The following is a 50,405-nucleotide window of genomic DNA, read 5'->3' as shown; positions in this document are numbered from 1 at the left end:
CGTTGGCGATCTCGTGGTCGTCCCAGATCGCGATGACGGGCGCCTTCGCGTGCAGGGCCTGGAGATCGGGGTCCGTCTTGTACTTGCCGTGCCGGCGACGGCCGGACGCACCGGCATCCACTCGAAGTACGCCTGCTTGGCGGCGGCCTGGCGCGCGGCCCACGCGCCCTCGGCGCCCTCGGTGTGGTTCTCCGCGCCGCCCGACCAGGCGTCGTTGGCGATCTCGTGGTCGTCCCAGATCGCGATGACGGGCGCCTTCGCGTGCAGGGCCTGGAGATCGGGGTCCGTCTTGTACTTGCCGTGCCGGCCGCGGTAGTCGGCGAGAGTAAGTGTCTCGTTGGCAGGCTCCGTCTTCCGTACGACGGTGCCGCGCGTGCCGTACTGGCCGGTGCCGTACTCGTAGATGTAGTCGCCGAGGTGCAGCCAGGCGTCCAGGTCGCCGCGGGCGGCGAGGTGGCGGTACGACGCGAAGTAGCCGGCCTCCCAGTTGGCGCAGGAGGCCACGCCGAAGCGCAGGCCGGAGACGGCGGCGTTGGCCGCCGGCGCGGTGCGGGTACGCGCCACCGGGGACTCCGTGCCGCCCGCCGAGAAGCGGAACCAGTAGTCGGTGGCCGGCTCCAGGCCCCGTATGTCCGCCTTCACCGTGTGGTCGGAGTCGGCGGTCGCGGTGGTCGAGCCCTTGGCGACTATGTTCATCAGCGCCTTGTCCCGGGCCACGACCCAGCTGACCTCGACGGGGCGCCCGAGCCCGGAGCCGGGCGTCGCCTCGGGGGCCGGGGTCACCCGGGTCCACAGCAGGACGCCGTCGGGCAGCGGGTCACCGGAGGCGACGCCGTGCAGGAAGGAGGGGCCCGCTTCGGCGGCGCCGGCGGGCAGCGCCGCGGCGACAGGCCCGGCCAGGACAGCCGTCGCCGCCGCGGCCTTGACGACCGTACGGCGGCGAGGGGAGAGGGAGTTGATGGCCTCGGACGATGTGGAGGCTCTGTATCTACTGGTCACGGCGCATCAGGTTACTGATCGGTATGTCATGCGCGCCAGTGAACTCCCCAGACATGCCCTTTGTTTGGTTTGAGTTCCCGAGGATTCCAGGTCGACTAAACCCCGGGGATCACGGCCGGGCGGGGGCCTGTCGCCGGGAGGGCGGACGGGCGTGGCGGGACCGGGATCCAGTCGGCCCTGTCGGCTTCCGCCTTTCCGCGCCCCGCCCCGCCGTCGGTCCTCCCATGAAGCGGAACGTGGAATACCTCACGGTTCGCATTCGCCGTTCGGCGCCGCCCTCATCACAACAAAAAGCCCCCTCGGACCTGTTGAAGGAATTCCGAGGGGGCGTTTCAAGTAATCGCGGAACCGGCCGGATGCCAGCCGATCCGGACGCCGGTCAGCAGTGCTTCACCGTGCCCGACTTGAGAGCCAGGTGTCCGCTGTAGATCCATCCCTCGTTCACGCGGACCCACTGGTTGCCGTATTTGTTGACGGTGAAGCACCAGGCGTTCAGGTCGTGGCCCGGCGCCATGCTCCTCAGCGCCGTGCACTCCGACGCGGGTTCCTTGTACGCCTTCGCGCCGCCCACCACCACGACAACCCCGTTGGATATGTTGCTCGCCGACACGTGATCGCAGGCTGCGGCAGCCGCCGTGCCCGCGGTCGCCACGTTCACCGCGATGCCGCTCACGGCCAGCGCGGTCGCCCCCAGTGCCCCCGCCAGCTTCTTGTGGAATCCCATGGTCATCCTTGCTTTCTTGCCAAAACGATCTTGCAAACCCTGATTCAACCGGGCTGCCGATGGAGCCCACCACAGGGTTTCCGGAAAACATCTGGCCGAAATGTCCCCCCCCGGCGGGGGCGCGATTTCAGCGCCGCGCTTCCCGCCGGGAAGCGACTTCGTCGTCCCGAGGGGGGCTGCCCGGGACGGTCAGAGCCCCGGAACGCGGCCGTTGCGGAAGAGGTCGACGAAGATCTGGTGGTCGCCGCGGGCGCGGGCGCCGTAGGAGTGGGCGCCGTAGGAGTGGGCGCCGTAGGAGTGGGCGAACTCCACCAGTTCCGCGGCGGAGCCGCCCTCGTCGCGGGCGATGGCGGCGTCGATGGCGTCCTCGGTGGAGAACGGCACCAGCGAGTGGCCGCTCTCGTCGTCCGCCGCCGCGTGCATGACGGCGGTGGCGAGGAGCTTCCCCGAAACCGACGACCGGCGGGAGGGCCTCTGATCATGACGGGTCGGTCACCACGGCGGACCAGGCGGAGGGAGGTTACGCGCACTTATCGCGAACGCTGCCAAGCTCGCCTTCTGCGATCGCAGCGCGGATGGAATGCGTGCAGTGGCGCGAATCGGCTTGCCCCCTGGACAGCGAAATGGGAAGTGTCACGGGCCTGAAGTCGGTCCGTGACACTTCCCATTTCCGTGGGGCTGCGGAACTAAGAGTTGAGAGCCTTCTGTATTGCGGTGTTGAAGTCGGTGACCGACATGGGGGTGTTCTTGCCGTCGCTGCCGGTGACCTTCTTCTCGTCCATGAGCAGCGTCGGCGTGCCCTGGAACTGGTACTTCTCGCCGTCGGTGTCGAACTTCTCACTCATGACCAGCGCCCACTTGTCGTAGGTGCCGTTCTTCACGGCCGTCTGGAACTGCTTGTTGCCCTTCAGGCCATCGACCGAGTTGGCCACCTCGATCAGGTAGTCGTCATCCTTGAACTTGTCCTCGGTCTCGTTGGGGTGGTACTTCGTCGAGTAGAGCGCCGTCTTGTACTTGAGGAAGGCCTCGGGGCTGACATTCAGGGCGGCACCCAACGCGCTGAGTGCGTTCTTGGAGCCCACTCCTGGAACGTTGTTGTCGATGAAAGTCGCGCCGACGAACTGGATCTTGTACTTGCCGTCCTCGACGTCCTTGTCGACCGTCGAGCCGACGGTCTGCTCGAACTGGGCGCATGCGGGGCAGCGCGGGTCCTCGTACATGACCAGGGTCTTCTTGGCGCTGTCCTTGCCGATGACGACGGTCGTGCCGTCCTTGCCCGAGCTGTTGGCCGGCTTGACGAGCTTCTCGTTCTTCGCGGCCTCCCAGCCATCGGGCTTGTTGGCCTGGACGATCGCGTAACCCACGCCGCCCGCCGCCGCCAGGACGCCGACCACCGACGCCGCGACGATGATCTGCCGCTTGGCCTTCGCCCGCTTCGCCTCGCGCTCGCGCTCCGCGCGCAGTCGCTCCCGGGCCGCCGTCTTCGCGGACTGGCTGTTGCGCTTGCTCATCTTGATGCTCTCCATGGGGACGCGCACACGTCGTGTGCGGAATACGTAAAGGTGGGCTGTGGTGCTCAGATGCTGTTCACGCGCAGGTGAAGGCGGGTGAGCACGGTGGTCCACGGCGTCCCAGGGAGTGCACGAGGAGGCGGCTGCGGGCGGCGGCCGTACGGTCGGTGGTGCGCGGCAGGCCGCGGGAGGGGGCGGTGGGCGGGACGGTCACCGCCGTGACCGCCAGCAGCAGCGGCCGGAACGTGGTGGCCGCCACCGCGCGCAGAAGCTGCGCCAGCGCCCGCTCGCCGCGGCGCAGCCAGGCCGCGGCGAGGAGGCCGACGCCGATATGGGCGCCCAGCAGCAGCCAGGCGGTGGCCGGGTCGACGTGGGCGAGCAGACCGCCGAGGCGGTCGGGGTCGGCGCCGGCGACCTGGGCCAGCGGGGCGCCGACCTGGGTGCCCTCGCCGCACAGCACGTCCCAGCCGACCGAGGCCAGCGGCCCGGCGACCGGACCGCCCGCCCTGCCGTAGCAGACGTGCTGGCCGGTGGTGAGGATCGTGTCGGCGGCCAGCTCCAGCGGGATCAGCAGCGCGGCGATCCGCCCGAAGGTCCGCTCACGGCCGGCCAGGGCGTAGGCGAGGACGAACACGGCGGCCGTGAGCAGGGCCACCGTGTTCAGCGGCAGGGGCGCGCGGGACAGCAGCACGTGCGACGCGGTGCTGAGCGTCACGACGAGTGACGTGAACAGCGCCGCGCGTACGGCTCGCAGCTGGGTCCCGGATATGTCCATAGCGCAGGAGAGTGTGTCACGTGGTCCTGTAAAAGACCCCTAAAGGGTGCCTGTGCGCGGGCGCGGAGTGCCCGGGTGCGGCCCTTTCGTCACAGACCCGGGATCCGGCCGTTGCGGAACAGGTCCACGAAGATGTGGTGGTCGGCACGCGCGCGTGCGCCGTAGGTGTGCGCGAAGTCGACCAGGAGCTCCTCGAAGCCGTCCTCGTCGGCGGCGATCGCCGCGTCGATGGCCCGCTCGGTGGAGAACGGCACCAGGGACTCGCCGGAGGTGTCGTCCGCCGCCGCGTGCATCGTGGCCGTGGCCCGCCCGAGGTCGGCGACGACCGCCGCGATCTCCTCCGGGTCGTCGATGTCGCCCCAGTCCAGGTCCACGGCGTACGGCGAGACCTCGGCGACCAGCTGCCCCGCGCCGTCCAGCTCGGTCCAGCCCAGCCACGGGTCGGCGTTCGCCTGGAGGGCGCGCTGGGAGATCACCGTGCGGTGGCCCTCGTGCTGGAAGTAGTCGCGCAGGGCCTGGTCCGTGACGTGCCGGGAGACGGCCGGGGTCTGGGCCTGCTTGATGTAGATCACCACATCGTTCTCGAGGGCGTCGGTGTGGCCCTCCAGCAGGATGTTGTACGACGGCAGCCCGGCCGAGCCGATGCCGATGCCACGCCGGCCGACGACGTCCTTCACGCGGTAGGAGTCCGGGCGGGCCAGGGACGCGTCCGGCAGGGTCTCCAGGTAGCCGTCGAAGGCCGCCAGCACCTTGTAGCGCGTGGCCGCGTCCAGCTCGATGGAGCCGCCGCCCGGGGCGAAGCGGCGCTCGAACTCGCGGATCTCCGTCATCGACTCCAGCAGGCCGAAGCGGGTCAGCGCGCGGGCGTCGCGCAGCGCGTCCAGGAGCGGACCCTGGGCGGTGTCCAGCGTGAAGGGCGGGACCTCGTCGCTCTTGGCGCCGGTCGCCAGCGCGTGCACGCGCTCGCGGTACGCGGCCGCGTAGATCCGCACCAGCTCGGTGATCTGGTCGTCGCTGAGAGCCTTCGCGTAGCCGATGAGGGCGATCGAGGCGGCGAAGCGCTTGAGGTCCCAGGTGAAGGGGCCGACGTAGGCCTCGTCGAAGTCGTTGACGTTGAAGACCAGGCGGCCGTTGGCGTCCATGTACGTGCCGAAGTTCTCCGCGTGCAGGTCGCCGTGGATCCACACGCGCGAGGTGCGCTCGTCCAGGTACGGGCCGCCGCGCTTCTCCGTGTCGAGGTCGTGGTAGAAGAGGCACGCCGTGCCGCGGTAGAACGCGAAGGCCGAGGCCGCCATCTTCCGGAACTTCACGCGGAACGCGGCCGGATCGGCGGCCAGGAGCTCGCCGAAGGCGGTGTCGAAGACGGCGAGGATCTCGTCGCCGCGCTGCTCGTCGTTGAGCTGGGGGACCGACATCGCTGGGTGCCTCCTGGTGCATGTGTACGACAGCGTTTCTGTCGTATCCAACGGGTGGGCCCATCGGAAAGTGCCCGCGGCCCTCGCTGTGAAGGTACGCGGGGCAGCCCCGTGAGTGTCAGTGCCGAGGCATAGACTTCGACGCTGTCCCCAGAAGTGTCCGTCCGCCTTTCACCGGGCGTCCACCCGTCGCCCGACCACCGCCCCTCAACGAGGCGCTTCGCGCCGCAGCGTTACATCCATGGAGGCCAAGCCGTGTCAAAGCCGCCGTTCACGCACTTGCACGTCCACACCCAGTACTCCCTGCTGGACGGCGCCGCGCGGCTGAAGGACATGTTCAACGCGTGCAACGAGATGGGCATGACGCACATCGCCATGTCCGACCACGGCAACCTCCACGGGGCGTACGACTTCTTCCACACCGCGCAGAAGGCCGGGGTCACCCCGATCATCGGGATCGAGGCCTATGTCGCGCCCGAGTCCCGGCGTAACAAGCGCAAGATCCAGTGGGGCCAGCCGCACCAGAAGCGGGACGACGTCTCCGGTTCCGGCGGTTACACCCACAAGACGATGTGGGCCGTGAACAAGACGGGCCTGCACAACCTCTTCCGGCTGTCCTCGGACGCGTACGCCGAGGGCTGGCTCCAGAAGTGGCCCCGGATGGACAAGGAGACGATCTCCCAGTGGTCCGAGGGGATCGTGGCCTCCACCGGCTGCCCCTCCGGCGAACTTCAGACCAGGTTGCGCCTGGGGCAGTACGACGAGGCCCTGAAGGCGGCGGCCGACTACCAGGACATCTTCGGCAAGGACCGCTACTTCCTGGAGCTGATGGACCACGGCATCGAGATCGAGCACCGGGTCCGCGACGGCCTGCTGGAGATCGGCAAGAAGCTCGGCATCCCCCCGCTGGTGACGAACGACTCGCACTACACGTACGCGCACGAGGCGACCGCCCACGACGCCCTGCTGTGCATCCAGACCGGCAAGAACCTCTCCGACCCGGACCGCTTCAAGTTCGACGGCACCGGCTACTACCTGAAGTCCACGGACGAGATGTACGCCATCGACTCCTCGGACGCCTGGCAGGAGGGGTGCGCCAACACGCTCCTCGTGGCCGAGATGGTCGACACCACGGGCATGTTCGAGAAGCGCGACCTCATGCCCAAGTTCGACATCCCCGAGGGCTACACCGAGATCACCTGGTTCAAGGAGGAAGTGCGCCGCGGCATGGAGCGCCGCTTCCCCGGCGGCATCCCCGAGGACCGCCAGAAGCAGGTCGAGTACGAGATGGACGTCATCATCCAGATGGGGTTCCCGGGCTACTTCCTCGTCGTCGCCGACTTCATCATGTGGGCGAAGAACAACGGCATCGCGGTCGGCCCCGGCCGAGGCTCCGCGGCCGGCTCGATCGTCGCCTACGCCATGGGCATCACCGACCTCGACCCGATCCCGCACGGCCTGATCTTCGAGCGGTTCCTCAACCCCGAGCGCGTCTCCATGCCCGATGTCGACATCGACTTCGACGAGCGCAGGCGCGTCGAGGTGATCAGGTACGTGACGGAGAAGTACGGCGCCGACAAGGTCGCCATGATCGGCACCTACGGCAAGATCAAGGCGAAGAACGCCATCAAGGACGCCGCGCGCGTGCTGGGCTACCCGTACGCGATGGGCGACCGCCTCACCAAGGCGATGCCCGCTGACGTCCTGGGCAAGGGCATCGACCTCGACGGCATCACCAACCCCTCGCACCCGCGCTACAGCGAGGCGGGCGAGATCCGCGGGATGTACGAGAACGAGCCGGACGTCAAGAAGGTCATCGACACCGCCAAGGGCGTCGAGGGCCTGGTGCGGCAGATGGGCGTGCACGCCGCCGGCGTGATCATGTCCAGCGAGCCCATCGTCGACCACGCCCCGATCTGGGTGCGGCACACCGACGGCGTCACCATCACGCAGTGGGACTACCCCCAGTGCGAGTCGCTCGGCCTGCTGAAGATGGACTTCCTCGGCCTGCGCAACCTGACGATCATGGACGACGCCGTCAAGATGGTGAAGTCCAACAAGGGCATCGAACTCGACCTGCTCTCCCTGCCGCTCGACGACCCGAAGACCTTCGAACTACTCCAGCGCGGCGACACCCTGGGCGTCTTCCAGTTCGACGGCGGCCCGATGCGCTCGCTGCTGCGGCTGATGAAGCCCGACAACTTCGAGGACATCTCCGCCGTCTCCGCGCTGTACCGTCCGGGCCCGATGGGCATGGACTCGCACACCAACTACGCCCTGCGCAAGAACAAGCTCCAGGAGATCACCCCGATCCACAAGGAGCTGGAGGAGCCCCTCGAAGAGGTCCTGGCCGTCACCTACGGCCTGATCGTCTACCAGGAGCAGGTGCAGAAGGCCGCCCAGATCATCGCCGGGTACTCGCTCGGCGAGGCCGACATCCTGCGCCGCGTGATGGGCAAGAAGAAGCCCGACGAACTGGCGAAGAACTTCGTCCTCTTCCAGAAGGGCGCCCGCGACAAGGGCTACAGCGACGAGGCCATCCAGGCCCTGTGGGACGTGCTGGTCCCCTTCGCCGGCTACGCGTTCAACAAGGCGCACTCCGCCGCGTACGGCCTGGTGTCGTACTGGACGGCCTACCTCAAGGCCAACCACCCCGCCGAGTACATGGCCGCGCTGCTGACGTCCGTCAAGGACGACAAGGACAAGTCGGCGGTCTACCTCAACGAGTGCCGCCGCATGGGCATTCGCGTGCTCCCGCCGAACGTCAACGAGTCGCTGCACAACTTCGCCGCCCAGGGCGACGACGTGATCCTCTTCGGCCTCGAAGCGGTCCGCAACGTCGGCACGAACGTCGTCGAGTCGATCATCAAGAGCCGCAAGGCGAAGGGGAAGTACGCCTCCTTCCCGGACTACCTCGACAAGGTCGACGCGACCGCGTGCAACAAGCGCACCACCGAATCACTGATCAAGGCGGGCGCGTTCGACAGTCTGGGCCACACCCGCAAGGGCCTCACCGCGCACTTCGAGCCGATGATCGACAACGTGGTCGCGGTCAAGCGCAAGGAGGCGGAGGGCCAGTTCGACCTCTTCGGCGGCATGGGCGAGGAGCAGAGCGACGAGCCCGGCTTCGGACTCGACGTCGTCTTCACCGACGAGGAGTGGGACAAGACCTATCTGCTCGCCCAGGAGCGGGAGATGCTCGGTCTGTACGTCTCCGACCACCCGCTCTTCGGCCTGGAGCACGTGCTGTCCGACAAGGCCGACGCGGGCATCGCCCAGCTCACCGGCGGTGAGCACGCGGACGGCGCGGTGGTCACCATCGGCGGCATCATCTCGGGCCTGCAGCGCAAGATGACCAAGCAGGGCAACGCCTGGGCGATCGCCACCGTCGAGGACCTCGCCGGCTCCATCGAGTGCATGTTCTTCCCGGCGACCTACCAGCTCGTGTCGACCCAACTCGTCGAGGACGCCGTCGTGTTCGTCAAGGGCCGCCTCGACAAGCGTGAGGACGTGCCGCGGCTGGTCGCGATGGAGCTCCAGGTCCCCGACCTGTCCAACGCCGGTACCAACGCGCCCGTGATCCTCACCATCCCGGCCACCCGGGTCACCCCGCCCATGGTCAGCCGCCTCGGCGAGATCCTCACCCATCACAAGGGCGAGAGCGAGGTCCGCATCAAGCTCCAGGGCCCGACCAAGACGACCGTGCTCCGGCTCGACCGCCACCGGGTGAAGCCCGACCCGGCGCTGTTCGGTGACCTCAAGGTGCTGCTCGGCCCGTCCTGCCTGGCCGGCTGAGCCCTCATACGAGAGGGGCGCACCTCGCGCGTCGGGTGCGCCCCTCATCGTGTGCCTGGGCCGCAACGGCCCTTCACGCAGATGTCAGTTGTGGCCGAAGCGCTTCTGCTTGCCCTTGCGTGCCATGTCGGCGGGGGTCACCTGCGGCATGTGCTGCTCGGTCTGCGCCTCCATCGAGGAGCCCTGCGCCTGCTGCTGACCACGCTCGGACTGCGGCTGCTTGCGGTCCTGCTTCTTGTTCTTGGCCATGGTGATCTGCCTCCTGTGGGGGATCTAGGGGCCAGGGCCGCGACCAGATTCACATAGGCTGATAAAGAACGCATTTCGGATAATTACCGTGTGTAACAGCGGTTGTCGGGGCGTGAGGCGTGGCGCGCCGTCGAGCCGATGCCCCGAAACGCCACGCCGAAGATCGAGTTCGCCCCGTTAACCCCCGCGTGGTCGGGCAGACTCGAAGGAAGCCTGAAGCAAACCTCCCGGGAAGAGGGTGAGTCGTGTGGACCGCTGCATCGTCCTGGTGGACGCCGGGTATCTGCTGGGGGCCGCAGCCAGCCTGCTCGCCGGGGAACCCTCCCGGTCCCGGATCACCGTCGATCACACCGCCCTCATCCAGGGGCTGCGCGAGCGTGCCGAGTCCGACACGGAACGACCCCTGCTGCGCATCTACTGGTTCGACGGCGCCCCCGACCGCGTCCCGCAGCCCGAGCACCGCCGGCTGCGCGTCATGCCCCGGGTCACCGTCCGGCTCGGCGCCCTGACCCGAAGCGACGGCCGCTGGGCGCAGAAGGGCGTGGACGCCGCGATGCACGCCGAGCTGACCGAGCTGGCCCGCAACCGCGCCTGCTCCGACATCGTGCTGGTGACCGGCGACGGCGACCTGCTGCCGGGCATGATGGCAGCGAAGGAGCACGGGGTCGCCGTACACCTGTGGGCCGTGCAGGCCGCCGACGGTGACTACAACCAGTCCGAGGACCTGGTCGCCGAGGCCGACGAACGACGCGTGCTCGACCGTACGTGGATCACCAAGGCCGTACGCGCCAAGGAGCTCACCGGCGTGTGCGCCCCGCCGCCCGTGCCGCGGCCCGAGATCGCCGCGATCCTGTCCGCGCCGCTGCCCGACTCCGCGCTCGGCGCGACGGCCGAGCGCACCGCCGAGGAGACCGAGCACGCCCCGGCGGTCGCCCCCTCGGAGAACGGCACGCAGGAGCGGGTGCCGGCCCCCAAGGGCGTGCCCACGCCCAAGGACCTCGCCGCCCTGCGCGCGCCAGGCGTCCAGCCGACCCAGCATCCGACGAGCGCGACGCTGCGCTGGTCCTCCGACAAGGGGTGGGTCGACCGCCCCGGCGTCGCGGCCGAGCCGGCCGACGTCGCCTCGATGCCGACGCTCGCGCAGCTGACCACGGCGGAGCAGCGGTGGGCCGACCGGGAGGAGGACATCACCACCGTCGGCGGGGATCCGTACGAGGTGGGGCAGGTGTTCGCCCGGCGGTGGATGGGGCGGCTGGGCGACCAGAGCCATCTGCACAAGCTGTCCGCGATGTATCCCCGCATTCCGCATCGGATCGACGGGGAGCTGCTGCGGTACGCGGCCCGGTTCGGGCTGCTCGCACACAAGGACGATCAGATCGACGAGCACGACCGGTACGCGATCCGGGCCGGGTTCTGGCGGGAGATCGATGTGCGGACGGCCGCGGAGCACGCGCCCGCGGGGGAGTGACCGGGCGGCGCGCCCCGTCGTCGTCGGGCGCCGTTGCGGCTGATTTATGGGCACAGGTGGATTACGGGCTGCGAGCAGGGGATTTGTGGCGAGTGGCCGACCCGGGAGCGGAGCAGGGGTCCGGACCCCGTAGGCTCGTCCCTTGTGAGTACGCGCGTGGGACAGGCACTTCGGCACCGTGGGGATGTCGTGTGCGCCGTGCGCGGGCTGACGAAGACCTATCCGGCGGTGCGGGGGCGGCGCGGAGCGCCCGGTACGCCCGAGGTGCGGGCCACCGATGACGTGCGGCTGGACATCCGGGGCGGCGAGATCTTCGGGCTGCTCGGCCCGAACGGCGCCGGCAAGACCACTCTCGTACGCCAGCTCACCGGGCTGATGCGGCCCGACGCAGGCAGCGTGGAGATCTTCGGACACGACGTCGTGCGCCACCCGGAGCGCGCCGCGCGCATCCTCGCCTACCTCGGGCAGGAGTCGACCGCCCTCGACGAGCTCACCGTGTCGCTCGCCGCCGAGACGACCGGACGGCTGCGCGGACTGGACGCGCGGCAGGCGCGGGACGAGCGGGACGCCGTACTGGACGAGCTGGGGCTCACGCCGCTCGCCGGGCGGCCGCTGAAGAAGCTGTCCGGCGGGCAGCGGCGGCTGGCCTGTGTCGCCGCCGCGCTGGTCGGGGAGCGGCCGCTGCTCGTACTGGACGAGCCGACCACCGCGATGGACCCGGTGGCGCGGCGGGCCGTGTGGTCGGCCGTGGACCGGCGGCGGGCCGAGCGCGGTACGACCGTGCTGCTCGTCACCCACAACGTCATCGAGGCCGAGACGGTGCTCGACCGGGTCGCCGTCCTCGACCGGGGCCGGGTGATCGCCTGCGACACGCCGTCCGGGCTCAAGGAACGGGTCGCCGGCGAGGTGCGCGTCGAGCTGCTGTGGCGCGAGCGGGCACCCCTGGACGTGCCCGAGGTCGCCGCGCTCCAGGACCGGGCCGTGGAGTCCGGGCGGCGCTGGACCCTGCGGCTCGCGCCCGAGGAGGCCCGCGCGGTCGTCGCCACCGTCACCGGCGGAGCCGCCTTCGCCGCGCTCGACGACTTCACGCTCGCCACGCCCAGCCTGGAGGACGTGTATCTGGCGCTGGGCGGAGCCGCGCAGACGGGGTTGGTGAAGGCTTGAGCACACAGACCGTCGTATCCGTACGGAACAGGGCCACCTCCCGAGTGATCCCCTGTGCGAAAGGGAGCAGCGCCACGTGAGTGTCGTACCCGCCGAGGTTCTGCCGGGGAGCGCCCTGGCCGTTGACGAGACGGCCCCCGAGGCCGCGGTCGAGCTCGGGCCGCGCGCGCGGCTGTGGCCCTCGCTGTGCGCCGTGTACCGGGCCCAGCTGTCCCGGGCGCGGGTCGCGCGCATCCCGCTGCTGTTCGTGGCGACCTTCCAGTCGATCGGGATCATGGTCCTGATGCGGGGGGTCGTCGACGGCGGGGCCGAGGCCCAGGCCGTGGTGGCCGGGTCGGCCGTCCTCGTGGTCGCCTTCGTCGCGCTGAACCTGCTCGCGCAGTACTTCGGGCAGCTGCGGGCCAGCGGCGGGCTCGACCACTACGCCACGCTGCCGGTGCCGCCCGCCGCGGTGGTGCTCGGGGCGGCGGGGGCGTACGCCTCCTTCACCGTGCCGGGGACCGTGGTGACGGCCGTCTTCGGCTGTGTGCTGTTCGGGCTGCCGATGGCGCATCTGTGGGTGCTGGTCGCGGTGATCCCGCTGGCGGGGGCCGCGCTCGCCGGGCTGGGCGCGGCACTCGGGCTGCTCGCGCCGCGCCCCGAACTGGCCACGCTGCTCGGCCAGTTGGGGATGTCCGCGGCGCTGCTGCTGGGGGTGCTGCCGGCCGACCGGATGCCGGAGGCGGTGCGGTTCGCACGGGATCTGCTGCCCTCGACGTACGGCGTGGAGGCGTTCGCGCGGACCTTCGGGGAGCGGCCGGACTGGGCGTTCGTGCTCGGCGACCTGGCCGTGTGCGGGGTCGTCGGCGTGGTCTCGCTGGGCGTCGCCACCTGGGCGTACCGTCGGGCGGCCGTCCGGTGACGCGCCGCACAGGACGGCCTGGCACGATGGCAGGGTGACCGCTCCGCTGACTCCGCCACCGCCGCCGCGTGAACCGTCCCCCAACGGGGGGTGGCAGCCGCCCGCTGCCGGGCACGCGGCCGCCCTTCCGCATGACGCCATATCCAGCGCCCCGCCCGGGGCACAGGGGCCGTACGGCTCTCCTGGCCCGTACGGCATATATGGCTCGTACGAACAGGACGGTCCCGGAATGAAGACCGAAGTGCGCGAGGCCGGCCTGGTCGCGGTGGTGGTGGCGCTGTTCGGAGCGCTGCTCGGGGTGTTGTGGTGGCAGCTGGCGCCGAGCGTGCCGCTGGTCGGGGACGTCGTCGACAACAGCTGGGTGGTCTACTTCAAGGACTCCGAGGGGGAGCAGGCCGTCGGGGTCGACGGAACGTTCACTCTGCTCGCGCTCGCGTTCGGTCTGGTCAGCGCGGTGGCCGTGTTTCTGTGGCGGCGGCGCGGGGGCGTGCCGCTGGTGGTCGCGCTGGCCGTCGGCGGGTTTCTCGGGTCGCTGCTGGCCTGGCGGGTCGGGGTGTGGCTCGGGCCCACCGAGGACGTGATCGCCCACGCGAAGGAGGCGGGCAAGGGCGTCTCGTTCGCGGCGCCGCTGAAGCTGGGGGCCAAGGGGGTGTGGCTGGCGTGGCCGCTCGCGGCGCTGGTGGTGCATCTGGCGCTCACGGCGCTGTTCGGGCCGCGCGACGCGGACCCGTACGGACAGCAGGGAGAGGCGGCTCAGGGGCCGTACGGAGTGCCGCCGGCGTAGGTCGTCCGGGGCGCGCCCAAGGGTTCTCGCCCCCGCCGCCCCTACCCGTCCCATCCTCAAGGAGCGCTGCCCCTTCGACCCCGGACACTGGGGGCCTGCGGCCCCCAGACCCCCGCTGTCGGCCCTGAACGGGCCTCGTCCTCAAACGCCGGACGGGCTGAATTGCTCCTACGCCGGGCGACGCCCGTGGTTCGAGCGGCCCTTCTTGACGCGCCACTTGCGTTTCCGCGTTTTCTTCGACATGTCCCTCGTACTTAACCGAGAAGACGGATCCCGTCGAGGGGTCACGCACGCCCGATGGGAGCGACCACCGCCTGGGTGAGGTGGGTGAGGTCCTCGGGGGAGAGCTCGACCTCCAGGCCGCGGCGGCCCGCCGAGACGCAGATCGTGGGGTGGGTGGCGGCCGAGGCGTCCAGGACCGTCGGGAGCTTCTTGCGCTGGCCGAGGGGGGAGATGCCGCCCCGGACGTAGCCCGTGGTGCGTTCCGCCAGGGCCGGGTCGGCCATCGTCGCGCGCTTGCCGCCGACCGCCGAGGCCAGCGCCTTGAGGTCCAGTTGCCCCGCCACCGGGACCACGGCCACGGTCAGGTTCCCGTCCACGTCCGCCACCAGCGTCTTGAAGACCCGGGCGGGGGACACGCCCATGGCCTCCGCGGCCTCCTCGCCGTAGGACGGGTGGGAGGGGTCGTGGTCGTAGGAGTGGACCGTGTACTCGACGCCGGCCGCCGTGAGCGACACCGTCGCGGGCGTGCCGCCCGACTGCTGTTGGTTCTTCTTCGGCTTCTTCGCCATTGGTGGCCGGTTCCCCAGATGTCGTGCGTCGGTGTCGTGCGGTCCGTGCGGTCCGCGGCGTCGCGCGTCAGTTCAGGCTCGTCGGGCCGCGCGTCAGGTCCGACGCCGGCAGCGAGGGCAGCGTACGGATGATCGAGGTCTCGGCGCGAAGGACTTTCAGCTCGTCGCGCAGGCGGGACGCGGTGTCCGGGGCCTGGAGCAGGCGCTGCTTCGTCGGCGTGTCCAGCATCATCGCGGCCGCCACCAGGTAGGACACCACCCCGGGCTGGTCCGGCAGTTCGGACGTCGTGGACAGTGAGCGTTCACGGGCGCCCGCCAGGCGCTTCTGGTACTGCCGGAACGCGCGCAGCACCCCTTCCGCGAGCGCCCCCGCCTCGTCGCCCGGCTCCTCCTCCAGTTCCTCCAGCTCCGCCGTGAGGAACGGGCCCGAGGTGTCCACGGAGAGCAGCCGGACCCTGGTCGTTCCCGTCGCCAGCACCTCGAACGTGCCGTCGGCCCGCTCCCGGATCGTCGCCGCGTCCGCCACACAGCCCACGCCGTGGAAGGACTTCATCGGGTCGGGGCCGAAGCCCGCCGCCGGCCCGCGGTCGGGCTGGGCCGTCGGGTCGGGCATACCGGGGGCGCTCGGAGCCACCTCGTGGCCGTCGCGGATCGCCACGACGGCGAAACGGCGCGGTTCCTCCTCGGGGGTCTTCAGCAAGTCGCGCATCATGGCGCGATACCGCTCCTCGAAGACGTTGAGCGGCAGCACGAGTCCCGGGAAGAGCACCGAGTTCAGGGGGAAGAGCGGAAGGCGGACGGTCACGGCGCCAAAGCCTAGTGGTCGCCGGGATGAACGCGTTCGGCGAGCCCACTGAGTGGATGCCCGCCCCGCGTCCCACGCGCCGTACCGGTGCCGGTGGCCGCCCGCAGCCGTACCTCCTCGCGGACCTCCAGGAAGCGGCCCAGCGGGTCGTCCGAGGACCGGCTCCAGGGGAAGGAAGTGGCGTGCGGCCCGATCAGACGCAGCTGCTCCAGGGCGTCCTCCCAGCGGCCCAGCCGTACCAGGACGTACGTCAGCTTGTTGCGGATCGCCGCCGGCCACAGGTCGGCCGCCGGGAACCGGGCCGACAGCGCGAGGGCCCGGTCGGCCGCCGCGTCCAGCCGCTCGGGCGGCACGCCCGGACCGCAGCCGTCGTCCAGGTAGGCGAGGGCGGCCCGGGTCGGCAGGGCCTGGACCAGGGAGTCGGCCGGCGCGTCCTGGGCCGCCCGGTCGGCGAAGTCGAGGCACTCGCGGTGCGAGCCGTGCCAGGCGGAGCCCAGATAGCGCAGGGCGGCCACGTGGCAGCCGTAGTGGCGCGGGGCGCGGCGCAGCGCCGCCTCCCACAGTTCGCCGAAGTAGGTGTGCCCGGCGCGGGAGCCGCGCGCGTGGTCCAGGGCGATCCGCCAGGGCACCGGGTCGCCGTCGTCGGCCCGTGCGGCGGCGGTGATCAGCGGGCTCACCCCGCGCAGCACCTCGGCCCGCGCCGGGGAGCGCCAGGCGTGGTCCACCGCGACCTGCGCCCTGATCAGCAGCGCGTCCGGATCGTGCGGGGCCGCCGCGTGCCAGTCCTCCAGCCACTCCGGACGGGAGCGCGCGAAGGCCGCCAGCCGGAGCGTGTAGCGGTCGCGGTACTCCCACTCGGCCTGCTGCCGGGTGTGGGCGAGCAGTTCGGCGGCGGCCTCGTAACTGCCCTGGCCGGCCGCGACCAGGGCGGGACCGAGGCGGTCGTCGGGCGCGTCGAGCAGCACCTCGTCGTCGGCGGGGAGTCCGACGGCGGGGTGCTGCGTGGTCCTCGCGGTCCGGGACGCCCGGCCGAACGGCAACATGAGAGCCATGGTGTCGACCATTGAAGGACCGCAGGTCACGACCGCGCCAGAGGGAACGGCGAAGACGTCGAAAGTTGTACGCGGTTCGGTCAAGAACCGGTAAAGGTCCACTGTTCAACAACTATCGGATATCCAGGAAATCGCCTCAGTTGTCACATGGTCCTCATGGATCTCAGAGACCTCATGGACCCTATGGTTCTCGTGGTCCTCATCGGCCTCCGGAGGCCCGGATACCGGCGATGGGGTCAGTTCCGGCGCAGCAGGCGCGTCGCGCCCGTGGCCACCGTCGTCGCCAGGATCCAGCCCAGCAGGATCATCGCCGCCGCCAGCCACTGCCAGGCGCCGCTCAGCTGCCAGAACCCGACCTGGCCCAGCTCGATGACCGGCAGCAGCAGGTCGAGGGCGAACAGGGGAGGGTTCCAGGCCGGATGCTCGGCGCCCTTGATCGGCGGTGGGTCGGCGTACGCGAAGGCCACCGAGCCGGCCGCCCACAGCACCGCCATCCACACCGCCGCCCGGCCCGGCCGATAGCCGTAGGCGACCATCCAGTCCTGCGCGTACCCCCACAGCTTGGCCGCGGGCGGCAGCGTCTCGCGGCGCCGGCGCTGCTTGGCGAGCAGCACCTCGCGCGCGTCCTCGTCCTCGCCCCCGGCGCGCAGCACGGAGGCCAGCCGCTCGTACGGCTCCGGGTTGTACTCGGCGGTCGCCGCGGCCACCCACTCCAGCCGCCGCTCCAGCGGGAACGGGCCGCGCGGCACGAGGTTCTCGTAGGTGAAACCGCCCATGTGGAGCAGCCCCGGGCCCGGCCAGGCGTCCGCCCGGTCCATCAGGTTGACGACGCGCGCGCCCGACAGCACCACCCCGCCGCGCTCCGGTCCCTCGCCGAGGAAGCGCAGCTCGGGCGTCTGGATGCGGCGCAGCGACAGCTCCTGTTCGTCCGTGAAGGTGAACCGGGCCCGCTCCAGGTCGACCGCGTCCCCGAACCGCCCGTCGTCCAGCCGCACCCCGCCCTGGCACGCGAACCGCTGGATGCGCGTCCCGCGCGCGGGCGTACGGCCGCTCAGCATCGGGCTCCCGACGCCCGCCGGGGTCATGTAGAGCGTGCGTCCGACGGTCAGCTGCGGAGCGTTCAGCGCGAGCCGCGTGTACGGGTTGACCAGCCGCGCGCCCCGCAGGCTCAGCGACACGCCGATGCTCGCGCCGCGCAGGCTCAGCTCGCCGTGCGACTCCAGCATCTCCGCCTGGAGGTCCTGGCCGACGCTGATGCCGTCCGCGGCGATCGAGCGGCCGCTGCGGTCGCGGTAGACGATCGCCTGGTTGAGCAGCAGGTCCGTGCCGATGTGGGCGTCGGTGAGCCGGGCGCCGTTGTGGAACCGGCAGCGCGGCAGATGCAGATCGCCCTCGGTGTGCACCCGGGCGGCCTCCAGCCGCGGCACCGCGCAGTCCACCAGCCGTACGGTCGTGAAGCGGGCCTCCGGCAGCAGCACCTCACGGTCGAAGCGGCAGCCGCGCATCTCGACGTAGGGCACGACGGTACCGCCGGCGAGGTCCATCGTGTCGGCGATCCGCACGCCCACCAGCTTCAGCGAGGACACCCGGCCCGCGAGGGCGGGCGGCCCGTCCAGCAGCAGCCAGCAGACGATCCGCGCGCGTACCGTCCGCTCCTCGAGCCAGGGATGCCCGCCGTGCGGATCGTCGACGACCGTGTCGCCGCTGCTCAGGTCGTACACGCTGCCGTTGCGGAAGGCCTGCCACATGCCGATCTCGGCGGCGGTCAGATCGTCCGGCGGGTCCCCGTCCCGGATGCCGGCCCCCTCGGTCACGTCTCTACCATCCCTCTCGGCTACTGGCGGGTTTAGTACAACCGTTCTGCCCGCTGAGTGACGCCCCGAACGCTAGACGTGAAGGTGATCTTCCGGGTTCCCGCGGGGTTCTGTATCAGCCATTGATACGCGCGAACGGCGCCGTACCCGGGTCTGAGAGAATTGAGCCCGTGATCTCCCGAATCGATCTGCGCGGCGACGCCCTTCCCGAGGGACCCGCCCTGCGCGACCTGCTGCCCCGAGCCGACTTCGACGTCTCGGCCGCCCTGGAGAAGGTGCGTCCGATCTGCGAGGCCGTGCATCATCGGGGTGACGCGGCGCTGATCGACTTCGCCGAGAAGTTCGACGGGGTGCGGCTGGATTCCGTACGGGTTCCGGCCGAGGCGATCGAGAAGGCCCTCGAAGAGCTCGACCCGGCCGTGCGCGCGGCCCTGGAGGAGTCCGTCCGCCGCGCCCGTCTCGTCCACCGCGAGCAGCGCCGTACGACGCACACGACCCAGGTCGTGCCAGGCGGTTCCGTGACCGAGAAGTGGGTGCCGGTCGACCGCGTCGGGCTGTACGCACCCGGTGGCCGGTCCGTCTACCCGTCCTCCGTGATCATGAACGTCGTGCCCGCCCAGGAGGCCGGTGTCGAGTCGATCGCGCTCGCCTCCCCGGCCCAGGCCGAGTTCGGGGGCCTTCCGCACCCGACGATCCTCGCGGCCTGCGCGCTGCTCGGCGTCGACGAGGTGTACGCGGCCGGCGGCGCCACGGCCGTCGCGATGTTCGCGTACGGCACCGAGTCCTGCCCGCCCGCCAACATGGTCACCGGCCCCGGCAACATCTGGGTCGCCGCCGCCAAGCGCTACTTCACCGGCAAGATCGGCATCGACGCCGAGGCGGGCCCGACCGAGATCGCGATCCTGGCCGACTCCGGCGCCGACCCGGTGCACGTCGCCTCCGACCTGATCAGCCAGGCCGAGCACGACCCGCTGGCCGCCGCCGTCCTCGTCACCGACTCCGTCGAGCTCGCGGACGCGGTGGAGCGGGAGCTGGAGCCGCAGGTCGCGGCCACCAGGCACATCGACGACCGGATCGTCCCGGCCCTCAAGGGCAGGCAGTCCGCGATCGTCCTGGTCGACGGCGTCGACGAGGGCCTGAAGGTCGTCGACGCGTATGGCGCCGAGCACCTGGAGATCCAGACGGCCGACGCCGCCGCCGTGGCGGACCGCGTGCGCAACGCCGGCGCGATCTTCGTCGGCCCCTGGGCGCCGGTCTCGCTCGGCGACTACGCCGCCGGGTCCAACCACGTCCTGCCCACCGGCGGCTGCGCCTGCCACTCCTCGGGCCTGTCCGTCCAGTCCTTCCTGCGCGGCATCCACATCGTCGACTACACGCGGGACGCGCTGGCCGAGGTCGCGCATCACGTGGTGACGCTGGCGGAGGCGGAGGACCTGCCGGCGCACGGCGCGGCGGTCAAGGCGAGGTTCGGCTGGAAGGTACCCGAGAGCAAGTGACAGGCATCGACGATCTCCCCGTACGGGACGAGCTGCGCGGCAAGTCCCCCTACGGCGCGCCCCAGTTGGACGTCCCCGTACGGCTGAACACCAACGAGAACCCCTACCCGCTGCCCGAGCCGCTGGTCGAACGCATCGCCGAGCGCGTCCGCGAGGCGGCCCGCGACCTCAACCGCTACCCGGACCGGGACGCCGTCGAGCTGCGCACCCGGCTCGCCGAGTACCTCACCGACACCTCCGGCCACGAGGTGGGCCTCGCCAACGTCTGGGCGGCCAACGGCTCCAACGAGGTCATCCAGCAGCTGCTGCAGACCTTCGGCGGACCGGGCCGTACGGCCATCGGCTTCGAGCCGTCGTACTCGATGCACGGTCTGATCTCGCGCGGCACCGGCACCGGCTGGATCTCCGGCCCGCGGGGCGACGACTTCACGATCGACCTCGCGGCCGCCGAGAAGGCGATCGCCGAGAACCGCCCCGACGTCGTCTTCATCACCACGCCCAACAACCCCACGGGCACGGCGGTCCCGCCCGAGACCGTCCTCGCGCTGTACGAGGCCGCGCAGGCGGCGAAGCCGTCGATGGTCGTCGTCGACGAGGCGTACATCGAGTTCAGCCACGGCGACTCGCTGCTGCCACTGCTCGAAGGCCGGCCGAATCTCGTCGTCTCCCGGACGATGTCGAAGGCCTTCGGCGCCGCCGGTCTGCGTCTCGGCTACCTCGCCGCGGATCCCGCGGTGGTGGACGCCGTCCAGCTGGTACGGCTGCCGTACCACCTGTCGGCGGTCACCCAGGCGACCGCGCTGGCGGCCCTGGAGCACACCGACACGCTGCTCGGCTACGTCGAGCAGCTGAAGACGGAGCGGGACCGGCTCGTGAGCGAGCTGCTCGCCATCGGCTACGAAGTCACCGCCTCGGACGCCAACTTCGTGCAGTTCGGACGTTTCGACGACGCGCACGTCGCCTGGCAGCGGATCCTCGACCGGGGCGTCCTGGTCCGGGACAACGGCGTGCCGGGCCGGCTGCGGGTGACCGCCGGAACCCCCGAAGAGAACGACGCGTTCCTCGACGCGGTACGTGAACTGAAGAAGGAGCAGAGCGCATGAACCGCGTAGGCCGCATAGAGCGGGTGACGAAGGAGACCTCGGTCCTCGTCGAGATCGATCTCGACGGATCCGGCAAGGTCGACGTGTCGACCGGCGTCGGCTTCTACGACCACATGCTCGACCAGCTCGGCCGGCACGGTCTGTTCGACCTGACCGTGAAGACCGAGGGCGACCTGCACATCGACTCGCACCACACCATCGAGGACACCGCCCTCGCGCTGGGCGCCGCCTTCAAGCAGGCGCTCGGCGACAAGGTGGGGATTTATCGATTCGGCAACTGCACGGTCCCGCTGGACGAGTCGCTCGCCCAGGTGACCGTCGACCTGTCCGGCCGCCCCTACCTCGTGCACACCGAGCCCGAGAACATGGCGCCGATGATCGGCGAGTACGACACCACGATGACCCGGCACATCCTGGAGTCCTTCGTCGCCCAGGCCCAGATCGCCCTGCACGTGCACGTGCCGTACGGGCGCAACGCGCACCACATCGTGGAGTGCCAGTTCAAGGCGCTGGCGCGGGCCCTGCGCTACGCCTCCGAGCGCGACCCGCGCGCCGCCGGCATCCTCCCCTCGACGAAGGGTGCCCTGTAACCCATGAACGGGCTGTCCACCGTACTGATCGTCGTCGGCCTCTTCCTGGTCGGCGGCATCATCTCCTTCGTCAAGCAGGGGATGCCCAAGAGCCTCGTCACGCTGCTCTCGATAGGCGCCGCGATGTGTCTGCTCGCGGGCGTCCTGAGGCTGGAGGTGTGGAATTGAGCGAGAAGAAGGTCGTGGTCTTCGACTACGGCTTCGGCAATGTGAGGTCGGCCGAGCGCGCCCTCGCGCGCGCGGGCGCCGACGTCGAGATCACCCGTGACTTCGACAAGGCCATGAACGCCGACGGCCTGCTCGTACCGGGCGTCGGCGCGTTCGCGGCCTGCATGAAGGGGCTCACCGAGGCCCGCGGCGACTGGATCATCGACCGCCGGCTGTCCGGCGGGCGGCCCGTGATGGGCATCTGCGTCGGCATGCAGATCCTGTTCGCGCGCGGTATCGAGCACGGCGTCGAGACCGAGGGCCTCGGCGAGTGGCCGGGCTCCGTCGAGCCGTTGCAGGCCGACATCGTGCCCCACATGGGCTGGAACACCGTGGACGCGGCGGCGGGCAGCGAGCTGTTCGCCGGCCTGGACGCGGACGCGCGCTTCTACTTCGTGCACTCCTACGCCGTCCACGACTGGACGCTGGAGGTCCACAACCCGGCGATGACCGCGCCCAAGGTCACCTTCTCGACGCACGGCAAGCCGTTCGTGGCCGCCGTGGAGAACGGCGCCCTGTGGGCCACGCAGTTCCACCCCGAGAAGTCCGGCGACGCCGGAGCGCAGCTGCTCACCAACTGGATCGGAACCCTGTAGAGACATGGCCAAGCTCGAACTCCTCCCCGCCGTCGACGTCCGCGACGGCCAGGCCGTGCGCCTCGTGCACGGCGAGTCCGGCACCGAGACGTCCTACGGCTCCCCGCTGGAGGCGGCCCTCGCCTGGCAGCGTTCGGGTGCCGAGTGGCTGCATCTGGTCGACCTGGACGCCGCGTTCGGCACCGGTGACAACCGCGAGCTGATCGCCGAGGTCGCGAAGGCCATGGACATCAAGGTCGAGCTGTCCGGCGGCATCCGCGACGACGCCTCCCTCGCCGCCGCGCTGGCCACCGGCTGCACCCGCGTCAACCTCGGCACGGCCGCCCTGGAGACCCCCGAGTGGGTCGCCAAGGTCATCGCCGAGCACGGCGACAAGATCGCGGTGGGCCTGGACGTACGGGGCACGACGCTGCGCGGCCGCGGCTGGACCCGCGACGGCGGCGACCTCTACGAGACGCTGGAGCGCCTCAACAGCGAGGGCTGCGCCCGCTATGTCGTCACCGACATCGCCAAGGACGGCACCCTCCAGGGCCCGAACCTGGAGCTGCTGAGGAACGTCTGCGCGGCGACGGACCGCCCGGTGGTCGCCTCCGGCGGCGTGTCGTCGCTGGACGACCTGCGCGCCATCGCCGAGCTCGTTCCGCTCGGTGTCGAGGGCTCCATCGTCGGGAAGGCCCTGTACGCGAAGGCGTTCACTCTCGAAGAGGCCCTGGAGGCTGTGTCGTCATGACGTCCGATGCCGTGCGGCGCGTGCAGAGCGGAAGTCCCTGGGAAGAGTCCTTCGGGTTCGCACGCGCCGTGGCGGCGGGTGATCGCGTCCTGGTGGGAGGCACGACCTCCTTCAAGGGGGATGTGCTCTACGGCGAGGGCGACCCGTACGAGCAGGCCACCGTGGCCTTCACCAGTGCGGTCGAGGCGATCGGGGCGTTCGGACTCGGCGTCGAGTCCGTGATCCGGACCCGGATGTACCTGACCCACGCACGGGACGTGGACGCCGTGGGCCGGGCCCACAAGGAGTTCTTCGACTCGGTGCGCCCGGTCTCGACGCTGCTCGTCGTGGAGGGCTTCGTGGATTCGCGCATCCTGGTCGAAGTAGAGCTAGAGGCATACAGAGGAGCCGTGGATTCATGACCCTGGCGGTCCGAGTCATCCCCTGCCTGGACGTGGACAACGGCCGGGTCGTCAAGGGCGTCAACTTCCAGAACCTGCGCGACGCGGGCGACCCCGTCGAGATGGCCAAGGTGTATGACGCCGAGGGCGCCGACGAGCTGACGTTCCTGGACATCACCGCCTCGTCGGGCGACCGCGAGACCACGTACGACGTGGTGCGCCGCACCGCCGAGCAGGTGTTCATCCCGCTGACGGTCGGCGGTGGCGTCCGCACGGCCGAGGACGTGGACAAGCTGCTGCGCGCGGGCGCGGACAAGGTGGGCGTCAACACGGCGGCCATCGCGCGCCCCGACCTCATCCGGGAGATCGCCGAGCGCTTCGGCCGGCAGGTGCTGGTCCTCTCCGTCGACGCGCGGCGCACCCCCGAGGGCACCTTCGAGGTCACCACCCACGGCGGTCGCAAGGGCACCGGCATCGACGCCGTCGAGTGGGCGCACCGGGCGGCCGAGCTGGGAGCGGGCGAGATCCTGCTCAACTCGATGGACGCCGACGGCACCAAGGACGGCTACGACCTGGAGATGATCCAGGCCGTCCGGGGGCACGTGACGGTCCCGGTGATCGCCTCCGGCGGCGCCGGCCGGCTCGCGGACTTCTCGCCGGCCATCGAGGCGGGGGCCGACGCGGTGCTGGCGGCGTCCGTGTTCCACTTCGGGGATCTGCGGATCGGCGAGGTGAAGGACGCGCTGCGGGGGGCCGGGCACCCCGTTCGCTGACGCACGACTGAGCCCCGGTCGTCCTCCCTTGAAGCGGCCGGGGCTTTCGCATGCCTACTCGCGCCTCCCCACCGGGAGATACGAAAGGAAAGTTGCGCAAAATATGTTGTGCAATTTTTCTTTCGCATCTACGGTCGAGGCATGACGGACAAGGAGAGAGACCGCAGGATCACGGACCTGGGCACGCTCAAGGCGCTCGCCCACCCCCTGCGCATGAACCTGCTCAGAGCGCTGACGATCGCCCAGGTCGCCACCGCCTCACAGCTCGCCGAGCGGGTCGACGAGGCGGTCTCGCTGGTCAGCTACCACCTGCGCAAGCTCGCCGAGCACGGGCTCATCGAGGAGGCCGAGCCGCAGCGCGCGGACGGCCGCGAGCGCTGGTGGCGGCCGGCCTCGGACGGCGTGAGCATCCGCGACGAGGACTTCCGGGACGCTCCCGAGAAGGCCGCCGCGCACACGGCGGCGAGCCGGCTCTTCGCCGAGCAGCGCACGGACCTCTACCGCCGCTGGCTCGACGAGCGGGCCCACTGGGGCCCCGAGTGGAACCGCGCCGCCGAGTCCTCCGAGTCCAACCTGCGGCTCACGGCGGACGAACTGACCGAGCTGAACCGGGAGTTGCTCGCCCTCCTGCGCCGCTACGACGAGCAGGGCCGGGCGGCCGACGCCGCCGGCGACACCGAGGGCCGCGAGAACGTCGCGGTGCACACGTACGCCTTCCCGTTCCGGCCCTGAGAGGACCCGACGTGCCTTCGACGTCCACCGCCCCGCAGCGTCTGTCCGCCGGGGAGCGCGCCGCCCACCGTGACCCCAACGTCCTGCGCTGGCTCGGCGGTTACACGTCGTCCGCGCTCGGCGACAACGTCTACTACCTAGCCCTGTCCTGGGCCGCCGTCCAGGCCGGGACGCCCGCCCAGGCCGGGCTCGTGACCGCGGTCAGCGCCGTGCCGCGCGCGCTGCTGATGCTCGGCGGGGGAGTGGTGGCCGACCGCTACGGCCCCTGGCGCGTCGTCGTCGGCAGCACCGCGGTGCGCTGCGCGCTCGTCCTCGTCGCCGCCGTCCTCCTCCTCGCGACCAGCCCGGGGCTGTGGGCCCTGGGCGCGGTGGCGGTCCTCTTCGGGGTCGTCGACGCCGTCTTCCTGCCCGCCGGAGGCGCCCTCCCCGCACGGATCGCCGACCGGAGCCAGCTCGCCCGGGTCCAGGGCCTGCGGGGGCTCGCCGTCCGCCTCGCCCTCGTCCTCGGCGGCCCGCTCGGCGGCCTCGGCATCGCGCTCGGCGGCACGGCGGGGGCCTTCGGGCTCTCCGCGCTGCTGATCGGAGCGTCCCTGCCGGCCCTGCTCGCCGTACGGGTCCGGGACCTCCCGCCGGACGACGTGAAACCGCGCGAGCCCGCCCTCGCCGAACTCCGGGACGGGTTCCGCCACATCCGGCACAGCCCCGTGCTCCGCCCGCTGATGCTCGCCATCGCCCTGGGCGACCTGGGGTTCGTCGGGCCGATGAACCTCGGCCTGAACCTGCTCGCCGAGGAACGCGGCTGGGGACCGTCCGGCATGGGCTGGGTCCTCGCCGGATTCGGCGTCGGCGCCGCGGCCGCCTCGCTGCTCCTCGCCTGGCGCGGGCGGGTGGCGCGCGCCGGACGCGTCACCGCGGTGACCGCCCTCGCGGGGGCCGGGGCCATCTCGCTCCTCGCGCAGGCGCCGTCCGTCGCCACCGCGGTCGGCGCGGCCCTGTTCATCGGGCTGTTCGCCGGGCTGGCCGGCGCCCTGTGCGGGGCACTGCTGCAGTGCCACGCGGGCCCCGCCTACGTAGGCCGGGTCACCTCGGTCTCCACCCTGGTCAGCTTCGGGCTGGCACCGCTCACCTTCCCGCTGGTCGGCGGGGCCGTCGACCTCTGGGGCACCGGCCCGGTCTTCACGGCCTGCGCCACGATCAGCGCGCTGAGCGGCGTCGTCATCCTGGCCTCCCGCGCGCTGCGAGGCGCGGAACTGCCCCGCTGACCGGCCTCAGATCCCCAGCTGCTTGGCCGCGTTCAGCTTGGCGATGGCGTCCTGGTCGCCGTCCAGCTCCACCTTGGCGGCGTTCTGCCGGCCGTAGGAGAACAGCAGCAGCTCCGACGGCTCGCCCGTCGCCGTCACGACCGGAGTGCCGCGATGGGCCACCGCCGTCTGGCCGTCGGGGCGGCGCAGCACCAGGCCGGTGGGGGCGCTGCGGCCCATCAGGCGGGCGGAGCGCTCCAGACGGGACCACAGGGCGTCCTGGAAGACCGGGTCGAGCTCGCGGGGCGTCCAGTCCGGCTGGGCGCGCCGGACGTCCTCGGTGTGGACGTAGAACTCGATCGTGTTCGACGCCTCGTCGACGGGCTTGAACTGGAACGGCGAGAAGCGCGGCGGACCGGTGCGGATGAGCTGGATCAGCTCCTCGTAGGGCTTCGCCGCGAACTCCGCCATCGCCTTCTCCAGGCGCGGGGCGAGCTGCTTGATCAGCAGCGCGGCGGCGGCGTCCGGGCGCCGCTCGCGCACCACCACGTGGGCGGCGAGGTCACGGGTCGTCCAGCCCTCGCAGAGGGTGGGGGCATCGGGTCCCTCGGCCTCCAAGAGGTCGGCGAGGAGAAGTCGTTCACGCTGGGCGAAGGTCGACATGCAGTCAGCGTACGACCGCGCCGGACGTCCGCCCAGTGGACATCGGACGGTCACTGTCAGTTGCGCGCGGCACAATGGCAGGCATGACCACCAGCACGCCCGGCCGGCCCAGCCGCCTGGACCCCGAGATCGCCGCGCGCCTCAGGCGCAGCGCGGACGGGCTCCTGCCCGCCATCGCCCAGCAGTACGACACCGGAGAGGTGCTCATGCTCGGCTGGATGGACGACGAGGCGCTGCATCGCACCCTGACCACCGGCCGCTGCACCTACTGGTCGCGCAGCCGCCAGGAGTACTGGGTCAAGGGCGACACCTCCGGCCACTTCCAATGGGTCAGGTCGGTCGCGCTCGACTGCGACGCCGACACCGTGCTCGTCAAGGTCGACCAGGTCGGCGCGGCCTGCCACACCGGGGCCCGGACGTGCTTCGACGAGGACGTCCTGCTGAAGGACGCCGATTCCGGCACAGCCGCCTCGGATCAGTAAGGTCAGCCGCCATGGACCTCGAGACGTTCCGCAAGCTGGCCACCGACCGCCGCGTCATTCCGGTCACCCGCAAGCTCCTCGCCGACGGCGACACCCCGGTCGCGCTCTACCGCAAGCTCGCCGCCGAGCGCCCCGGCACGTTCCTGCTGGAGTCCGCGGAGAACGGCCGCACCGCGTTTCAATGGTCTCGCTACTCCTTCGTGGGAGTCCGCTCCGCCGCGACGCTCACCGCACGCGACGGTCAGGCCCACTGGCTCGGCACCCCGCCCGTCGGCGTCCCCGTCGAGGGCGACCCGCTCGCCGCCCTGCGCGCCACCATCGAGGCCCTGCACACCCCGCGCGACCTCGCCCACGACCTGAACCTGCCGCCCTTCACCGGCGGCATGGTCGGCTACCTCGGCTACGACATCGTGCGCCGCCTGGAGAAGATCGGCCCCGGCGAGCGGGACGACCTGCAGCTGCCCGAGCTGACCATGCTGCTCACCAGCGACCTCGCCGTCATGGACCACTGGGAGGGCTCGGTCCTGCTGATCGCCAACGCGATCAACCACAACGACCTCGACACCGGCGTCGACGAGGCCTACGCCGACGCCGTCGCCCGTCTCGACGCCATGGAGGCCGACCTCTCGCGCGCGGTTGCCCAGCCGCCGGCCGTCCTGCCGCCCTCGGAGCTGCCCGAGTACACCGCGCTGTGGGGCGGCGAGGACTTCCAGGAAGCCGTCGAGGACATCAAGGAGCGCATCCGGGCCGGGGAGGCGTTCCAGGTCGTCCCCTCCCAGCGCTTCGAGACGCCGTGCACGGCGAGCGCGCTGGACGTCTACCGGGTGCTGCGGGCGACCAATCCCTCGCCGTACATGTACCTCTTCCGCTTCGACGGCTTCGACGTCGTCGGCTCGTCCCCCGAGGCCCTGGTCAAGGTCGAGGACGGGCGGGCCATGGTCCACCCCATCGCCGGCACCCGGTGGCGCGGGGCGACCCCGCAGGAGGACCAGGCCCTCGCCGACGAGCTGCTCGCGGACCCCAAGGAGCGCGCCGAGCACCTGATGCTGGTCGACCTGGGCCGCAACGACCTGGGGCGGGTCTGCGAGCCGGGCTCCGTGGAGGTCGTGGACTTCATGTCCATCGAGCGCTACTCCCACGTGATGCACATCGTCTCGACGGTGACGGGACGGGTCGCGCCCGATCGCACGGCCTTCGACGTCCTGACGGCCTGCTTCCCGGCCGGCACCCTCTCCGGCGCCCCCAAGCCCCGCGCGATGCAGATCATCGACGAACTCGAACCGTCCAGGCGCGGTCTGTACGGCGGCTGCGTCGGCTACCTCGACTTCGCCGGCGACTCCGACACCGCCATCGCCATCCGTACGGCCCTGCTGCGCGGCGGCACGGCGTACGTCCAGGCGGGCGCGGGCATCGTCGCCGACTCGGACCCGGTCGCCGAGGACACCGAATGCCGCAACAAGGCGGCGGCGGTCCTGCGGGCGGTGCACACGGCGAACCGGCTCGGGTGAACCCCGGTGGCCGCCTCACCCGAACCCCGGGTGACTGATCGCCGGGGGTTCGGGTGATAGTGGAGTACGTGACTGCCGTACCGCACCCCCGTTCCGAAGCCCCCGCCGCCGCCCGGGCCGGCCGGATGAGCCTCGCCCTCGCCCTGCTGTGCGGGGCGCTCGGCGCCGCCGTGGCGCTCCTCGCCACCCGGCAGCGCTGGTCCGAGGGCACCGTGACGGTGGCCGGCGGCCCGTTCCCCCTGATCGCCAAGGGCAGTGACGTCACCGGCGTCCCCGCGGCCCTGGCCATAGTGGGGCTCGCCGCGCTCGTCGCCGTCTTCGCCGTCCGCCGGGCCGGCCGGCTCATGGTCGCCGCCCTGCTCGCGCTCTCCGGCGCCGGCACCGTCGCCGCCGCCCTGCTCGGCGCTTCCGACAGCGCCGCGCTCGACGAGAAGGCCGCCCAGGCCTCCGGCGACACCGCGGCCACCGTCGACGCCCTCAGCCACACCGCCTGGCCGTACGTCGCGGCCGTGGGCGGCGGCCTGATCCTGCTCGCCGGACTGCTGGCCCTGCGCTACGGCAAGCTGTGGCCCGGCATGTCCGGCCGCTACGAGCGCGGCGGCGCCCCGAGGCCGCGCCGCACCGCCAGGGCCGCCGACCCCGACCGGCCCGAGGAGATCTGGAAGGCCCTGGACCGGGGCGAGGACCCGACGGGCGCGTAGCCCACGCCGCGTCGTGACCCCCCATCACCGCACCCGCACGCGTGCGGGACAATGACAGCGAGCGACCGGCTCACCCACGTACGACACGTACACAGCAACGAGGAGCAAGCAATGGCGGGCAGCAGCCACGGTCACACCCCGGCCGCCTGGACCGGTGTCACGATCGCCTTCATCGGGTTCTGCGTCTCGGGCGCTTTCATGGTGCTGGCCGAGCCCGCGGGCTTCTGGGCCGGCTTGGGCGTCGTGGTGCTCGGCGGCATCGTCGGCTGGATCATGAGCTCGATGGGGCTCGGCCAGCCCAAGGACGCGCACAAGGGGCTGCTGATGTCGCAGGAGCACGCGCCGGCGAGCGCCAAGAGCTGAGACGCCCACCACCTCGCTGAGGGGCGACCCGGCACCGATGGGTGCCAGGGGACGCCCCTCACGCGTGTGCGGGGGCACAATGCCTGACGTGAACCCCGACAGCCCGCGGGCGACCGACAGCCACGGAGCGACCCGGCCCGGCGCCGTACCGGCCAGGCTGGCCGTCCCGGCGGGAGTGCTCGCGGCCGTCGCCGGCGCCTTCGCCTACGTGGGCGCCGTGGACCCGAACGAGCCCGGCCACTACCCCGCCTGTCCGCTCCTGCGGTTCACCGGCATCTACTGCCCCGGCTGCGGCGGCCTGCGCAGCGCGCACGCGGTGATCCACGGTGACCTCCCGGCGGCGCTCCAGGCCAACGCGCTCGCCGTCGGGGGCTACGCGCTCTTCGCCGTGCTGTTGACCGTCTGGCTGATCCGGTCGGCGCGCGGGCGGCCCTTCAGGCTCGAACTGTCGTCGGTGCAACTGTGGGCGGCGGGGGCCCTGCTGCTGGTTTTCACCGTTGTCCGGAACCTGCCCTTCGGTGGCTGGCTGCACCCTTGATCAAATGGTGAACGTCCAGGTAGTGGGACCGGCGTCAACCGGATGCGAGGCCTGCGCCTACCTCCGGATACCATCGCAGTGACACCGTTTCCGTACGGCTTTCACAGGCCACCGTCCGAAAGGGGGCCGCTCGCGTGAGTGTGCTCGACGAGATCATCGACGGAGTCCGTGCCGACCTCGCGGAGCGGCAGGCGCGCGTCAGCCTCGACGAGCTCAAGGAGCGCGCGGCGAAGGCCCCGGCGGCCAAGGACGGGGTCGCCGCCCTCAGGGGCGACGGCGTCAAGGTCATCTGCGAGGTCAAGCGCTCCAGCCCCTCCAAGGGCGCGCTGGCCGCGATCGCCGACCCGGCCGGACTGGCCGCCGACTATGAGGCGGGCGGCGCGGCGGTCGTCTCCGTCCTCACCGAGCAGCGCCGCTTCGGCGGCTCGCTGGCCGACCTGGAGGCGGTCCGCGCGCGCGTGGACATCCCGGTCCTGCGCAAGGACTTCATCGTCACGTCGTACCAGCTCTGGGAGGCGCGGGCCTACGGCGCCGACGTCGTCCTGCTGATCGTCGCGGCCCTGGAGCAGCCCGCCCTCGAGTCCCTCATCGAGCGCGCGGTGTCCATCGGACTCACCCCGTTGGTCGAGGTGCACGACGAGGACGAGGTCGAGCGTGCCGTGGACGCGGGAGCGAAGATCATCGGCGTCAACGCCCGCAACCTGAAGACGCTCGAGGTCGACCGCGGCACCTTCGAGCGCGTCGCCCCGGAGATCCCCGACCACATCGTCAAGGTCGCCGAGTCCGGCGTCCGCGGCCCGCACGACCTCATCGCCTACGCCAACGCCGGCGCCGACGCGGTCCTGGTCGGCGAGTCCCTGGTCACCGGCAAGGACCCGAAGACGGCGGTCGCCGACCTGGTCGCGGCGGGCGAGCACCCGGCACTCCGGCACGGCCGCGGCTGATCACCCGCTAGGCTGACAGCGATGAACCGCACCGTGACGACCGTGGACAGGTACGCCCGCCTCGCGCGCGGCTGCCGCCCTCGTGGTTGCCGTGCGCCCGCACGCCGGGTGCACGGTCGTCGCGTGCGATACGTCATCGGAGACGAACCCGGGCAAGTGAACGGACGGCGATGGCAGCGCCCCTCCAGGGGCGCGGGGAACTGCGCGACCAGCCACTGACGGCCCGCCGTCGACAAACACATCCCCGCCCCCACGGCGAATAGTGTCCTTTTTACGCACTCACCGTGAGGTATCCGCATGCCCAGCGAGTTCTTCATCCCCGACCCCGAGGGTCAACTCCCCAGCCCCGAAGGCTACTTCGGGGCGTTCGGCGGCAAGTTCATCCCGGAGGCCCTCGTCGCCGCCGTGGACGAGGTCGCCGTCGAGTACGACAAGGCCAAGCACGACCCCGAGTTCGCCCGCGAACTCGACGACCTGCTGGTCAATTACACCGGCCGCCCCAGCTCCCTCACCGAGGTGCCGAGGTTCGCCGAACACGCCGGTGGCGCCCGGGTCTTCCTCAAGCGGGAGGACCTCAACCACACCGGCTCCCACAAGATCAACAACGTCCTCGGCCAGGCCCTGCTCACCAAGCGCATGGGCAAGACCCGCGTGATCGCCGAGACCGGCGCCGGCCAGCACGGCGTGGCCACGGCGACCGCCTGCGCGCTCTTCGGCCTCGACTGCACGATCTACATGGGCGAGATCGACACCCGGCGCCAGGCCCTCAACGTGGCCCGCATGCGCATGCTCGGCGCCGAGGTCATCGCCGTGAAGTCCGGCTCGCGCACCCTCAAGGACGCCATCAACGAGGCGTTCCGCGACTGGGTCGCCAACGTCGACCACACCCACTACCTCTTCGGTACGGTCGCCGGCCCGCACCCCTTCCCCGCCATGGTCCGCGACTTCCACCGCGTGATCGGCGTCGAGGCCCGCCGCCAGCTCCTCGAGCGCGCCGGACGCCTCCCCGACGCGGCCGTCGCCTGCGTCGGCGGCGGCTCCAACGCCATCGGCCTCTTCCACGCCTTCATCCCGGACGCCTCCGTCCGCCTCATCGGCTGCGAGCCGGCGGGCCACGGCGTGGAGAGCGGCGAGCACGCGGCCACCCTCACCGCCGGCGAGCCCGGCATCCTGCACGGCTCCCGCTCCTACGTCCTGCAGGACGACGAGGGCCAGATCACCGAGCCGTACTCCATCTCGGCCGGCCTGGACTACCCCGGCATCGGCCCGGAGCACTCCTACCTCAAGGACAGCGGCCGCGGCGAGTACCGCGCGGTCACCGACGACGCCGCCATGCAGGCACTGCGCCTGCTGTCGCGCACCGAGGGCATCATCCCGGCGATCGAGAGCGCCCACGCCCTCGCCGGCGCCCTGGAGGTCGGCCGGGAACTGGGCAAGGACGGCCTGATCGTCGTCAACCTGTCCGGCCGCGGCGACAAGGACATGGACACGGCCGCGCGCTACTTCGGCCTGTACGACACCGACGCCGAGGTCGCCGCCGACGCGGACGCCGAGGCCGCCGAGATCGAGGGGGACGCCAAGTGAGCGGGAACATCCAGCTGTTGACGGACACCCTCCAGGCAGCCAGGGCCGAGGGGCGCTCCGCCCTCATCGCCTACCTGCCGGCCGGGTTCCCGACCGTGGACGGCGGCATCGAGGCGATCAAGGCCGTGTTCGACGGCGGCGCGGACGTCGTGGAGGTCGGGCTGCCGCACAGCGACCCCGTCCTCGACGGCCCGGTCATCCAGACCGCCGACGACATCGCCCTGCGCGGCGGCGTCAGGATCGCGGACGTGATGCGCACGGTCCGCGAGGCGCACGCGGCCACCGGGAAGCCGGTCCTCGTCATGACGTACTGGAACCCCATCGACCGCTACGGCGTCGAGCGCTTCACCGCCGAGCTGGCCGAAGCGGGCGGCGCGGGCTGCATCCTGCCCGACCTGCCCGTGCAGGAGGCGGGGCTGTGGCGGGAGCACGCCGAGAAGCACGGCCTCGCGACGGTCTTCGTCGTGGCGCCGAGCAGCAAGGACGAGCGGCTCGCGCAGATCACCGCGGCGGGCAGCGGCTTCGTCTACGCCGCCTCGCTGATGGGCGTCACGGGCACCCGCGCGTCGGTGGGCGCGCAGGCGCAGGACCTGGTCGAGCGCACCCGCGCCACCGGCACCGCGCTGCCCGTCTGCGTCGGGCTCGGCGTCTCCGATGCCGCGCAGGCCGCCGAGGTCGCCGGCTTCGCCGACGGCGTGATCGTCGGCTCGGCCTTCGTCAAGCGGATGCTGGACGCGCCGGACGACGCGGCCGGCGTCGAGGCCGTGCGCGCGCTCGCCGGTGAGCTGGCGAAGGGCGTGCGCGGACAGGCGTAACACCTTCAGGGGTGAAAGATCTTCTGAAGAAGGGCCTTCCGTACGAGTCGCTCGAACGGGTGGACCTGGGGCCGGGGAGGCGCGCTGCGCCTCCCCGGTTCGTTCTGCGGGTGTGAGCGAAAAGAATCGTGACGGAAAGCGGACCGCCCGGGAGCGGCTGGCGGTCGAGCGTGAGAAGCAGAAGGCGGCCGACAAGCGGCGCCGCGCGCTGATCGTGGGCGCGAGCGTGGTCTGCGTGCTGGGACTCGCGGCGGTGATCGGAGTCGTCGCGGCGAACGCCGGCAAGGACGACAGCAGTGACGCGGGACCGGTCGTGGGGCCCTCGGGCGCGCAGGGCAAGGACGGCCTCGCGATCCCGGTGGGCGAGGAGAACGCCAAGTCCACGCTCACGGTCTGGGAGGACTTCCGCTGCCCGGCCTGCAAGTCCTTCGAGGACGCGTACCGCTCGACGATCCACGAGCTGACGGACGCCGGACAGCTCAGGGTCGAGTACCACCTGGCCACGATCATCGACGGCAACATGGGCGGCACCGGCTCGCGCAACGCCGCGAACGCCGCGGCCTGCGCCCAGGACGCCGGGAAGTTCGTGCCGTACCACGACGTGCTGTACCAGAACCAGCCGCCGGAGATCGACGACGCCTTCGCCAAGGACGGCAAGCTCCTGGAGCTCGCGGCCAAGGTGAAGGGCCTGGACACGCCCGCCTTCCGCAAGTGCGTCGAGAACGGCACGCACAACAGCTGGGTGGAGAAGTCCAACGACGCGTTCAAGAGCGGCGGCTTCAGCGGCACGCCGACGGTCCTGCTCAACGGCAAGAACATCTACCAGGACCAGACGATGACTCCGGCCAAGCTGAAGCAGATGGTGCAGGAAGCCGCCAAGGGCTGAGCACCGGCGCCTGTTATGGACCCGTAGCCGGGCTGCCTGACATCGGTGCCGCCCGGCAGGGTAGCGTCGACCTTGCCATGGAACTTGCCTACATTCCCAGCCCGTCGCGCGGGGTGATCCACCTCGGTCCCATTCCGCTGCGCGGCTACGCCTTCTGCATCATCATCGGTGTCTTCGTAGCCGTCTGGCTCGGCAACAAACGCTGGATCGCCCGGGGCGGGCGGTCCGGCACGGTGGCCGACATCGCGGTCTGGGCCGTGCCGTTCGGGCTGGTCGGCGGACGCCTCTACCACGTGATCACGGACTACGAGCTGTACTTCAGCGAGGGCCGCGACTGGGTGGACGCGTTCAAGATCTGGGAGGGCGGCCTCGGTATCTGGGGCGCCATCGCGCTCGGCGCGCTGGGCGCGTGGATCGGCTGCCGCCGCCGTGGCATCCCGCTGCCCGCGTACGCCGACGCCGTCGCCCCCGGTATCGCCTTCGCCCAGGCCATCGGGCGCTGGGGCAACTGGTTCAACCAGGAGCTGTACGGTCGGCCGACCGATCTGCCCTGGGCCCTGAAGATCACGTCCTCGACGGACGGACGCGTGCCGGGCACGTACCACCCGACGTTCCTGTACGAGTCGCTGTGGTGCATCGGTGTCGCGGTGCTGGTGATCTGGGCCGACCGCCGCTTCAAGCTGGGCCACGGGCGGGCGTTCGCGCTGTACGTCGCCGCGTACTGCGTGGGCCGGTTCTGGGTCGAGTACATGCGCGTCGACGACGCCCACCACATCCTGGGCCTGCGGCTGAACAACTGGACCGCGCTGATCGTCTTCCTGCTGGCGGTCGCCTACATCGTGGTGTCGGCGAAGAAGCGGCCCGGCCGGGAGGCTGTGGTGGAGCCGGGTGCCTCCGACGGTGAACCCGACGGTGAACCCGAGGGTGCGGTCGAGGGCGGTGGCGAGGCCGACGGTGAGCAGTCCGAGGAGGACTCCTCGGACTCCCCGCAGGCCACGGACGCGGAGAGCGAGAAGGAACCGAGCGACGAGCCGGAGTCGGCCAAGAAGAGCTGACACCCGCCGATACGTCGATGAGGGCGCCCGGGTCACCGGGCGCCCTCATCGTGTTTCAGGTCCGGCGTGCCAGCGACAGGGTCCGCTGGGCCGCTGCCACGACCGCCGCGTCGATGAAGCTTCCGTCCGGCAGCGCCTGGGCGCCCTGTTCCGTTGCCGCTGCCTTGATGATCGTCTCCGCCTGCTGAAGTTCCTGCTCCGTGGGGAGGTAGGCGCGTTCGATCACCGCGAGCTGGCGGGGATGGATGGCCGCCCGGCCCAGGAAGCCCAGGGTGCGGCCGTGGGCGCAGGACGCGGCCAGGCCCTCCAGGTCGCGGATGTCGGGGTGGATCGACTGCGACGGCGGGGGCAGGCCGGCCGCCCGTGCGGCCACGACGACGCGGGAGCGGGCCCAGTCGAGGCCCGCGTCGCCGCGTACGCCCAGATCGGCGCGGAGGTCCGCCTCGCCCAGTGAGATGCCGTGGAGCGAGGGGTGGGCGGAGGCGATCGCGTGGGCGCGCTCGATGCCCAGGGCCGATTCCAGGAGGGCGTGCAGCGGGGTCGTGCCCGGTGCGCAGGGCGGGGTCGTCTGGGCGAGATGGATGATCTGCTCGGCCGAGATCACCTTCGGGAGGCGCAGTGCGGACAGACCGGGGAGGGCGGCCAGGGCCGTGAGGTCCCTGACGCCGGCCGGGGTGTCCAGGGCGTTCACCCGGACCTGGACCGGGACCGGGTGGCCCGGCTCGGAGAGCAGGTCGGCGGTGGCGGCGCGGGCGTAGTCCTTGCGGTCCGGGGCGACCGCGTCCTCCAGATCGACGATGACGACGTCGGCGCCCGAGGACAGCGCCTTGGCCACCACGTGCGGGCGGTCGCCGGGGGCGTACAGCCAGGTCAGAGGGTACGGAGTCACAGTGCGCCCTCCTCGCGCAGGGCGGCCAGCTCGGCGGGGGTGAGGCCCAGGCCGGTGAGGATCTCGTCCGTGTCCGCGCCGTGCGGGCGGCCGGTCCAGCGGATCGTGCCGGGGGTGGCGGACAGGCGGAAGAGGACGTTCTGCATGCGCAGCGGACCCAGCTCGGGGTCGTCGACGGTGGTGATCGTGTCCAGGGCCGCGTACTGCGGGTCCGTCATCACCTCCCGCACGTCCTGGATCGGGGCCACCGCGGCCTCCGCCTTCTCGAAGGCGGCGAGGACGTCGGCGCGGGTGTGGCGGGCGATCCAGTCGCCGACCGCCCGGTCCAGGACATCGGCGTGGCGGGCCCGGTCGGCGCCGGTCGCGAACCAGGGTTCGTCGATCAGTTCGGGGCGCCCCACCAGGTGCATCACGCGCTCGGCGACCGACTGGGCGGAGGTGGAGACGGCGACCCAGGTGCCGTCGGCGGTGCGGTAGGTGTTGCGCGGGGCGTTGTTGGCGGAGCGGTTGCCGGTGCGTTCCTGGACGTAGCCGAGCTGGTCGTACCAGGTCGCCTGGGGGCCGAGCGCCAGCAGCATCGGCTCGATGAGCGCCATGTCGACGACCTGGCCCTCGCCGGTGCGCTCGCGCGCGGCCAGGGCCGTCATCACCGCGTACGCGGTCGCGAGGCCCGCGATCGAGTCGGCCAGGCCGAACGGCGGGAGCGTCGGGGGCGCCTGCGGTTCGCCGGTGAGCGCCGCGAAGCCGCTCATCGCCTCGGCGAGCGTGCCGAACCCGGGGCGGTGGGCGTAGGGGCCGAACTGGCCGAAGCCGGTGACGCGGGTGAGCACCAGGCGGGGGTTGGCGGCGGAGAGCTCGGGCCAGCCGAGGTCCCACTTCTCCAGGGTGCCGGGGCGGAAGTTCTCGACGACGACGTCCGCGGTCGCGGCGAGGCGCAGCAGGGTGGCGCGCCCACCGGGGCGCGAGAGGTTCAGGGTGATGGTGCGCTTGTTGCGGCCGAGAACCTTCCACCACAGGCCCACGCCGTCCTTCGACGGGCCGTGGCCGCGGGAGGGGTCCGGCTTCTCCGGGTGCTCGACCTTGATGACCTCCGCGCCGAAGTCACCGAGCATCGTGGCGGCGAGGGGGCCGGCGAACAGGGTCGCCAGGTCGAGGACGCGGATGCCGGTCAGGGGGGCCTTGGCTGCGTCGGTCATGAGGCGTACCCCTCGTCGATCTCGGGGCGGTACGGCATCGACACGGTGGCGCCCTCCCGCTGGACCGACAGCGCCGCCGCCGCGGACGCCCAGGTCAGCGCGTCCGGCATCGGGCGTCCCTCACCGAGGGCCACCGCGAGGGCGCCGACGAAGGTGTCGCCGGCGCCGGTGGAGTCGACGGCGGTGACCTTCGGGGCGGGGACGGCCAGCGGTTCGGCGCCGCGGGTGGCGTACAGGCTGCCGGCCGCGCCCAGGGTGACGACCACCTCGGGCACCCGGTCGAGCAGTGCGGTGGCCGCCTCGCGGGGGTCGGTGCGGCCGGTGAGGGTGGTCGCCTCGTGCTCGTTGGGGACCAACAGGTCGATGGCGGCGAGGAGTTCGTCCGGGAGCTGCTGGGCGGGGGAGGGGGTGAGGACCGTACGGACGTCGTGGCGGTGGGCGGCCTGGGCGCCGGCGAGCACCGCGGCGAGCGGGATCTCCAGCTGGAGCAGCAGGGTGCCGGCGGAGGCGATGACTCCCTCGTCGCCGGGGCTGAGGTGGTCGAGGGTGCCGTTCGCGCCGGGGATCACGACGATCGCGTTGCCGCCCTGGTCGTCCACGACGATGTGCGCGGTGCCGGAGGGGCCCTCGACCGTGCGCAGGTCGTCGGTGTCCACGCCGGAGTGTTCGAGGGTGGAGCGCAGGCGGGTGCCGAAGGCGTCGTTGCCGACGGCGCCGATCATCGAGACGTTGCCGCCCGCGCGGGCCGCCGCGATCGCCTGGTTGGCGCCCTTGCCGCCCGGGATCGTACGGAACTCCCGGCCCGTCACGGTCTCGCCGCGCTGCGGGGCCTTCTCTACGTAGGTGACGAGGTCCATGTTCGTGCTGCCGAGCACGACGATGTCGGTCATGGGCGGGCTGCCTCCAAGGGGGTGAGCCGGTGGGCGAGGTCGTGGGTGAGCTGGGCCAGCGCGTCGAAGCCGATGCCGTTGAAGTCGGCGACCGAGGTGGCGAGGCGGTTCTTGAGCGGGGCCGTCCAGCGCTCGGGGAGGGCGGCCGGGGAGCCGGTGAGCAGGGCGGCGACGCTGCCGGCCGTCGCGCCGTTGGAGTCGGTGTCCCAGCCGCCCGACACCGCACGGCAGACGGAGCCGGTGAAGTCGCCGTCGGCGTGGGTGAGGGCGGCGGCGATCAAAGCCGTGTTGGGGATGGCGTGGACCCAGTGGTGGGTGTCCGCGTGGGTGGCGTGCAGTTCGTCGACGACCGTGTCGAAGTCGTCGTGGGTCCGGGCCAGCCGGACGGCGTGGGTGATCGCGTGGGCCAGCCGGGACCGCGGCGGGACGACCGAGAGGCCGGTGCGCAGGCAGGCGTGGATGTCCTGGGGTGCGGACGCGGTCGCCGCCCGGGCGATGACCGCCGCCGTGAACATCGCCGCGTAGACGCCGTTGGCGGTGTGGGTGAGGGTGGCGTCGCGGTGGGCCTGCTCGGCCGCGGCGGCCGGGTCGCCGGGGTTGGTCCAGCCGTGCACGTCGGCGCGGATGAGGGCGCCGATCCACTCGCGGAAGGGGTTGCGGTGGCGGGCCGTGTGCGGGGGCTCGATGCCGAGCAGGAGGTTGCGGTAGGCGACGCGTTCGGCGGTGAAGGTGCGGCCGGCCGGGAGGTCGTCGAGCCAGAGGCGGGCCAGGTCGGTGGGGGTGAAGCCGCTGCCGTGGCGGCGCAGCAGGAGGAGGTTGAGGAGGGGGTAGTTGAGGTCGTCGTCCTCGGGCATCCCGTCGATGTTCTCGGCGAGGGAGGTGGGGGCCGAGCGGCGGTTCCAGGGGTGGGCCGTGAGGAGTTCCTCGGGTACACCCTTGGCGGTGAAGTAGGTGTTCAGGGGCCAGTTGCCGGTGGCGGCGGCCAGTTGGCGGATGGCTTCGAGGGGGAGCTTCTCGACGGGTTTGCCCAGCAGACAGCCCACCGCGCGGCCCAGCCAGGCGGCCTCGTAGTGCGCGGGGGTGGGCGCGGCCGGGGTAGCCGTGGGCCAGGACGGGCAGCTCGCCTTGATCTTCGCGAGGTCGGTGGGTTCGCTGTCCGCCAAGCGGCTCGGGAGGTCCGCCAGTTCGTCGAGCAGGTCCTCCGCCAGCGTCCGCAGGTAGCGCGACGCGGGTCCGGGTGACGCCCCCGCGCGCGACGGTGCCTGCGCGCCGCCCGCCGCCCTCCAGCGCGCCGCGATCGCCGACGGCTCCCGGCCGTCCAACGCCGCCTGGCGCAGCTCGTGGCCGATCAGGTCCTCCGGCTGGACCCAGGTCAGTCGGAGCATCCTCGGCCCCCCAGCGCGGTGAACGCCGCCTCGTGCGCCCGGCGTCGGCGTACGTCTCTCTCGTGGATCTCCTGCGTGACCCCGGTCAGTGTCCGGGCGGGTTCCCAGAGGTCCAGCCGGCTGGCCTCCGCGACCGTCTTCGCCCAGTCCTGCGGGGCCGGTGAGCCCAGCGCGCCGCACAGGGCGCCGGCCATCGTCGCGATCGAGTCGCAGTCGCGGCCGTAGTTCACCGCGCCCAGCACCGCTTGGCGGTAGTCGCCGCGCGCGACCAGCAACATGCCCAGGGCGACGGGGAGTTCCTCGATGGCGTGCAGCCGCGAGGGGCGGCGCGCGCCGAGGGAGGGCCGGCGGTAGTCGGGGCCGACCGTGTCGTACGGGGTGATCGCCTCGCGCAGCGGGGCCAGCGCCGACTCGAAGGCCTTGTGGGCGCCCGCCACTTCGCAGACCTTCTCGATGGCCGTCCTCGTACCGTCCTTCGCCAGCGCCAGACAGGCGTCGACGACGGTGCCCGGGGTCGCCCCGGGGATGCACGCCGCGGCCACCGCCGCCGCGAAGACGCCCGCCGCCTCACGGCCGTACGACGACTGGTGGGCGCCCGCGACGTCCAGCGCCTCCGCGTACGCGGCCCTCGGGTCGGCCGCGTTGACCAGGCCGACCGGGGCCATGTACATCGCCGCGCCGCAGTTGACGATGTTGCCGACGCCGGCCTCCCGCGGGTCCACGTGGCCGTAGTGCAGACGGGCCACCAGCCACTTCTCCGCCAGGAAGACGCGGTGGAGGGGGAGGGCCTCCGACTCCAGCTCCGGGATCCAGCGGGGGCTCGTCATCAGGTCCGGGACCAGGTGGTCGGCGATCGCGTACGCGTCGAGGTGGTCGCGGACCTGCGCGTAGACCCGGACCAGCGCATGCGTCATCAACGTGTCGTCGGTGACGTGCCCGTCGCCCTTGTGGTACGGCGCGAGGGGGCGGGCCGTGCGCCAGGCGTCGCCGCTCCAGGGTCCGACGATGCCGTGGACCCGGCCGCCGTGGCGCTGCAGGATCTGGTCGGGGGAGTAGCCCTCCACCGGGCCGCCGAGGGCGTCGCCGACCGCCGCGCCGACCAGGGCGCCGGTGATCCGCTCGTCGAGACGCGGACCACTGCTTTCTTGTGCTTTGGGCGTCATGCCCCGAATCATCCTCCTGGTCGGGCCGGTTGCGTGGCTTCCAGGAGTTCGGCGAGTTCCACCAGATCGGTGCCGGTGAGGCGGGGGAGTACGCAGCCGGAGAGGGTGCGGCAGGTGTCGCGCCAGGACGCGGGGATCGACGAACCGCCGCCCAGCGCCCCGGTCAGCGCGCCGGCCAGGGCCGGCGCCGAGTCCGCGACGCGGGAGAGGCAGGCGGCGGCCGGGACCGCCTCCGCGATCCGGCCGTGCGCGGCGACCGTGAGGGCGAGGGCGACCGGGACGGTTTCGGCGGCGGCGATGCCGTAGCTGTAGACGTGGTCGACGATCTGGTGCTCGAGGAGGGGGATGAGGGCGAAGGCGCTGTCCGCGGTGCGCGCGAGGTGCAGGGCGTGGCGGGCGTTGCGGCCGATCTCCGTCTCCGCGGGGAGCTCGGCGAGTGCCGCGGCCACGCAGGTCTCGGCGTCCGCGCCGGTCAGGGCCAGCGCGAGGGCCGCAGCCATCGCCCGCGCGCCGTGCACGCCGTCGCCGTCCTGGGTGTAGCGGGCGTCGAACTCGGCGAGATCGGCGGCGCGGTGGGGGTCGCCGGGGTGGGCGACGGCCAGGACACAGGCGCGGACGCAGGCCGCGTCGTCGAAGTAGTGCGGGTTGTCGTGGCCGGTGGCGGGCGGGCGCAGGCCGGTGGCGAGGTTGCCGAGGCCGGCTCTGACGGAGATGCGGGCGCGCAGCGGGAGGATGGCCGACTCGATCTCCGGGGCGCGGTCGGCCGCGGCGGCGACCTCGCTGGCCACGGCGTTCCAGGTGAGGTCGATGGCGGCTCGGGTGCGGCGCTCCCGGCTGAGGTCGCCGAGGGCGCTGTCGTCGCCGGCGCGGAGCACGGCCTCCGCGGCGAAGGCCGCCCATTCCGCGTCGTCGGAGGGGCCGAGGCGCAGGGGCTCGGGCGGTTGGTTGAGGGCGATGGGGACGGGGAGGGTGGTGGTCGCGTTGTGTTCGGCGAAGGTGTCGAGCTCGCGGGTGAGCCGGCGGGTCCATTCGGGCATGCGGGCGGCACGGTGGCGGGCGGCGGGCCAGCCGGCGGCGTCGCCCGCGGCGAGGCCGAGGAGGAGGCCGAGGATGTGCTGACCGGGTTCGCCGTCGGCCTGGTGTCTCCCGCCGGCACCGCCCGTGCGGCTCTCGTCGTCGGGTGCGGGTGGCTGGGTGAGGAGCGTGGGCTCGGGTTCGGGTTCGGGGGGTGTCGTCGTCGGGGCGCCTTCGTCCCAGGGGGTGGGCGACTTCATCGTCGGGCTCCCGCGTGGGGCGCCGGCGCCTCGGCCGCCGTGAGTCCTCCTGCCACCCACTTCCTGTCCTCCCCCGGCACCAGCAACTCCGCCACGTCCAGCACGTGATGCCCCGCCATCGACGGCAAGCAGCTTCCCCGCGCAGGTCCGATCGCCGCCCCCCACTCCGCCGGGATCGCCGACTCCCCCTGTGTCGCTCCGGCCAGCGCCCCCGCGACCGCCGCCGTCGTGTCCGCGTCGCGGCCCATGTTGACGGCCGTCAGGACCGCCTGGACGAAGTCGCCGTCGGCCGCCGCGTACGCGCCGAAGGCGAGGGCGACCGCCTCGGGGGCCAGGTCGGTCCAGGGATAGCCGCCGATCACGACGGCGGAGCGGACCGCGCGTTCGCCCCGGTGCGCCATCGCCACCGCCCGGCGCAGCGACCTCGCCGTCCAGGAGTCGTCCGGGACCACCGCGAGCGCCGAGGCGACGACCGCGATCGTCGGCGCCCCCGCCATCGCCGCCGCGACCCCGGCCGCGACGGCCTGTCCGCCGTAGATGCCCTCTCCGTCGTGGCTCACCGAGCCGTCGATCGCGACCAGGCGGGCGGCCTCGGCGGGGCGGCCGGCCGCGAGGACGCCGAAGGGGGCCGCCCGCATGGCGAGGCCGTCGCTCCAGGCGTGGCGGTGCTGGGCGGAGATGGGGGCCGCGAGGCCGCGGCGGAGGTTCTCCAGGGTGCCGCGCTCGCTGAATCCGGCGCCCCGGAAGGGGCCTTCCGCGCGGTCCGCGATCCACTCGTGCCAGGCCCCCTCCACATGGGCGGTGGTGAGTGCCGAGCCGTGGCGGGCGAGGAGGAGGCCCGAGAAGATCGCGTACTCGGTGTCGTCGGTGCCGGACGGGTTGTCGGTGACGAAGCCCGTGATGCGGCCCCAGCGGGCGCGGATCTCGGAGGGCTTCATGTTCTCCGCGGGGGCGCCCAGCGCGTCGCCGACCGCCAGGCCCAGCAGGGCGCCGCGCGCCCGTGCGCGGAGTTCGGTGGCGTCACCGGGCGCCGGAACCGAGGGGATGCAGGCGATCGATGGCATGCGCGGCCTCTCCTCCGTGGGCTCCGCCCAGGGCGCGGAGCCCTTTGCGGATGTGTCCCACCGTCGGCGGTTGACCTGAGCCTCGGAGGCCTCGGTGTCACCCGGTCAGCATTTGTGCGGTGCCGTACACGAATGAGCGTTCTAGGGGAAAAGCGCAGGTTAGCCCAGCCTTTCCTTGCTGGCGGGCGGGAATTTCGAGGCGTAGATTTGGGATTGTCAAAGAATAGAATGTGTCTAAAGGCAGCCTTACCTGAGTTCCTGGGGGACCTTCATGGCCATCATCGAGACCGAGGCGCCGCTCCACGAGGCGCACCGCGACAACCACACCCACCGCGATGTGAACGGCGGCTGGCTGCGGCCCGCGGTGTTCGGTGCGATGGACGGGCTGGTCTCCAACCTGGCCCTGATGACCGGTGTCGCCGGTGGCGCGGTCAGTCATCAGACCGTCGTGCTGAGCGGGCTCGCGGGCCTCGCCGCCGGCGCCTTCTCCATGGCCGCCGGTGAGTACACCTCCGTCGCCTCGCAGCGCGAACTCGTCGAGGCCGAGCTGGACGTCGAGCGCCGGGAGCTGAGAAAGCACCCCGAGGACGAGGAGGCCGAGCTCGCGGCCCTCTACGAGGCGCGGGGTGTCGAGCCGCGGCTCGCGAAGGCCGTCGCCGCGCAGCTGTCCCGCGATCCCGAGCTCGCGCTGGAGATACACGCCCGCGAGGAACTCGGCATCGACCCCGGTGATCTGCCGTCGCCGCTGGTCGCGGCCGTCTCCTCGTTCGGTTCGTTCGCGCTGGGCGCCCTGCTGCCCGTGCTGCCGTATCTGCTCGGCGCGACCGCGCTGTGGCCCGCCGTACTGCTGGCGCTGCTCGGCCTGTTCCTGTGCGGTGCCGTCGTGGCCAAGGTGACCGCGCGGACCTGGTGGTACAGCGGGCTGCGGCAGCTCGCGCTCGGTGGTGCCGCGGCCGGTGTGACGTACGCCCTGGGCGGTTTGTTCGGAACGGCCGTAGGATAGCTCGGCTCGGACTTATGCGTTGGGCCGCATAAGTAGCCGTTACTCGCTGGTTTCGGATGCGTGACCACCGGGCATGAGCCGTAAGCGCTGTGGGCAATGACGCCTGTGGCGCACTCGCGGGGTCGGCGACGACGCCTCTCCCGCCTCCTGGATCGTCGGACATAGACCTGTCCTGCTCGGTCCCCACATACTTTGAGCCACGTGCGCGGAACCCCTGCCGTAGCCCGTGGTGTCCGCATGGTGGAACGGATTATCCCGCTTCCCGAGAACCGCCCCATCATGTAACCTGCACGAAATTTTGCACTCACGCAGAGGGCCAACGTCGTCCCTCGGCAATCTGCATATGCCACATGACGACGACGGGAGAGCCGATGCGTACGCCGCGCCAGCCGTCCCAGCACTCCGCGAATGGCCAGAACTGGTCGTTCATGGATGCTCGCCCTGCTGCGCAGGGTATGTACGACCCCCGCAACGAGCACGACGCCTGTGGCGTCGGCTTCGTGGCCACCCTCACCGGCGAGGCGAGCCACGCGCTGGTCGAGCAGGCGCTGACCGTTCTGCGCAACCTCGAACACCGCGGCGCCACCGGCTCCGAGCCCGACTCGGGTGACGGCGCCGGCATCCTCTCCCAGGTGCCCGACGCCTTCTTCCGCGAGGTGACCGGGTTCGAGCTTCCCGAGGCCGGCGCGTATGCGGTCGGCATCGCCTTCCTGCCGGAGGAGGGGACCCAGGACGCCGTCTCGCAGATCGAGACGATCGCGTCCGAGGAGGGCCTCACCGTCCTCGGCTGGCGCGAGGTTCCCGTCGCCCCCGAGCTGCTCGGCGCCACCGCCCGCTCGACGATGCCCGCCTTCCGGCAGATCTTCGTCACCGACGGCGCTTCGGAGGGCATCGCCCTCGACCGCAAGGCCTTCGTGCTGCGCAAGCGCGCCGAGCGCGAGGCCGGCGTCTACTTCCCGTCGCTGTCGGCCCGCACCATCGTTTACAAGGGCATGCTGACCACCGGCCAGCTGGAGCCCTTCTTCCCGGACCTGTCCGACCGCCGCTTCGGCTCGGCCATCGCCCTGGTCCACTCGCGCTTCTCCACGAACACCTTCCCGTCGTGGCCGCTGGCGCACCCGTACCGCTTCGTCGCGCACAACGGTGAGATCAACACCGTCAAGGGCAACCGCAACTGGATGCGGGCCCGTGAGTCGCAGCTCGTCTCCGACCTGTTCGGTTCCGACGGCAAGGCTCTGGAGCGCGTCTTCCCGGTGTGCACCCCGGACGCCTCCGACTCCGCGTCCTTCGACGAGGTGCTCGAACTCCTGCACCTGGGCGGGCGTTCGCTGCCGCACTCCGTGCTGATGATGATTCCGGAGGCGTGGGAGAACCACGACTCCATGGACCCGGCCCGGCGCGCCTTCTACCAGTTCCACTCCACGATGATGGAGCCCTGGGACGGCCCGGCCTGTGTCACCTTCACCGACGGCACCCAGGTCGGCGCCGTGCTCGACCGCAACGGCCTGCGTCCCGGCCGCTACTGGGTCACCGACGACGGCCTCGTCGTCCTCGGCTCCGAGGTCGGCGTCCTCGACATCGACCCCGCGAAGGTCGTCCGCAAGGGTCGCCTGCAGCCCGGCCGTATGTTCCTCGTCGACACCGCCGAGCACCGCATCATCGAGGACGACGAGATCAAGGCCCAGCTCGCCGCCGAGCAGCCCTACGCCGAGTGGCTGGAAGCCGGCGAGATCGAGCTGTCCGACCTGCCCGAGCGTGAGCACATCGTGCACACGCACGCCTCGGTCACCCGCCGCCAGCAGACCTTCGGTTACACCGAGGAGGAGCTGCGCGTCATCCTCGCGCCGATGGCCAAGGCCGGTGCCGAGCCGATCGGTTCGATGGGCACCGACTCTCCGATCGCCGCGCTGAGCGAGCGCCCGCGTCTGCTCTTCGACTACTTCACCCAGCTGTTCGCGCAGGTCACCAACCCGCCGCTGGACGCCATCCGCGAGGAGCTCGTCACCTCGCTGAACTCCTCGCTGGGCCCGCAGGGCAACCTGCTCGACCCGACGGCCGCCTCCTGTCGCTCGGTCACCCTGCCCTTCCCGGTGATCGACAACGACGAGCTGGCCAAGCTCATCCACATCAACGCCGACGGCGACATGCCCGGCTTCAAGGCCGCGACCCTGTCCGGCCTGTACCGGGTGCACGGCGGCGGTGACGCGCTGGCCGCGCGCATCGAGGAGATCTGCGCCGAGGCCGACGCCGCCATCGAGAACGGCGCCCGGCTGATCGTCCTGTCGGACCGCCACTCCGACGCCGAGCACGCGCCGATCCCGTCGCTGCTGCTCACCGCGGCCGTCCACCACCACCTCATCCGCACCAAGCAGCGCACCCACGTGGGCCTGCTGGTCGAGGCCGGCGACGTTCGCGAGGTCCACCACGTCGCGCTGCTCATCGGCTTCGGCGCCGCCGCGGTCAACCCGTACCTGGCCATGGAGTCCGTCGAGGACCTGGTCCGCGCCGGCACCTTCCTGTCCGGCATCGAGGCCGAGAAGGCGATCCGCAACCTGATCTACGCCCTCGGCAAGGGCGTCCTGAAGGTCATGTCCAAGATGGGCATCTCGACCGTCGCCTCCTACCGCGGCGCCCAGGTCTTCGAGGCCGTCGGTCTCGACGAGGCCTTCGTGGAGAAGTACTTCAACGGCACGGCCACCAAGATCGGCGGCGTCGGCATCGACGTCATCGCCAAGGAGGTCGCCGCCCGCCACGCCAAGGCGTACCCGGCGAGCGGCATCGCGCCCGCGCACCGCGCGCTGGAGATAGGCGGCGAGTACCAGTGGCGCCGCGAGGGCGAGCCGCACCTGTTCGACCCGGAGACGGTCTTCCGCCTCCAGCACTCCACGCGCACCGGCCGCTACGACATCTTCAAGAAGTACACGGACCGGGTGAACGAGCAGTCCGAGCGTCTGATGACGCTGCGCGGCCTGTTCGGCTTCAAGTCCGACCGGCAGCCGATCTCCATCGACGAGGTCGAGCCCGCTTCCGAGATCGTCAAGCGCTTCTCCACCGGCGCCATGTCGTACGGCTCCATCTCCAAGGAGGCGCACGAGACCCTCGCCATCGCCATGAACCAGCTGGGCGGCAAGTCCAACACCGGTGAGGGCGGCGAGGACCCGGACCGTCTGTACGACCCGGCGCGCCGGTCCAGCATCAAGCAGGTCGCCTCCGGCCGCTTCGGTGTCACGTCCGAGTACCTGGTCAACGCCGACGACATCCAGATCAAGATGGCCCAGGGCGCCAAGCCCGGCGAGGGCGGCCAGCTGCCCGGCCACAAGGTCTACCCGTGGGTGGCCAAGACCCGTCACTCGACGCCGGGTGTCGGTCTGATCTCCCCGCCGCCGCACCACGACATCTACTCCATCGAGGACCTGGCCCAGCTGATCCACGACCTGAAGAACGCGAACCCGCAGGCGCGGATTCACGTGAAGCTGGTCTCCGAGGTCGGCGTCGGCACGGTCGCGGCCGGTGTGTCCAAGGCACACGCGGACGTGGTCCTGATCTCGGGTCACGACGGTGGTACGGGCGCGTCCCCGCTGACGTCGCTCAAGCACGCCGGCGGCCCCTGGGAGCTCGGCCTCGCCGAGACCCAGCAGACCCTGCTGCTCAACGGCCTGCGCGACCGCATCGTCGTGCAGACCGACGGCCAGCTGAAGACCGGCCGTGACGTCGTCATCGCCGCGCTGCTCGGCGCCGAGGAGTTCGGTTTCGCGACCGCGCCGCTCGTCGTCTCCGGCTGCGTCATGATGCGCGTCTGCCACCTGGACACCTGCCCGGTCGGCATCGCCACCCAGAACCCGACGCTGCGCGACCGGTTCACCGGCAAGGCCGAATACGTCGTGAACTTCTTCCAGTTCATCGCCGAGGAGGTCCGCGAGATCCTCGCCGAGCTGGGCTTCCGCTCCATCGAGGAGGCCGTCGGTCACGCCGAGACGCTGGACGTCACGCGTGCCGTCGACCACTGGAAGGCGCAGGGCCTGGACCTGGAGCCGCTGTTCCACGTGCCCGAGCTGCCCGAGGGCGCGGTGCGCCACCAGCTGATCGAGCAGGACCACGGCCTGGAGAAGGCGCTCGACAACGAGCTCATCAAGCTCGCCGCCGACGCGCTCGCCGCGGACTCCGCGACCGACGCCCAGCCGGTGCGCGCCCAGGTCAAGGTCCGCAACATCAACCGCACGGTCGGCACCATGCTCGGCCACGAGGTGACGAAGAAGTTCGGTGGCGCGGGCCTGCCCGACGACACCATCGACATCACCTTCACCGGCTCCGCCGGCCAGTCCTTCGGTGCCTTCCTGCCGCGCGGTGTCACGCTGCGCCTGGAGGGCGACGCCAACGACTACGTCGGCAAGGGCCTCTCCGGCGGCCGGGTGATCGTCCGTCCGGACCGTGGCGCCGACCACCTCGCCGAGTACTCGACCATCGCGGGCAACACCATCGCGTACGGCGCGACCGGCGGTGAGCTGTTCCTGCGCGGTCGTACGGGCGAGCGGTTCTGTGTCCGCAACTCCGGCGCGACGGTCGTCTCCGAGGGCGTGGGCGACCACGGCTGCGAGTACATGACCGGCGGCCACGCGGTCGTCCTGGGCGAGACGGGCCGTAACTTCGCGGCCGGCATGTCCGGCGGCATCGCGTACGTCATCGACCTGGACAAGGACAACGTCAACGTCGGCAACCTCGACGCTGTCGAGGCCCTCGACGACACCGACAAGCAGTGGCTGCACGACGTGGTCCGCCGCCACCAGGAGGAGACCGGCTCCACGGTCGCCGAGAAGCTGCTGGCCGAGTGGGAGACCGCCGTCGAGCGCTTCAGCAAGATCATCCCCAGCACGTACAAGGCAGTGCTCGCCGCCAAGGACGCCGCCGAGCGAGCCGGTCTCTCCGAGACCGAGGTCACCGAGAAGATGATGGAGGCGGCGATCAATGGCTGACCCGAAGGGCTTTCTGAACCACGGCCGCGAGGTCGCCAAGTCCCGCCCGGTCGAAGAGCGCAAGAAGGACTGGAACGAGGTCTACGTCCCCGGCTCCCTGCTGCCGATCATCAGCAAGCAGGCCAGCCGCTGCATGGACTGCGGCATCCCCTTCTGCCACAACGGCTGTCCGCTCGGGAACCTCATCCCCGAGTGGAACGACTACGCCTACCGCGAGGACTGGGCGGCGGCGTCCGAGCGCCTGCACGCGACGAACAACTTCCCGGAGTTCACGGGCCGCCTGTGCCCCGCTCCCTGTGAGTCGGCGTGCGTGCTCGGCATCAACCAGCCGGCCGTCACCATCAAGAACGTCGAGGTCTCCATCATCGACAAGGCGTGGGACAGCGGTGACGTCGAGCCGCAGATCCCGGAGCGCCTGTCGGGCAAGACCGTCGCCGTCATCGGCTCGGGCCCGGCGGGCCTGGCCGCGGCCCAGCAGCTGACCCGGGCCGGTCACACCGTTGCCGTCTACGAGCGCGCGGACCGCATCGGAGGCCTTCTCCGCTACGGCATCCCCGAGTTCAAGATGGAGAAGCGGCACATCAACCGCCGTATCGAGCAGATGCGCGCGGAGGGCACCCGCTTCCGCACCGGCATCGAGATCGGCAAGGACCTCAAGGCCACCGACCTGAAGAAGCGGTACGACGCGGTCGTCATCGCCGCCGGCGCCACGACCGCCCGTGACCTCCCGGTCCCCGGCCGCGAGCTCAAGGGCGTCTACCAGGCGATGGAGTACCTGCCGCTGGCCAACAAGGTCCAGGAGGGCGACTACGTCACCGCCCCGATCTCCGCCGAGGGCAAGCACGTCGTCGTCATCGGCGGTGGCGACACCGGCGCCGACTGCGTGGGCACCGCCCACCGGCAAGGCGCGGCCTCCGTCACGCAGCTGGAGATCATG

47 protein-coding genes and 2 pseudogenes (1 of these 49 only partly in view) are annotated in these 50,405 nt (G+C 71.5%); 29 read left to right on the top strand and 20 right to left on the bottom strand.

Annotated features, from left to right (window positions below; genetic code table 11):
• The 7 genes and pseudogenes from ACIRD7_RS22460 to ACIRD7_RS22430 form a co-directional block, all read right to left on the bottom strand.
• On the bottom strand, positions 1-121 hold a 121-nt coding region (locus ACIRD7_RS22460; RefSeq protein WP_403456399.1), incomplete at its 3' end, for an alkaline phosphatase D family protein.
• A pseudogene (locus ACIRD7_RS22455) lies at positions 100-999 on the bottom strand (alkaline phosphatase D family protein); the annotation flags it as partial. The pseudogene ACIRD7_RS22455 and the gene ACIRD7_RS22460, both read right to left, overlap by 22 nt.
• Positions 1,000-1,378: 379 nt before the next feature.
• Positions 1,379-1,729, bottom strand: a complete 351-nt coding sequence (locus ACIRD7_RS22450) for a hypothetical protein (protein ID WP_403455897.1) — start codon at positions 1,727-1,729, stop codon at positions 1,379-1,381.
• Positions 1,730-1,912: 183 nt separating this feature from the next.
• Positions 1,913-2,158: pseudogene (locus tag ACIRD7_RS22445) on the bottom strand (hypothetical protein); the annotation flags it as partial.
• Positions 2,159-2,409: 251 nt separating this feature from the next.
• Positions 2,410-3,234: a thioredoxin domain-containing protein gene (locus ACIRD7_RS22440; RefSeq protein WP_403455896.1), complete on the bottom strand. Its 825-nt coding sequence runs from the start codon at positions 3,232-3,234 to the stop codon at positions 2,410-2,412.
• A 76-nt stretch (positions 3,235-3,310) separates the two neighbouring features.
• Positions 3,311-4,009 carry a hypothetical protein gene (locus tag ACIRD7_RS22435; RefSeq protein WP_403455893.1) on the bottom strand — a complete coding sequence of 233 codons (699 nt, stop codon included), beginning with the start codon at positions 4,007-4,009 and terminating at the stop codon, positions 3,311-3,313.
• A gap of 89 nt (positions 4,010-4,098) precedes the next feature.
• Positions 4,099-5,424, bottom strand: a complete 1,326-nt coding sequence (locus ACIRD7_RS22430; protein ID WP_403455890.1) for a DUF2252 domain-containing protein — start codon at positions 5,422-5,424, stop codon at positions 4,099-4,101.
• A gap of 255 nt (positions 5,425-5,679) precedes the next feature.
• Between ACIRD7_RS22430 and dnaE the strand changes: the two genes are divergently transcribed.
• Positions 5,680-9,219 (top strand): DNA polymerase III subunit alpha, encoded by a 3,540-nt coding sequence (gene dnaE, locus ACIRD7_RS22425; protein ID WP_403455889.1) that lies wholly within the window; start codon positions 5,680-5,682, stop codon positions 9,217-9,219.
• 84 nt (positions 9,220-9,303) lie between these two features.
• Here the strand turns inward: dnaE and ACIRD7_RS22420 are convergent, their stop codons facing one another.
• Positions 9,304-9,468, bottom strand: a complete 165-nt coding sequence (locus ACIRD7_RS22420; protein WP_403455888.1) for a hypothetical protein — start codon at positions 9,466-9,468, stop codon at positions 9,304-9,306.
• 247 nt (positions 9,469-9,715) lie between these two features.
• On the opposite strand from ACIRD7_RS22420, the gene ACIRD7_RS22415 reads away from it, so the two are divergent.
• The 4 genes from ACIRD7_RS22415 to ACIRD7_RS22400 all read left to right on the top strand — a co-directional run bounded on the left by ACIRD7_RS22415 (position 9,716) and on the right by ACIRD7_RS22400 (position 13,785).
• Positions 9,716-10,936: an NYN domain-containing protein gene (locus ACIRD7_RS22415; protein WP_403455887.1), complete on the top strand. Its 1,221-nt coding sequence runs from the start codon at positions 9,716-9,718 to the stop codon at positions 10,934-10,936.
• A gap of 189 nt (positions 10,937-11,125) precedes the next feature.
• Positions 11,126-12,100 (top strand): ABC transporter ATP-binding protein, encoded by a 975-nt coding sequence (locus ACIRD7_RS22410; protein ID WP_403456396.1) that lies wholly within the window; start codon positions 11,126-11,128, stop codon positions 12,098-12,100.
• A 76-nt stretch (positions 12,101-12,176) separates the two neighbouring features.
• Entirely contained in the window at positions 12,177-13,001 is an 825-nt protein-coding gene (locus ACIRD7_RS22405) for an ABC transporter permease (RefSeq protein WP_403455886.1), read from the top strand.
• A gap of 34 nt (positions 13,002-13,035) precedes the next feature.
• Positions 13,036-13,785: an AAA family ATPase gene (locus ACIRD7_RS22400; RefSeq protein WP_403455884.1), complete on the top strand. Its 750-nt coding sequence runs from the start codon at positions 13,036-13,038 to the stop codon at positions 13,783-13,785.
• A 284-nt stretch (positions 13,786-14,069) separates the two neighbouring features.
• On the opposite strand, the gene ybaK is transcribed toward ACIRD7_RS22400, so the two are convergent.
• The 4 genes from ybaK to ACIRD7_RS22380 all read right to left on the bottom strand — a co-directional run bounded on the left by ybaK (position 14,070) and on the right by ACIRD7_RS22380 (position 18,247).
• Positions 14,070-14,576 (bottom strand): Cys-tRNA(Pro) deacylase, encoded by a 507-nt coding sequence (gene ybaK, locus ACIRD7_RS22395; RefSeq protein WP_403455881.1) that lies wholly within the window; start codon positions 14,574-14,576, stop codon positions 14,070-14,072.
• Positions 14,577-14,643: 67 nt separating this feature from the next.
• Positions 14,644-15,381, bottom strand: a complete 738-nt coding sequence (locus ACIRD7_RS22390) for an LON peptidase substrate-binding domain-containing protein (protein ID WP_403455878.1) — start codon at positions 15,379-15,381, stop codon at positions 14,644-14,646.
• Positions 15,382-15,392: 11 nt separating this feature from the next.
• Complete coding sequence (locus tag ACIRD7_RS22385; RefSeq protein ID WP_403455876.1) at positions 15,393-16,445, bottom strand: hypothetical protein; 1,053 nt, start codon at positions 16,443-16,445, stop codon at positions 15,393-15,395.
• Positions 16,446-16,669: 224 nt separating this feature from the next.
• A complete protein-coding gene (locus tag ACIRD7_RS22380; RefSeq protein ID WP_403455874.1) occupies positions 16,670-18,247 on the bottom strand; it encodes an oxidoreductase in 1,578 nt (525 codons plus the stop codon).
• A 170-nt stretch (positions 18,248-18,417) separates the two neighbouring features.
• Here ACIRD7_RS22380 and hisD point away from each other — a divergent pair, with 170 nt between their 5' ends.
• The 10 genes from hisD (at position 18,418) to ACIRD7_RS22330 (ending at position 26,116) form a co-directional block, all read left to right on the top strand.
• A complete protein-coding gene (gene hisD / locus ACIRD7_RS22375) occupies positions 18,418-19,743 on the top strand; it encodes a histidinol dehydrogenase (RefSeq protein ID WP_403455872.1) in 1,326 nt (441 codons plus the stop codon).
• A complete protein-coding gene (locus tag ACIRD7_RS22370; RefSeq protein WP_403455869.1) occupies positions 19,740-20,846 on the top strand; it encodes a histidinol-phosphate transaminase in 1,107 nt (368 codons plus the stop codon). The genes hisD and ACIRD7_RS22370 overlap by 4 nt, the downstream gene beginning before the upstream one ends.
• On the top strand, positions 20,843-21,436 hold the full coding sequence (gene hisB / locus ACIRD7_RS22365; RefSeq protein WP_062719038.1) for an imidazoleglycerol-phosphate dehydratase HisB: 594 nt from the start codon (positions 20,843-20,845) through the stop codon (positions 21,434-21,436). Before ACIRD7_RS22370 ends, hisB begins: the two co-directional genes overlap by 4 nt.
• Before the next feature lie 3 nt (positions 21,437-21,439).
• Positions 21,440-21,604 (top strand): hypothetical protein, encoded by a 165-nt coding sequence (locus ACIRD7_RS22360; protein ID WP_403455867.1) that lies wholly within the window; start codon positions 21,440-21,442, stop codon positions 21,602-21,604.
• A complete protein-coding gene (gene hisH, locus ACIRD7_RS22355) occupies positions 21,595-22,239 on the top strand; it encodes an imidazole glycerol phosphate synthase subunit HisH (protein ID WP_403455864.1) in 645 nt (214 codons plus the stop codon). Before ACIRD7_RS22360 ends, hisH begins: the two co-directional genes overlap by 10 nt.
• Positions 22,240-22,243: 4 nt before the next feature.
• Positions 22,244-22,969, top strand: coding sequence for a bifunctional 1-(5-phosphoribosyl)-5-((5-phosphoribosylamino)methylideneamino)imidazole-4-carboxamide isomerase/phosphoribosylanthranilate isomerase PriA (priA, locus tag ACIRD7_RS22350; RefSeq protein WP_403455861.1), 726 nt, complete (start codon positions 22,244-22,246; stop codon positions 22,967-22,969).
• Positions 22,966-23,370, top strand: a complete 405-nt coding sequence (locus ACIRD7_RS22345) for a RidA family protein (protein ID WP_403455860.1) — start codon at positions 22,966-22,968, stop codon at positions 23,368-23,370. The genes priA and ACIRD7_RS22345 overlap by 4 nt, the downstream gene beginning before the upstream one ends.
• Positions 23,367-24,122 carry an imidazole glycerol phosphate synthase subunit HisF gene (gene hisF / locus ACIRD7_RS22340; RefSeq protein WP_403455857.1) on the top strand — a complete coding sequence of 252 codons (756 nt, stop codon included), beginning with the start codon at positions 23,367-23,369 and terminating at the stop codon, positions 24,120-24,122. Before ACIRD7_RS22345 ends, hisF begins: the two co-directional genes overlap by 4 nt.
• A 141-nt stretch (positions 24,123-24,263) precedes the next feature.
• Positions 24,264-24,854 carry an ArsR/SmtB family transcription factor gene (locus tag ACIRD7_RS22335; protein WP_403455855.1) on the top strand — a complete coding sequence of 197 codons (591 nt, stop codon included), beginning with the start codon at positions 24,264-24,266 and terminating at the stop codon, positions 24,852-24,854.
• A gap of 11 nt (positions 24,855-24,865) precedes the next feature.
• Positions 24,866-26,116 carry an MFS transporter gene (locus ACIRD7_RS22330; protein ID WP_403455854.1) on the top strand — a complete coding sequence of 417 codons (1,251 nt, stop codon included), beginning with the start codon at positions 24,866-24,868 and terminating at the stop codon, positions 26,114-26,116.
• A gap of 6 nt (positions 26,117-26,122) precedes the next feature.
• Here ACIRD7_RS22330 and ACIRD7_RS22325 read toward each other — a convergent pair whose 3' ends face one another.
• Positions 26,123-26,758 (bottom strand): TIGR03085 family metal-binding protein, encoded by a 636-nt coding sequence (locus ACIRD7_RS22325; protein ID WP_403455851.1) that lies wholly within the window; start codon positions 26,756-26,758, stop codon positions 26,123-26,125.
• 74 nt (positions 26,759-26,832) lie between these two features.
• Between ACIRD7_RS22325 and hisI the strand changes: the two genes are divergently transcribed.
• From hisI to lgt, 11 genes are all read left to right on the top strand, one after another.
• Positions 26,833-27,240, top strand: coding sequence for a phosphoribosyl-AMP cyclohydrolase (gene hisI / locus ACIRD7_RS22320; protein WP_403455850.1), 408 nt, complete (start codon positions 26,833-26,835; stop codon positions 27,238-27,240).
• 11 nt (positions 27,241-27,251) lie between these two features.
• Positions 27,252-28,748 (top strand): anthranilate synthase component I, encoded by a 1,497-nt coding sequence (locus ACIRD7_RS22315; protein WP_403455848.1) that lies wholly within the window; start codon positions 27,252-27,254, stop codon positions 28,746-28,748.
• Between the two features lie 59 nt (positions 28,749-28,807).
• Entirely contained in the window at positions 28,808-29,449 is a 642-nt protein-coding gene (locus ACIRD7_RS22310; protein ID WP_403455845.1) for a TIGR02234 family membrane protein, read from the top strand.
• A 111-nt stretch (positions 29,450-29,560) separates the two neighbouring features.
• Positions 29,561-29,812 carry an HGxxPAAW family protein gene (locus ACIRD7_RS22305; protein WP_403455842.1) on the top strand — a complete coding sequence of 84 codons (252 nt, stop codon included), beginning with the start codon at positions 29,561-29,563 and terminating at the stop codon, positions 29,810-29,812.
• 79 nt (positions 29,813-29,891) lie between these two features.
• Positions 29,892-30,350, top strand: a complete 459-nt coding sequence (locus ACIRD7_RS22300) for a DUF2752 domain-containing protein (protein WP_403455840.1) — start codon at positions 29,892-29,894, stop codon at positions 30,348-30,350.
• A 134-nt stretch (positions 30,351-30,484) separates the two neighbouring features.
• Positions 30,485-31,294, top strand: coding sequence for an indole-3-glycerol phosphate synthase TrpC (gene trpC, locus ACIRD7_RS22295; RefSeq protein WP_403455839.1), 810 nt, complete (start codon positions 30,485-30,487; stop codon positions 31,292-31,294).
• 21 nt (positions 31,295-31,315) lie between these two features.
• Entirely contained in the window at positions 31,316-31,513 is a 198-nt protein-coding gene (trpM, locus tag ACIRD7_RS22290) for a tryptophan biosynthesis modulator TrpM (RefSeq protein ID WP_403455837.1), read from the top strand.
• A 78-nt stretch (positions 31,514-31,591) separates the two neighbouring features.
• On the top strand, positions 31,592-32,878 hold the full coding sequence (gene trpB, locus ACIRD7_RS22285; protein ID WP_403455835.1) for a tryptophan synthase subunit beta: 1,287 nt from the start codon (positions 31,592-31,594) through the stop codon (positions 32,876-32,878).
• Positions 32,875-33,693 carry a tryptophan synthase subunit alpha gene (gene trpA / locus ACIRD7_RS22280; protein ID WP_403455834.1) on the top strand — a complete coding sequence of 273 codons (819 nt, stop codon included), beginning with the start codon at positions 32,875-32,877 and terminating at the stop codon, positions 33,691-33,693. The genes trpB and trpA overlap by 4 nt, the downstream gene beginning before the upstream one ends.
• A 112-nt stretch (positions 33,694-33,805) precedes the next feature.
• Complete coding sequence (locus ACIRD7_RS22275; RefSeq protein ID WP_403455832.1) at positions 33,806-34,579, top strand: DsbA family protein; 774 nt, start codon at positions 33,806-33,808, stop codon at positions 34,577-34,579.
• A 77-nt stretch (positions 34,580-34,656) separates the two neighbouring features.
• Complete coding sequence (gene lgt / locus ACIRD7_RS22270) at positions 34,657-35,634, top strand: prolipoprotein diacylglyceryl transferase (RefSeq protein WP_403455830.1); 978 nt, start codon at positions 34,657-34,659, stop codon at positions 35,632-35,634.
• A 55-nt stretch (positions 35,635-35,689) separates the two neighbouring features.
• Here lgt and ACIRD7_RS22265 read toward each other — a convergent pair whose 3' ends face one another.
• Genes ACIRD7_RS22265 through ACIRD7_RS22235 form a run of 7 tightly spaced genes read right to left on the bottom strand, consistent with a single transcriptional unit; the run spans position 35,690 to position 43,495 of the window.
• Entirely contained in the window at positions 35,690-36,523 is an 834-nt protein-coding gene (locus ACIRD7_RS22265) for an HpcH/HpaI aldolase/citrate lyase family protein (RefSeq protein ID WP_403455827.1), read from the bottom strand.
• The gene (locus tag ACIRD7_RS22260) at positions 36,520-37,719 is read right to left on the bottom strand and encodes a CaiB/BaiF CoA transferase family protein (RefSeq protein WP_403455825.1); all 1,200 of its coding nucleotides are present in this window, start codon (positions 37,717-37,719) and stop codon (positions 36,520-36,522) included. The genes ACIRD7_RS22265 and ACIRD7_RS22260 overlap by 4 nt, the downstream gene beginning before the upstream one ends.
• On the bottom strand, positions 37,716-38,609 hold the full coding sequence (rbsK, locus tag ACIRD7_RS22255) for a ribokinase (protein ID WP_403455823.1): 894 nt from the start codon (positions 38,607-38,609) through the stop codon (positions 37,716-37,718). Before rbsK ends, ACIRD7_RS22260 begins: the two co-directional genes overlap by 4 nt.
• The gene (locus ACIRD7_RS22250) at positions 38,606-39,994 is read right to left on the bottom strand and encodes an ADP-ribosylglycohydrolase family protein (protein ID WP_403455820.1); all 1,389 of its coding nucleotides are present in this window, start codon (positions 39,992-39,994) and stop codon (positions 38,606-38,608) included. The genes rbsK and ACIRD7_RS22250 overlap by 4 nt, the downstream gene beginning before the upstream one ends.
• A complete protein-coding gene (locus ACIRD7_RS22245; protein WP_403455818.1) occupies positions 39,982-41,157 on the bottom strand; it encodes an ADP-ribosylglycohydrolase family protein in 1,176 nt (391 codons plus the stop codon). The genes ACIRD7_RS22250 and ACIRD7_RS22245 overlap by 13 nt, the downstream gene beginning before the upstream one ends.
• Positions 41,158-41,165: 8 nt before the next feature.
• Positions 41,166-42,431 (bottom strand): ADP-ribosylglycohydrolase family protein, encoded by a 1,266-nt coding sequence (locus ACIRD7_RS22240; RefSeq protein ID WP_403455815.1) that lies wholly within the window; start codon positions 42,429-42,431, stop codon positions 41,166-41,168.
• Entirely contained in the window at positions 42,428-43,495 is a 1,068-nt protein-coding gene (locus ACIRD7_RS22235; RefSeq protein WP_403455812.1) for an ADP-ribosylglycohydrolase family protein, read from the bottom strand. The genes ACIRD7_RS22240 and ACIRD7_RS22235 overlap by 4 nt, the downstream gene beginning before the upstream one ends.
• 271 nt (positions 43,496-43,766) lie before the next feature.
• Between ACIRD7_RS22235 and ACIRD7_RS22230 the strand changes: the two genes are divergently transcribed.
• The 3 genes from ACIRD7_RS22230 to ACIRD7_RS22220 form a co-directional block, all read left to right on the top strand.
• Complete coding sequence (locus tag ACIRD7_RS22230) at positions 43,767-44,498, top strand: VIT1/CCC1 transporter family protein (protein ID WP_403455809.1); 732 nt, start codon at positions 43,767-43,769, stop codon at positions 44,496-44,498.
• Between the two features lie 371 nt (positions 44,499-44,869).
• Positions 44,870-49,468: a glutamate synthase large subunit gene (gene gltB, locus ACIRD7_RS22225; protein ID WP_403456394.1), complete on the top strand. Its 4,599-nt coding sequence runs from the start codon at positions 44,870-44,872 to the stop codon at positions 49,466-49,468.
• Positions 49,461-50,405 carry the 5' portion of a glutamate synthase subunit beta gene (locus tag ACIRD7_RS22220; RefSeq protein ID WP_403455806.1) on the top strand. 516 nt of this gene lie beyond the right edge of the window, so the window shows 945 of its 1,461 coding nt (coding positions 1-945); it begins with the start codon at positions 49,461-49,463; its stop codon lies beyond the right edge, outside the window. The genes gltB and ACIRD7_RS22220 overlap by 8 nt, the downstream gene beginning before the upstream one ends.

Source organism: Streptomyces sp. NPDC093568 (assembly GCF_044764945.1).
GTDB lineage: Bacteria > Actinomycetota > Actinomycetes > Streptomycetales > Streptomycetaceae > Streptomyces.
The sequence above is the reverse complement of the archived record's forward strand: the minus strand, read 5'-3'. Positions and strand labels throughout refer to the sequence as shown.

Excerpts from the sequence above, each read along its gene's own strand:
- ACIRD7_RS22450 (WP_403455897.1), bottom strand. The coding sequence starts at position 1,729 with ATGACCATGGGATTCCACAAGAAGCTGGCGGGGGCACTGGGGGCGACC.
- ACIRD7_RS22440 (WP_403455896.1), bottom strand. The coding sequence starts at position 3,234 with ATGAGCAAGCGCAACAGCCAGTCCGCGAAGACGGCGGCCCGGGAGCGA.
- ACIRD7_RS22435 (WP_403455893.1), bottom strand. The coding sequence starts at position 4,009 with ATGGACATATCCGGGACCCAGCTGCGAGCCGTACGCGCGGCGCTGTTC.
- ACIRD7_RS22430 (WP_403455890.1), bottom strand. The coding sequence starts at position 5,424 with ATGTCGGTCCCCCAGCTCAACGACGAGCAGCGCGGCGACGAGATCCTC.
- ACIRD7_RS22420 (WP_403455888.1), bottom strand. The coding sequence starts at position 9,468 with ATGGCCAAGAACAAGAAGCAGGACCGCAAGCAGCCGCAGTCCGAGCGT.
- ybaK (WP_403455881.1), bottom strand. The coding sequence starts at position 14,576 with ATGGCGAAGAAGCCGAAGAAGAACCAACAGCAGTCGGGCGGCACGCCC.
- ACIRD7_RS22385 (WP_403455876.1), bottom strand. The coding sequence starts at position 16,445 with ATGGTCGACACCATGGCTCTCATGTTGCCGTTCGGCCGGGCGTCCCGG.
- hisB (WP_062719038.1), top strand. The coding sequence starts at position 20,843 with ATGAACCGCGTAGGCCGCATAGAGCGGGTGACGAAGGAGACCTCGGTC.
- ACIRD7_RS22360 (WP_403455867.1), top strand. The coding sequence starts at position 21,440 with ATGAACGGGCTGTCCACCGTACTGATCGTCGTCGGCCTCTTCCTGGTC.
- priA (WP_403455861.1), top strand. The coding sequence starts at position 22,244 with ATGGCCAAGCTCGAACTCCTCCCCGCCGTCGACGTCCGCGACGGCCAG.
- ACIRD7_RS22345 (WP_403455860.1), top strand. The coding sequence starts at position 22,966 with ATGACGTCCGATGCCGTGCGGCGCGTGCAGAGCGGAAGTCCCTGGGAA.
- hisF (WP_403455857.1), top strand. The coding sequence starts at position 23,367 with ATGACCCTGGCGGTCCGAGTCATCCCCTGCCTGGACGTGGACAACGGC.
- ACIRD7_RS22335 (WP_403455855.1), top strand. The coding sequence starts at position 24,264 with ATGACGGACAAGGAGAGAGACCGCAGGATCACGGACCTGGGCACGCTC.
- ACIRD7_RS22325 (WP_403455851.1), bottom strand. The coding sequence starts at position 26,758 with ATGTCGACCTTCGCCCAGCGTGAACGACTTCTCCTCGCCGACCTCTTG.
- hisI (WP_403455850.1), top strand. The coding sequence starts at position 26,833 with ATGGCAGGCATGACCACCAGCACGCCCGGCCGGCCCAGCCGCCTGGAC.
- ACIRD7_RS22315 (WP_403455848.1), top strand. The coding sequence starts at position 27,252 with ATGGACCTCGAGACGTTCCGCAAGCTGGCCACCGACCGCCGCGTCATT.
- ACIRD7_RS22305 (WP_403455842.1), top strand. The coding sequence starts at position 29,561 with ATGGCGGGCAGCAGCCACGGTCACACCCCGGCCGCCTGGACCGGTGTC.
- ACIRD7_RS22300 (WP_403455840.1), top strand. The coding sequence starts at position 29,892 with ATGCCTGACGTGAACCCCGACAGCCCGCGGGCGACCGACAGCCACGGA.
- trpM (WP_403455837.1), top strand. The coding sequence starts at position 31,316 with ATGAACCGCACCGTGACGACCGTGGACAGGTACGCCCGCCTCGCGCGC.
- trpB (WP_403455835.1), top strand. The coding sequence starts at position 31,592 with ATGCCCAGCGAGTTCTTCATCCCCGACCCCGAGGGTCAACTCCCCAGC.
- lgt (WP_403455830.1), top strand. The coding sequence starts at position 34,657 with ATGGAACTTGCCTACATTCCCAGCCCGTCGCGCGGGGTGATCCACCTC.
- ACIRD7_RS22260 (WP_403455825.1), bottom strand. The coding sequence starts at position 37,719 with ATGACCGACGCAGCCAAGGCCCCCCTGACCGGCATCCGCGTCCTCGAC.
- rbsK (WP_403455823.1), bottom strand. The coding sequence starts at position 38,609 with ATGACCGACATCGTCGTGCTCGGCAGCACGAACATGGACCTCGTCACC.
- ACIRD7_RS22250 (WP_403455820.1), bottom strand. The coding sequence starts at position 39,994 with ATGCTCCGACTGACCTGGGTCCAGCCGGAGGACCTGATCGGCCACGAG.
- ACIRD7_RS22245 (WP_403455818.1), bottom strand. The coding sequence starts at position 41,157 with ATGACGCCCAAAGCACAAGAAAGCAGTGGTCCGCGTCTCGACGAGCGG.
- ACIRD7_RS22240 (WP_403455815.1), bottom strand. The coding sequence starts at position 42,431 with ATGAAGTCGCCCACCCCCTGGGACGAAGGCGCCCCGACGACGACACCC.
- ACIRD7_RS22235 (WP_403455812.1), bottom strand. The coding sequence starts at position 43,495 with ATGCCATCGATCGCCTGCATCCCCTCGGTTCCGGCGCCCGGTGACGCC.
- ACIRD7_RS22230 (WP_403455809.1), top strand. The coding sequence starts at position 43,767 with ATGGCCATCATCGAGACCGAGGCGCCGCTCCACGAGGCGCACCGCGAC.
- gltB (WP_403456394.1), top strand. The coding sequence starts at position 44,870 with ATGCGTACGCCGCGCCAGCCGTCCCAGCACTCCGCGAATGGCCAGAAC.